Origin of the sequence: Streptomyces sp. NBC_00057 (genome assembly GCF_045041165.1) — a bacterium.
Lineage (GTDB): Bacteria > Actinomycetota > Actinomycetes > Streptomycetales > Streptomycetaceae > Streptomyces.
Genome location: NZ_CP108256.1, coordinates 6,726,965 through 6,782,894, shown reverse-complemented (window position 1 = coordinate 6,782,894; position 55,930 = coordinate 6,726,965). Strand labels below are relative to the sequence as shown.

At 70.8% G+C, this 55,930-nt stretch carries 55 protein-coding genes (2 of these 55 cut by a window edge); 20 read left to right on the top strand and 35 right to left on the bottom strand.

Annotated features, from left to right (window positions below):
- Nucleotides 1-604: the 5' portion of a helix-turn-helix domain-containing protein gene (locus tag OG953_RS31940; RefSeq protein WP_405688697.1), read on the bottom strand. It extends 290 nt beyond the left edge of the window; only the first 604 of its 894 coding nucleotides appear in the window; its start codon is at nucleotides 602-604; its stop codon lies off the left edge, out of view.
- 235 nt (nucleotides 605-839) lie between these two features.
- Here OG953_RS31940 and OG953_RS31935 point away from each other — a divergent pair, with 235 nt between their 5' ends.
- Nucleotides 840-2,654 (top strand): glycoside hydrolase family 35 protein, encoded by a 1,815-nt coding sequence (locus OG953_RS31935; protein WP_405688695.1) that lies wholly within the window; start codon nucleotides 840-842, stop codon nucleotides 2,652-2,654.
- Between the two features lie 22 nt (nucleotides 2,655-2,676).
- Here the strand turns inward: OG953_RS31935 and OG953_RS31930 are convergent, their stop codons facing one another.
- On the bottom strand, nucleotides 2,677-3,453 hold the full coding sequence (locus tag OG953_RS31930; protein ID WP_405688693.1) for a S1 family peptidase: 777 nt from the start codon (nucleotides 3,451-3,453) through the stop codon (nucleotides 2,677-2,679).
- 237 nt (nucleotides 3,454-3,690) lie between these two features.
- Between OG953_RS31930 and OG953_RS31925 the strand changes: the two genes are divergently transcribed.
- A complete protein-coding gene (locus tag OG953_RS31925) occupies nucleotides 3,691-4,629 on the top strand; it encodes a hypothetical protein (protein ID WP_405688691.1) in 939 nt (312 codons plus the stop codon).
- Nucleotides 4,630-4,688: 59 nt separating this feature from the next.
- On the opposite strand, the gene OG953_RS31920 is transcribed toward OG953_RS31925, so the two are convergent.
- Nucleotides 4,689-5,678: an SDR family oxidoreductase gene (locus tag OG953_RS31920; RefSeq protein WP_405688690.1), complete on the bottom strand. Its 990-nt coding sequence runs from the start codon at nucleotides 5,676-5,678 to the stop codon at nucleotides 4,689-4,691.
- 86 nt (nucleotides 5,679-5,764) lie between these two features.
- On the opposite strand from OG953_RS31920, the gene OG953_RS31915 reads away from it, so the two are divergent.
- Genes OG953_RS31915 through OG953_RS31900 form a run of 4 tightly spaced genes read left to right on the top strand, consistent with a single transcriptional unit; the run spans nucleotide 5,765 to nucleotide 9,205 of the window.
- Nucleotides 5,765-6,508: an enoyl-CoA hydratase family protein gene (locus OG953_RS31915; protein ID WP_405688688.1), complete on the top strand. Its 744-nt coding sequence runs from the start codon at nucleotides 5,765-5,767 to the stop codon at nucleotides 6,506-6,508.
- 23 nt (nucleotides 6,509-6,531) lie between these two features.
- Entirely contained in the window at nucleotides 6,532-7,404 is an 873-nt protein-coding gene (locus OG953_RS31910; RefSeq protein ID WP_405692174.1) for a CoA transferase subunit A, read from the top strand.
- Nucleotides 7,401-8,141: a CoA-transferase subunit beta gene (locus OG953_RS31905; protein ID WP_405688686.1), complete on the top strand. Its 741-nt coding sequence runs from the start codon at nucleotides 7,401-7,403 to the stop codon at nucleotides 8,139-8,141. The genes OG953_RS31910 and OG953_RS31905 overlap by 4 nt, the downstream gene beginning before the upstream one ends.
- Nucleotides 8,141-9,205, top strand: a complete 1,065-nt coding sequence (locus tag OG953_RS31900) for an NAD(P)H-dependent flavin oxidoreductase (protein ID WP_405688684.1) — start codon at nucleotides 8,141-8,143, stop codon at nucleotides 9,203-9,205. The genes OG953_RS31905 and OG953_RS31900 overlap by 1 nt, the downstream gene beginning before the upstream one ends.
- Before the next feature lie 50 nt (nucleotides 9,206-9,255).
- Here the strand turns inward: OG953_RS31900 and OG953_RS31895 are convergent, their stop codons facing one another.
- From OG953_RS31895 to OG953_RS31875, 5 genes are all read right to left on the bottom strand, one after another.
- Nucleotides 9,256-10,941, bottom strand: coding sequence for a DEAD/DEAH box helicase (locus tag OG953_RS31895; RefSeq protein ID WP_405688683.1), 1,686 nt, complete (start codon nucleotides 10,939-10,941; stop codon nucleotides 9,256-9,258).
- A gap of 176 nt (nucleotides 10,942-11,117) precedes the next feature.
- Nucleotides 11,118-11,321 (bottom strand): cold-shock protein, encoded by a 204-nt coding sequence (locus OG953_RS31890; RefSeq protein WP_003969786.1) that lies wholly within the window; start codon nucleotides 11,319-11,321, stop codon nucleotides 11,118-11,120.
- Nucleotides 11,322-11,670: 349 nt separating this feature from the next.
- Nucleotides 11,671-12,828, bottom strand: a complete 1,158-nt coding sequence (locus OG953_RS31885; protein WP_405688680.1) for an acetyl-CoA C-acetyltransferase — start codon at nucleotides 12,826-12,828, stop codon at nucleotides 11,671-11,673.
- A gap of 31 nt (nucleotides 12,829-12,859) precedes the next feature.
- A complete protein-coding gene (locus OG953_RS31880; RefSeq protein ID WP_405688679.1) occupies nucleotides 12,860-13,471 on the bottom strand; it encodes a TetR/AcrR family transcriptional regulator in 612 nt (203 codons plus the stop codon).
- Nucleotides 13,472-13,501: 30 nt separating this feature from the next.
- Complete coding sequence (locus OG953_RS31875) at nucleotides 13,502-14,284, bottom strand: SDR family oxidoreductase (protein ID WP_405688678.1); 783 nt, start codon at nucleotides 14,282-14,284, stop codon at nucleotides 13,502-13,504.
- A 93-nt stretch (nucleotides 14,285-14,377) separates the two neighbouring features.
- Between OG953_RS31875 and OG953_RS31870 the strand changes: the two genes are divergently transcribed.
- The 3 genes from OG953_RS31870 to OG953_RS31860 are packed head-to-tail and all read left to right on the top strand — an operon-like array spanning nucleotide 14,378 to nucleotide 17,441.
- Nucleotides 14,378-15,259: an enoyl-CoA hydratase gene (locus OG953_RS31870; RefSeq protein ID WP_405688677.1), complete on the top strand. Its 882-nt coding sequence runs from the start codon at nucleotides 14,378-14,380 to the stop codon at nucleotides 15,257-15,259.
- Complete coding sequence (locus OG953_RS31865; RefSeq protein ID WP_405688676.1) at nucleotides 15,259-16,404, top strand: acyl-CoA dehydrogenase family protein; 1,146 nt, start codon at nucleotides 15,259-15,261, stop codon at nucleotides 16,402-16,404. The genes OG953_RS31870 and OG953_RS31865 overlap by 1 nt, the downstream gene beginning before the upstream one ends.
- Complete coding sequence (locus OG953_RS31860; protein ID WP_405688674.1) at nucleotides 16,404-17,441, top strand: acyl-CoA dehydrogenase family protein; 1,038 nt, start codon at nucleotides 16,404-16,406, stop codon at nucleotides 17,439-17,441. Before OG953_RS31865 ends, OG953_RS31860 begins: the two co-directional genes overlap by 1 nt.
- Here OG953_RS31860 and OG953_RS31855 read toward each other — a convergent pair.
- From OG953_RS31855 to OG953_RS31845, 3 genes are all read right to left on the bottom strand, one after another.
- Nucleotides 17,421-17,927, bottom strand: coding sequence for a pyridoxamine 5'-phosphate oxidase family protein (locus OG953_RS31855; protein ID WP_405688673.1), 507 nt, complete (start codon nucleotides 17,925-17,927; stop codon nucleotides 17,421-17,423). The genes OG953_RS31860 and OG953_RS31855 overlap by 21 nt on opposite strands.
- Before the next feature lie 94 nt (nucleotides 17,928-18,021).
- Nucleotides 18,022-18,585, bottom strand: coding sequence for a HutD family protein (locus OG953_RS31850; RefSeq protein WP_405688672.1), 564 nt, complete (start codon nucleotides 18,583-18,585; stop codon nucleotides 18,022-18,024).
- Nucleotides 18,582-19,325 carry a VWA domain-containing protein gene (locus OG953_RS31845; protein ID WP_405688671.1) on the bottom strand — a complete coding sequence of 248 codons (744 nt, stop codon included), beginning with the start codon at nucleotides 19,323-19,325 and terminating at the stop codon, nucleotides 18,582-18,584. Before OG953_RS31845 ends, OG953_RS31850 begins: the two co-directional genes overlap by 4 nt.
- Before the next feature lie 139 nt (nucleotides 19,326-19,464).
- Here OG953_RS31845 and OG953_RS31840 point away from each other — a divergent pair, with 139 nt between their 5' ends.
- Entirely contained in the window at nucleotides 19,465-20,388 is a 924-nt protein-coding gene (locus tag OG953_RS31840; protein WP_405688670.1) for a rhomboid family intramembrane serine protease, read from the top strand.
- A 120-nt stretch (nucleotides 20,389-20,508) separates the two neighbouring features.
- On the opposite strand, the gene OG953_RS31835 is transcribed toward OG953_RS31840, so the two are convergent.
- The 3 genes from OG953_RS31835 to OG953_RS31825 all read right to left on the bottom strand — a co-directional run bounded on the left by OG953_RS31835 (nucleotide 20,509) and on the right by OG953_RS31825 (nucleotide 27,731).
- Nucleotides 20,509-21,969, bottom strand: a complete 1,461-nt coding sequence (locus OG953_RS31835; RefSeq protein ID WP_405688669.1) for a glutamate synthase subunit beta — start codon at nucleotides 21,967-21,969, stop codon at nucleotides 20,509-20,511.
- Nucleotides 21,962-26,557, bottom strand: a complete 4,596-nt coding sequence (gene gltB / locus OG953_RS31830) for a glutamate synthase large subunit (protein WP_405688668.1) — start codon at nucleotides 26,555-26,557, stop codon at nucleotides 21,962-21,964. The genes OG953_RS31835 and gltB overlap by 8 nt, the downstream gene beginning before the upstream one ends.
- A 439-nt stretch (nucleotides 26,558-26,996) precedes the next feature.
- Nucleotides 26,997-27,731, bottom strand: coding sequence for a VIT1/CCC1 transporter family protein (locus OG953_RS31825; RefSeq protein ID WP_405688667.1), 735 nt, complete (start codon nucleotides 27,729-27,731; stop codon nucleotides 26,997-26,999).
- A gap of 264 nt (nucleotides 27,732-27,995) precedes the next feature.
- Between OG953_RS31825 and OG953_RS31820 the strand changes: the two genes are divergently transcribed.
- Genes OG953_RS31820 through OG953_RS31790 form a run of 7 tightly spaced genes read left to right on the top strand, consistent with a single transcriptional unit; the run spans nucleotide 27,996 to nucleotide 35,881 of the window.
- Entirely contained in the window at nucleotides 27,996-29,198 is a 1,203-nt protein-coding gene (locus tag OG953_RS31820; protein ID WP_405688666.1) for an ADP-ribosylglycohydrolase family protein, read from the top strand.
- Nucleotides 29,198-30,487 (top strand): ADP-ribosylglycohydrolase family protein, encoded by a 1,290-nt coding sequence (locus OG953_RS31815; protein WP_405688665.1) that lies wholly within the window; start codon nucleotides 29,198-29,200, stop codon nucleotides 30,485-30,487. Before OG953_RS31820 ends, OG953_RS31815 begins: the two co-directional genes overlap by 1 nt.
- Nucleotides 30,441-31,619, top strand: a complete 1,179-nt coding sequence (locus OG953_RS31810; protein ID WP_405692172.1) for an ADP-ribosylglycohydrolase family protein — start codon at nucleotides 30,441-30,443, stop codon at nucleotides 31,617-31,619. The genes OG953_RS31815 and OG953_RS31810 overlap by 47 nt, the downstream gene beginning before the upstream one ends.
- Nucleotides 31,616-32,989: an ADP-ribosylglycohydrolase family protein gene (locus OG953_RS31805; RefSeq protein WP_405688664.1), complete on the top strand. Its 1,374-nt coding sequence runs from the start codon at nucleotides 31,616-31,618 to the stop codon at nucleotides 32,987-32,989. The genes OG953_RS31810 and OG953_RS31805 overlap by 4 nt, the downstream gene beginning before the upstream one ends.
- Nucleotides 32,986-33,870: a ribokinase gene (gene rbsK, locus OG953_RS31800; protein ID WP_405688663.1), complete on the top strand. Its 885-nt coding sequence runs from the start codon at nucleotides 32,986-32,988 to the stop codon at nucleotides 33,868-33,870. The genes OG953_RS31805 and rbsK overlap by 4 nt, the downstream gene beginning before the upstream one ends.
- Nucleotides 33,867-35,066, top strand: coding sequence for a CaiB/BaiF CoA transferase family protein (locus OG953_RS31795; RefSeq protein WP_405688662.1), 1,200 nt, complete (start codon nucleotides 33,867-33,869; stop codon nucleotides 35,064-35,066). The genes rbsK and OG953_RS31795 overlap by 4 nt, the downstream gene beginning before the upstream one ends.
- On the top strand, nucleotides 35,063-35,881 hold the full coding sequence (locus tag OG953_RS31790) for an HpcH/HpaI aldolase/citrate lyase family protein (RefSeq protein ID WP_405688661.1): 819 nt from the start codon (nucleotides 35,063-35,065) through the stop codon (nucleotides 35,879-35,881). The genes OG953_RS31795 and OG953_RS31790 overlap by 4 nt, the downstream gene beginning before the upstream one ends.
- Before the next feature lie 293 nt (nucleotides 35,882-36,174).
- Here the strand turns inward: OG953_RS31790 and lgt are convergent, their stop codons facing one another.
- From lgt to hisI, 11 genes are all read right to left on the bottom strand, one after another.
- On the bottom strand, nucleotides 36,175-37,155 hold the full coding sequence (gene lgt, locus OG953_RS31785) for a prolipoprotein diacylglyceryl transferase (RefSeq protein WP_405688660.1): 981 nt from the start codon (nucleotides 37,153-37,155) through the stop codon (nucleotides 36,175-36,177).
- Nucleotides 37,156-37,253: 98 nt separating this feature from the next.
- Entirely contained in the window at nucleotides 37,254-38,081 is an 828-nt protein-coding gene (locus tag OG953_RS31780; RefSeq protein WP_405688659.1) for a thioredoxin domain-containing protein, read from the bottom strand.
- 75 nt (nucleotides 38,082-38,156) lie between these two features.
- On the bottom strand, nucleotides 38,157-38,969 hold the full coding sequence (gene trpA, locus OG953_RS31775; RefSeq protein ID WP_093895626.1) for a tryptophan synthase subunit alpha: 813 nt from the start codon (nucleotides 38,967-38,969) through the stop codon (nucleotides 38,157-38,159).
- On the bottom strand, nucleotides 38,966-40,246 hold the full coding sequence (gene trpB / locus OG953_RS31770) for a tryptophan synthase subunit beta (protein ID WP_405688658.1): 1,281 nt from the start codon (nucleotides 40,244-40,246) through the stop codon (nucleotides 38,966-38,968). Before trpB ends, trpA begins: the two co-directional genes overlap by 4 nt.
- A gap of 136 nt (nucleotides 40,247-40,382) precedes the next feature.
- A complete protein-coding gene (gene trpM, locus OG953_RS31765) occupies nucleotides 40,383-40,601 on the bottom strand; it encodes a tryptophan biosynthesis modulator TrpM (protein ID WP_405688657.1) in 219 nt (72 codons plus the stop codon).
- An 8-nt stretch (nucleotides 40,602-40,609) separates the two neighbouring features.
- Nucleotides 40,610-41,419, bottom strand: coding sequence for an indole-3-glycerol phosphate synthase TrpC (gene trpC / locus OG953_RS31760; RefSeq protein ID WP_405688656.1), 810 nt, complete (start codon nucleotides 41,417-41,419; stop codon nucleotides 40,610-40,612).
- A gap of 115 nt (nucleotides 41,420-41,534) precedes the next feature.
- Nucleotides 41,535-42,017, bottom strand: a complete 483-nt coding sequence (locus tag OG953_RS31755) for a DUF2752 domain-containing protein (RefSeq protein ID WP_405688655.1) — start codon at nucleotides 42,015-42,017, stop codon at nucleotides 41,535-41,537.
- A gap of 76 nt (nucleotides 42,018-42,093) precedes the next feature.
- Nucleotides 42,094-42,345 (bottom strand): HGxxPAAW family protein, encoded by a 252-nt coding sequence (locus OG953_RS31750; protein WP_405688653.1) that lies wholly within the window; start codon nucleotides 42,343-42,345, stop codon nucleotides 42,094-42,096.
- A gap of 128 nt (nucleotides 42,346-42,473) precedes the next feature.
- Nucleotides 42,474-43,133 carry a TIGR02234 family membrane protein gene (locus OG953_RS31745; RefSeq protein WP_405688652.1) on the bottom strand — a complete coding sequence of 220 codons (660 nt, stop codon included), beginning with the start codon at nucleotides 43,131-43,133 and terminating at the stop codon, nucleotides 42,474-42,476.
- A gap of 14 nt (nucleotides 43,134-43,147) precedes the next feature.
- Nucleotides 43,148-44,641: an anthranilate synthase component I gene (locus tag OG953_RS31740; protein ID WP_405688651.1), complete on the bottom strand. Its 1,494-nt coding sequence runs from the start codon at nucleotides 44,639-44,641 to the stop codon at nucleotides 43,148-43,150.
- Between the two features lie 11 nt (nucleotides 44,642-44,652).
- Nucleotides 44,653-45,036: a phosphoribosyl-AMP cyclohydrolase gene (hisI, locus tag OG953_RS31735; RefSeq protein ID WP_405688650.1), complete on the bottom strand. Its 384-nt coding sequence runs from the start codon at nucleotides 45,034-45,036 to the stop codon at nucleotides 44,653-44,655.
- An 84-nt stretch (nucleotides 45,037-45,120) separates the two neighbouring features.
- On the opposite strand from hisI, the gene OG953_RS31730 reads away from it, so the two are divergent.
- A complete protein-coding gene (locus tag OG953_RS31730) occupies nucleotides 45,121-45,753 on the top strand; it encodes a TIGR03085 family metal-binding protein (protein WP_405688649.1) in 633 nt (210 codons plus the stop codon).
- A gap of 16 nt (nucleotides 45,754-45,769) precedes the next feature.
- Here OG953_RS31730 and OG953_RS31725 read toward each other — a convergent pair whose 3' ends face one another.
- From OG953_RS31725 to hisD, 10 genes are all read right to left on the bottom strand, one after another.
- Entirely contained in the window at nucleotides 45,770-47,014 is a 1,245-nt protein-coding gene (locus tag OG953_RS31725) for an MFS transporter (protein WP_405688647.1), read from the bottom strand.
- A 26-nt stretch (nucleotides 47,015-47,040) separates the two neighbouring features.
- Complete coding sequence (locus OG953_RS31720) at nucleotides 47,041-47,628, bottom strand: ArsR/SmtB family transcription factor (protein ID WP_405688646.1); 588 nt, start codon at nucleotides 47,626-47,628, stop codon at nucleotides 47,041-47,043.
- Between the two features lie 175 nt (nucleotides 47,629-47,803).
- Nucleotides 47,804-48,559, bottom strand: coding sequence for an imidazole glycerol phosphate synthase subunit HisF (gene hisF / locus OG953_RS31715; protein WP_327366853.1), 756 nt, complete (start codon nucleotides 48,557-48,559; stop codon nucleotides 47,804-47,806).
- Nucleotides 48,556-48,954 (bottom strand): RidA family protein, encoded by a 399-nt coding sequence (locus OG953_RS31710; RefSeq protein ID WP_405688645.1) that lies wholly within the window; start codon nucleotides 48,952-48,954, stop codon nucleotides 48,556-48,558. Before OG953_RS31710 ends, hisF begins: the two co-directional genes overlap by 4 nt.
- Nucleotides 48,951-49,676 carry a bifunctional 1-(5-phosphoribosyl)-5-((5-phosphoribosylamino)methylideneamino)imidazole-4-carboxamide isomerase/phosphoribosylanthranilate isomerase PriA gene (priA, locus tag OG953_RS31705; protein WP_093894916.1) on the bottom strand — a complete coding sequence of 242 codons (726 nt, stop codon included), beginning with the start codon at nucleotides 49,674-49,676 and terminating at the stop codon, nucleotides 48,951-48,953. The genes OG953_RS31710 and priA overlap by 4 nt, the downstream gene beginning before the upstream one ends.
- Nucleotides 49,676-50,332, bottom strand: a complete 657-nt coding sequence (gene hisH / locus OG953_RS31700) for an imidazole glycerol phosphate synthase subunit HisH (protein WP_405688644.1) — start codon at nucleotides 50,330-50,332, stop codon at nucleotides 49,676-49,678. Before hisH ends, priA begins: the two co-directional genes overlap by 1 nt.
- Before the next feature lie 10 nt (nucleotides 50,333-50,342).
- On the bottom strand, nucleotides 50,343-50,510 hold the full coding sequence (locus OG953_RS31695) for a hypothetical protein (protein ID WP_392183683.1): 168 nt from the start codon (nucleotides 50,508-50,510) through the stop codon (nucleotides 50,343-50,345).
- Nucleotides 50,507-51,109: an imidazoleglycerol-phosphate dehydratase HisB gene (gene hisB / locus OG953_RS31690; protein ID WP_405688642.1), complete on the bottom strand. Its 603-nt coding sequence runs from the start codon at nucleotides 51,107-51,109 to the stop codon at nucleotides 50,507-50,509. The genes OG953_RS31695 and hisB overlap by 4 nt, the downstream gene beginning before the upstream one ends.
- A complete protein-coding gene (locus OG953_RS31685; RefSeq protein WP_405688641.1) occupies nucleotides 51,106-52,233 on the bottom strand; it encodes a histidinol-phosphate transaminase in 1,128 nt (375 codons plus the stop codon). The genes hisB and OG953_RS31685 overlap by 4 nt, the downstream gene beginning before the upstream one ends.
- Entirely contained in the window at nucleotides 52,230-53,552 is a 1,323-nt protein-coding gene (gene hisD, locus OG953_RS31680) for a histidinol dehydrogenase (protein ID WP_405688639.1), read from the bottom strand. Before hisD ends, OG953_RS31685 begins: the two co-directional genes overlap by 4 nt.
- 138 nt (nucleotides 53,553-53,690) lie before the next feature.
- Here hisD and OG953_RS31675 point away from each other — a divergent pair, with 138 nt between their 5' ends.
- Nucleotides 53,691-55,292 (top strand): oxidoreductase, encoded by a 1,602-nt coding sequence (locus tag OG953_RS31675; protein ID WP_405688638.1) that lies wholly within the window; start codon nucleotides 53,691-53,693, stop codon nucleotides 55,290-55,292.
- Between the two features lie 269 nt (nucleotides 55,293-55,561).
- Nucleotides 55,562-55,930, top strand: partial view of a hypothetical protein gene (locus OG953_RS31670; protein WP_405688637.1) — the start only. 669 nt of this gene lie beyond the right edge of the window; only the first 369 of its 1,038 coding nucleotides appear in the window; its start codon is at nucleotides 55,562-55,564; its stop codon lies beyond the right edge, outside the window.

Here is a 55,930-nt window from a genome sequence, read left to right as displayed (position 1 = left end):
TGCGCAGTTCGGCGGGTGTCATTCCGTGCCGGGCCGCGTGCTCGGCGACGGAGAGCGGCTGGAAGGCATCGCGGGCGAGGGCCTGCAGGACCGGGTCGCCGTCGGGGCCGACATCGGCGCGGGCCCGGCGCAGGGCGACGAGGAGTTCGTGCACGGCGGCGCCGGTCTCGACCTCCAGCAACGGGTTGCCGCGCCGTGCCGCGCGCACCATCCGCCCCACCGCGGCGCGGGGGCCCGCCGTGTCGGCGAGCGGGACGAGCGGGCGGTCCGGCTCGATGTAGCCGAGCTCGGTGTACGTGGCGGTGGCGGGGCCGGTGAAGTCGACGAAGCTCTCGTCCCAGCCGGTGCCGGGATCGGCGCCGTAGTGGTGCGGGGTGCCGGGGGTCAGCCAGATCAGGCTGGGTGCGATGACGGGCACCCGGCGGCCGTCGGCTCCGATGAACCAGCCGCTGCCGGAGTTGATGACGACGGCCACATGGTGGTCCAGGGTGCGCGGGCCGACCGTCGGCAGGGCGCCGTGCTGCAGCCCCACGCCCAGGCAGACGAGGCCCAGCCGGTGGTGGAGCGGGCTGGGAGTGAAGAAGCGCATCCAGGTGTGGTACATCGGCCTTCCTTCCTCCCCCCTCTTCTTTGGCGTGGGTCCGACAGTTTCTTTGGCGTTGGCCCGAACAGTTCGCGTCCGAACAATTGTGTCCAAACAGCAGTGATCTTTGTCCATGGACCGGCCGCACGCCAGGGGGCGAAGGTTGGTTGCAACATTCCTCCCGGGTTCGCCCGCTCGTGCGACCCCTGGGCGGCGCGGCCCCGGGGGACCGCACGCACAGGAGAGTACGAGCACGATGGCTGACTTCACCGTGGGGGACGACCACTTCCGGCTCGACGGGAAGCCCGTACGGCTGCTGTCGGGGGCCCTGCACTATTTCCGGGTCCACGAGGCGCAGTGGGACCACCGGCTGTCGATGCTGCGCGCCATGGGTCTCAACTGTGTCGAGACATATGTGCCGTGGAATCTCCATGAGCCGGAGCCCGGCCGCTTCCTGGACGTGGCGGCGCTGGGCCGGTTCCTGGACGCGGCGCAGCGTGCGGGGCTGTGGGCGATCGTCCGCCCGGGACCGTACATCTGCGCCGAGTGGGAGAACGGTGGTCTGCCGGCCTGGGTGACGGGGCGGTTCGGGCGACGGGTGCGGACCCGTGACGAGGAGTATCTGGGTGCCGTGGAGCGGTGGTTCACGGCGCTGCTGCCGCAGGTGGTGCAGCGGCAGATCGGACGCGGCGGCCCGGTGATCATGGTTCAGGCGGAGAACGAGTACGGGAGCTACGGCACCGATCGGGTCTATCTGCAGCGGGTGGCCGGGATGCTGCGGGAGCGCGGGGTGACCGTGCCGCTGTTCACCTCCGACGGGCCGGAGGACCACATGCTCACCGGCGGTTCCGTGCCGGGGCTGCTCGCCACGGTGAACTTCGGGTCGGGTGCGCGGGAGGCGTTCGAGGTGCTGCGCCGCCATCAGCCGAAGGGGCCGCTGATGTGCATGGAGTTCTGGTGCGGGTGGTTCGAGCACTGGGGTGCTGCGCCGGCGGTACGGGATCCGGCGGAGGCCGCGGAGGCCCTGCGGGAGATTCTGGAGTGCGGGGCGTCGGTGAATGTCTACATGGCGCACGGGGGGACGAATTTTGCGGGCTGGGCGGGGTCGAACCGCTCGGGTCCGGTGCAGGACCAGGATCTTCAGCCGACGGTGACGTCGTACGACTACGATGCGCCGATCGACGAGTACGGGCGGCCGACGGAGAAGTTCTGGCTGTTCCGGAAGGTCCTGGCGGAGTTTGCGGACGGTCCGCTTCCGGAGCTGCCGCCGGAGCCGGTCGGGTCCCCGGCGCCGGTGCGGGCAGAGCTGACCGAGTGGGCGCCCCTGTCGGTGGCCCTGGAGGTGCTGGGCGACCCGGAACGGGCGGAGTCCGGCGTTCCGCCGACGTTCGAGGAGCTGGGCGTGGACCGGGGCCTGGTGCGGTACGAGGTCACCGTTCCGGGTTTGCGACGCCCGTACGCGCTGGGTGTGTCCGGGCTCCGGGACCGTGCGGTGGTGTATGTGAACGGCGTCCGGCAAGGTGTGCTGAGCGGCGAGAGCGCCACTCTCGACGAGCCGGTGGCCGGGCCCGCGGAGGTCGAGCTGTGGGTGGAGTCGCTGGGCCGGGTCAATTACGGGCCGCGGCTGGGTGAGCCGAAGGGCATCACGGGCGGCGTCCGGCACGAGCGGCAGTATCTGCACGGGGTGCGGGCGCGGGGGCTGCGGCTGGCCGCTTTCGAGGAGCCGGGTGCGGTGGACGTGGTGCCTTTCGGGGGGGTCGTCGAGAGGGGCCGTGCCGGGCTGTACCGGGGTTCGTTCGAGTCGGCGGAGTCGGGGCTCGCGGGTCTTCCGGATCACGCGGGGCTCGAACTGCCTGGCTGGACGCGCGGGTTCGTGTGGGTGAACGGTTTCTGTCTGGGCCGGTACTGGTCGGCGGGTCCGCAGCGGACGCTGTACGTGCCGGGTCCGGTGCTACGGGAGGGCGTCAACGAGGTGTGGGTTCTGGAGGTGGAGGGCGCCGGCGATCCATGGGTGGAGTTGGGTCCGGGTGTGCCCGTCCGGACGGGCACACCCGGGGGTGCTCAAAGCTGATGCGGTGGGGCCGGCCGAGGCGTCAGAGTGCGGCCGCCGCGGAGGCGATGGTGGCGGCGAACGTCGAGACCTCGCTGTACACACCCGGGTAGCCGGGCTCGGCGCAGCCCTGGCCCCAGCTGACGATGCCCACCTGGATCCAGGCTCCGGCGTTGTCCTTGCGGAACATGGGGCCGCCGGAGTCGCCCTGGCAGGTGTCCACGCCGCCCGTGTCGATCAGGCCGGCACAGATCTCGTCACCGGGGACGAGGTCGCTGCCGTATGCGCCCTGGCAGTCGGCGTCGGAGACGAACGGCACGGTGGCCTTCAGCAGATACCGCTGCTGGCTTCCGCCCTCGGTGGCGGCGCCCCAGCCTGCGATGGTGAAGGTGCCGTTGTTGTACGTGGTGTTGGTGGCGATCTTCAGGGTGGGCAGGTCGATGGGCTTGGCAAGCTTGATCAGCGCCCAGTCCTTGCCCATGCCGTTGTAGCCGGGGGCCTGGAGGACCTTGGTGGACTTGACCTTGATCGCGCTGGACGACTGGAGGTCGACGACGCCCGCGGTGGCGGTGATGGAGGTGTTGTTGCCCGAACCGTCCACACAATGCGCGGCGGTGAGGACGATGTCCTTGGCGTAGAGAGCGCCGCCACAGCCCATCGACAGCCGGACCATGAACGGGAATTCACCCTGGGCGGCGCGGGTTCCGCCGACGACCGGGGTGGGGGCCGCGGACGCGCCGGCGGGCTGGAGGCTGACGGCCGCGAGGACCACGGCGGCTATGACGGAGCATCTCTTCACGGCACGCAGAAGCTGCTTCAACGGACTGCCTTCTTTCATGGGGGGTTCTTGTGGGGGGCTGTACGTGGGGGTACGTGCCCTCGCCCGGGGTCCTGGCCACGGGCAGCAGAGCCCCGTTGGTCATGCCCCCGACAAGGACATGATTCGGATTATCGGAAGTGATCACGGGCCCCACAAGGTTCACTTTTCGGCCAAGATCACTCACGTCGCTGCGGCTACAGTGGAGGCCGGTCGATCGTCGCGGATGGGGGCGGGGACGTGACGGACAGCAGCCGGGACAACAGCCAGGACCACGGCCGGGGCGGCGGAAGTCCGGTCGTCCACGGCTTCCCTCATCTCGACACCGTCCGGTCCGCGATCACGGCGCTGTACCGGAGGTTGTCGTACGACGGTGTCCGCGGCTACGCCACGAGCCTCGCCCCCGCGGACGCCGCCTTCTCCGACCAGGACGATCTGTACCTCGGCGCCCAGCGGGTGGCTCGGGCCATGGTCCAGCATCTGCACCTGCCGGACGCCCGCATGATCGTCGGATTCCGGGCGATGGAACACGCCGCCGGTGTCGAACTCGCCGCGGGGCCCGAGTACTTCATCGAACTCAACGACCGCTTCCGCACCCATCGCAGGGACATCGGCGCCGCGCTCTCGCACGAGGTCATGCATGTGCTGCTGCACCGTCTCGACCTGGAGTTCCCCGGTACGCGCGACAACGAGATCCTCACCGACACCGCGACGACGTATCTGGGCGCGGGCTGGCTGCTGCTGGACGCCTTCCGCGAGGACGCCGTCTCCAGCCAGAAGCTCGGCTATCTCACCCCGGAGGAGTTCGGATACGTCCTCGCCAAGCGGGCGTTCGCCTTCGACGAGGATCCCTCCCCGTGGTTCACGAGTCCGCAGGCGTACACGGCGTACACGAAGGGGCGCGCCCAGGCCCTCCATGACACCCGGCAGCCACCCCTGGTGGCGGCGGGCTGGGCGGGCCGGCACCGCTATGCCAAGGACCGGCGATACGCCCAGGACCATCCGGGTGCGGGGGCGGCCGCGGGCCCCGACGCCCCATACACCTTCGAGAACGGCCCGCAAGGACTCCGGGTCTCCTTCGCCTGCCCCACCTGCCACCAGCGCATCCGCGTTCCGGTACGCGGCCGGGTCCGGGCCCGGTGCGGGTTGTGCCGGACGGTCCTGGACTGCAACACCTGACGCAACCGGGGGCTCCGCTCCCGAACCCCCTCACCTCGAACGCCGGAGAGGATGAATAGTCAGCCTCGCCGGCGGCTGGATTTCGCCCCGTACACCGGCTGCGCCGGCTCCGCCTCCGACAGCAGCTTCCGTGCCGCTTCCCCCGCCTCCGCCGGTGCCCACCGCGCACCCCGGTCCGCGGTGGGACCGGGTCGCCAGCCCTCCATGACCGTGATCCGGCCGGCCTCCGCCTCGAAGACCCGCCCGGTCACCCCGTCGCTCGCGGCCGAGCCGAGCCACACCACCAGCGGGGACACGTTCTCGGGGGCCATCGCGTCGAACTCCCCCTCCCCCGGCGCCGCCATCGTCTCCGCGAACGTCTGCTCGGTCATCCGAGTCCGTGCCGCCGGGGCGATCGCGTTGACCTGGACCCCGTATCGCCCCATCTCCGCGGCCGCGACAAGCGTCAGGCCCACGATGCCCGCCTTCGCGGCGGAGTAATTGCCCTGTCCGACGCTCCCGAGCAGCCCCGCACCGGAGCTTGTGTTGACCACCCGGGCCACCGGCGTGCGGCCCGCCTTCGCCTCGGCCCGCCAGTGCGCGGCGGCATGCTTCAGTGGCAGGAAGTGGCCCTTCAGGTGGACCCGCATCACCGCGTCCCAGTCGTCCTCGTCCAGATTCGCCAGCATCCGGTCGCGCAGGAATCCGGCGTTGTTGACCAGCGTGTCCAGCCGCCCGAAGGTCTCCAGCGCGGCAGTGACCAGCGACGCCGCCCCCTCCGTCGTGGCGATGTCGCCCCCGTGGGCGACCGCTTCGCCGCCCGCCGCCACGATCTCGTCGACTACCTGCCGGGCCGGACCGGCCGAGCCCCCGTCGCCGTTCGGGCCGACACCGAGATCGTTGACCACGACCTTTGCCCCCTCGGCGGCGAAGGCGAGCGCGTGGGCGCGGCCGAGCCCGCGCCCGGCACCCGTCACGATCACGACGCGCCCGTCGCACAGCCCACCGTCGTTTCCCCCGACGTCTCCCCTTTCGCTTCCCCTGTCCCGTCCGTCGCTGCTTGCGGTCATCACACATCTCCTTGTTGGCGATGCGGGGGCAGGCTGCTACCTTCCACACCTAACAAATGTTTGGTGGAAAGGTAGCTGATTCGCCCATGGGTGTCTCCACCGCAAGTCCCGGCAAGGGCATCTGCCTCGTCACGGTCGACCATCCGCCCGTCAACGCGCTCCCCGTACAGGGCTGGTACGACCTCGCCGACGCACTCCGTGCCGCGGGCCGCGATCCCGAGGTCCGCTGTGTCGTGCTGGCCGCCGCCGGGCGTGGATTCAACGCGGGCGTCGACATCAAGGAGATGCAGCGCGACACCGGTCACGCCGCCCTGATCGGCGCCAACCGTGGCTGCTACGAAGCGTTTTCGGCCGTGTACGAGTGCGAGGTCCCGGTCGTCGCCGCGGTGAACGGCTTCTGCCTCGGTGGCGGCGTCGGCCTCGTCGGCAACGCGGACGCGATCGTGGCGAGCGACGATGCGACATTCGGCCTGCCCGAGCTGGACCGGGGCGCGCTCGGCGCCGCAACCCATCTCGCCCGGCTCGTGCCGCAGCACCTGATGCGCGCGTTGTACTACACCTCGCGCACCGCCACCGCCGCGGAACTGCACTCCCACGGCTCGGTCTGGAAGGTTGTACCGCGCGATGAACTCCTTGATGCAGCAATTGAGTTGGCGGGCGAGATCGCCCGTAAGGACGGGTATCTGATCCGGCTGGCCAAGGCCGCGATCAACGGCATCGACCCGGTGGACGTACGCCGCAGCTACCGCTTCGAGCAGGGCTTCACCTTCGAGGCCAATCTCAGTGGTGTCGCCGACCGCGTCCGCGACACCTTCGGCAAGGAGGCATGACCGTGACCGGAATCGGTACCGACATGAGAACCGACAAGACCATGACAGCGCAGGACGTCGTCTCCCGGCTCAGCAGCGGGATGACGATCGGCATCGGCGGCTGGGGCTCCCGCCGGAAGCCGATGGCACTGGTCCGGGCGCTGCTCCGCTCCGGAATCACCGATCTCACCGTGGTCTCGTACGGCGGCCCCGACGTCGGCCTGCTCGCCGCCGCCGGCAAGATCCGCAAACTGGTCGCGGCCTTCGCCACGCTCGACTCGATCGCGCTCGAACCCCACTTCAGGGCGGCCCGCCAGCGCGGCGCGTTCGAGCTGATGGAGGTCGACGAGGCCATGTTCATGTGGGGGCTGCACGCCGCCGCGAACCGGCTGCCGTTCCTCCCCGTCCGTGCCGGTATCGGTTCGGATGTGATGCGGGTCAACCCGGGCCTGCGTACGGTCACTTCGCCGTACGCGGACGGCGAGGAGTTCGTCGCGATGCCCGCCCTGCGGATGGACGCGGCCCTGGTCCACATGAACCGCGCCGACCGGTTCGGCAACGGCCAGTACCTCGGCCCCGACCCGTACTTCGACGACCTGTTCTGCGAGGCCGCCGACAACGCGTACGTCTCCTGCGAACGTCTGGTGGAAACCGCCGAGTTGACCGAGAAGGCGGCCCCGCAGACCCTCCTCGTCAAGCGGCACTCCGTCACCGGCGTCGTCGAGACCCCGAACGGCGCGCACTTCACCTCCTGCGTCCCCGACCACCCGCGCGACGAGGCGTTCCAGAAGACGTACGCGACCGCGGCCGCCGACCCCGACGCCTGGGCGGCCTTCAGCGACCGCTTCCTGCCCGCACAGGGCGACGAGAAGAGCTATCAGTCGGCCGTCCAGACCTGGCACGAGGAGCAGAAGTGAGCAACCGGAGCGCGACCCGGGCCGAGTACTGCGTGATCGCCTGTGCCGATGCCTGGCGCGACAACGGGGAGGTGCTCGCCAGCCCGATGGGACTCGTCCCGTCCGTCGGCGCCCGGCTCGCCAAACGCACCTTCTCGCCCGGTCTGCTGCTCACCGACGGCGAGGCGCTGATCGTCGGCCCGGACGGCACGACGGAGGGCTGGCTGCCGTACCGCCAACACCTCACCATGGTCACGGGCGGCAGGCGTCACGTGATGATGGGGGCGAGCCAGATCGACCGGTTCGGCAACCAGAACATCTCCTGCATCGGCGACTGGGAACAGCCCACCCGCCAGCTCCTCGGCGTACGCGGCGCCCCGGTCAACACCCTGAACAACCCGGTCAGTTACTGGGTGCCCAAGCACTCCACCCGGGTCTTCGTCGAGCGCGTCGACATGATCTGCGGGGTCGGTTACGACAGCGCCGCGGCGGCCGGCCCGTCGGCGACCCGTTACCACCGCATCCCGCGCGTCGTCACCGATCTCGGCGTCCTCGACTTCGCGACCCCGGACCGCTCGATGCGCCTCGCCTCGCTGCACCCCGGCGTCACCGCCGACGAGGTCCGCGAAGCCACCGGCTTCGCGCTCACGATCGCGGACGACGTCCCGTACACCCGGGAGCCGACCGCCGAGGAGCTGGGCCTGATCCGCGAGGTCATCGACCCGAAGGGCACCCGGAACCGCGAGGTCAGGGTCTGATGCGGACCGCGCTCACAGATCTTGTCGGCGTCCGCCACCCCGTGGTCCAGACCGGCATGGGCTGGGTCGCGGGCCCCCGCCTGGTCTCCGCCACGGCCCGCGCGGGCGCGCTCGGCATCCTGGCCTCCGCGACAATGACCGTGGAGCAGCTGCGGGCAGCGGTACGGGAGGTCAAGTCCCGTACGGACGAGCCGTTCGGCGTCAATCTGCGCGCCGACGCCGGTGATGCGCGCGAGCGGGTACGGATCATCGTCGACGAGGGCGTGAAGGTGGCGTCCTTCGCGCTGGCCCCTTCGAAGGGGCTCATCGCCGAGCTGAAGGACGCGGGCGTGGTCGTGATCCCGTCGATAGGTGCCCGGCGCCATGCCGAGAAGGTCGCGGCGTGGGGCGCGGACGCGGTGATCGTGCAGGGCGGCGAGGGCGGCGGCCACACCGGTGATGTGGCAACCACCGTGCTGCTGCCCCAGGTTGTCGACGCGGTGGACATCCCGGTGATCGCGGCGGGCGGCTTCCATGACGGTCGGGGCCTGGTCGCTGCGCTGGCGTACGGGGCGGCGGGCATCGCGATGGGTACGCGGTTCCTGCTGACGTCGGACTCGACCGTGCCGGACGCGGTGAAGGCCCGCTATTTGGCGGCGGGCGTCAAGGACGTGACGGTCACCACGGCGGTGGACGGGCTCCCGCACCGGATGCTGCGTACGGAGATGGTCGCCGCGCTGGAGAACGCGGGCCGGATCCGGGCGTTGGCCCAGGCGGTGCGCCGGGCGGCGGGATTCAAGCGGATCTCCGGGACCGGCTGGTCCCGGATGGTGCGCGACGGTCTCGCGATGAAGCACGGCAAGGACCTGTCCTGGAGCCAGGTCCTGCTGGCCGCCAACACCCCGATGCTCCTGAAGGCGTCCATGGTCGACGGCCGCACGGATCTGGGCGTGATGGCATCGGGCCAGGTGGCGGGCCTGATCGAGGACCTGCCCAGCTGTGCGGAGCTGGTGGAGCGGGTGATGGAGGAGGCCTGCGCGGCGCTCGGCGCGGTATCGGGCGCCGTGAGCCCGTCCGGCGATTGAGGACGGTGCGGTGACCGGACGAATCCGGTCACCGCACGTCATCCGTACCGCTACGCGGCCCTGCGGCTACGCCCCGCCGCCGCACCACCGCGTCCGGCCCCGGACCCGGAACGCCCGGCGCCGGCACCGCGTGCCTCGCCACGGCCACCACCAGCACCGGCACCGGCACCGGCACCAGCGCCACGAGCCGAGCCGCCCGCACCGCCGCCGCGGGCGGAGGAACCCGTACCCCGGCCTTCACCGCCGCCGCCCTGCCCGGCACCACCGCGCCGGCCCCGGCCGCGGCTGCCCGAGCGGAAGCCCGCGCCACCGGCCGCGGCCCCGCCCGACCGCGTGCGCGGCTTCGGCGGGGTCGGCTGGGGGACCTCGATGACGATCGCGACGCCGGACGGCTCACGGGCCCCGGTGATCCGGGTGAGTTCCTCGTCGCTGGACTTGATCCGGGTGGTCCGCGGAGCGATGCCCGCATCGGCCATCAGCCGGGTCATCTCCCGCTTCTCCTCGGGCAGCACCAGGGTGACGACGCTGCCGGACTCCCCGGCGCGCGCCGTGCGCCCGCCGCGGTGGAGGTAGTCCTTGTGGTCGGTCGGCGGGTCCACGTTCACGACCAGATCGAGGTCGTCGACATGAATGCCGCGCGCCGCCACATTCGTCGCGACGAGCGCGGTGACCTGGCCGTTCTTGAACTGGTCCAGTGTCCGGTTGCGCTGCGGCTGCGAACGCCCGCCGTGCAGGGCGGCAGCCCGTACACCGCTGGCGAGCAGCCGCTTGGCGAAGCGGTCGGCGGCACGCTTGGTGTCCACGAACATGATCACCCGGCCGTCACGGGCGGCGATCCTGGTGGCGACGGCCTTCTTGTCGGTCTCGTCGGCCACGTGCAGCACATGGTGCTCCATGGTGGTGACCGCGCCCGCGGACGGGTCGACCGAGTGCACGACCGGGTCGGTCAGGAACATCTTGACCAGCCGGTCGATGTTCTTGTCCAGGGTCGCGGAGAAGAGCATCCGCTGACCGTCCGGCTCGACCTGCTTGAGCAGTGCGACGACCTGCGGCATGAAGCCCATGTCCGCCATCTGGTCGGCCTCGTCGAGGACGGTGATGGCGACCTGGTCGAGGCGGCAGTCGCCGCGCTCGATGAGGTCCTTCAGTCGTCCGGGCGTGGCGACGAGCACCTCCGCGCCGCGGCGCAGCGTGCCGGACTGCTTGCTGATCGACATGCCGCCGACGACGGTGGCCAGGCGCAGGTTCACGGACGTCGCGTACGGCGTCAGCGCGTCGGTGACCTGCTGGGCGAGCTCACGGGTCGGGACGAGGACCAGTGCGAGCGGGGCGCGCGGCTCGGCGCGCCGTCCGCCGGTGCGGGCCAGCAGCGCGAGGCCGAAGGCGAGGGTCTTGCCGGAGCCGGTGCGGCCGCGGCCGAGGATGTCCCGGCCGGCGAGCGAGTTCGGCAGGGTGGCGCCCTGGATCGGGAACGGTTCGGTGACGCCCTGCGCGGCAAGGGTTTTCAGCAGGGCTGCGGGCATGTCCAGCTCGGCGAACGCCTCGACGGCGGGCAGTGCGGGGGTCATGGTTTCGGGCAGGGCGAATTCGCCCTGCGGCGGCGTGGCCCTGCGACGGGGCGACGCCTTGCCGGATCCCTTGCCGGAACCCTTAGCGGTTGCCTTTGCCGGGGCCGTGCCGCGCCCCCTCGACGGGCGGTTGCGGGCGGGTCGGTCCTGGCGTTCGGAGCGGGTCATACGGAATTGCCCTCCTGGGGGATTCCTGAGGATTCCTAGGGATTCCTGGGAACTGCGTGGGACTGCTGGGGAGCACTGCGGGACGGCGCGCTTCTTCGCCATGTCCCGGGGACAGCACAAGCCGGGACCCGCACCTTCACGGTGCGGGCCCCGGCTGCGAGGTACGCGTCCGGCAATTAGGCCGGGACGATGTTCTCCGCCTGCGGGCCCTTCTGGCCCTGCGTGACGTCGAAGGAGACCTTCTGGCCCTCCTGGAGCTCACGGAAGCCCGAGGTGGCGATGTTGGAGTAGTGGGCGAAGACGTCGGCGCCGCCGCCGTCCTGCTCGATGAAGCCGAAGCCCTTTTCCGAGTTGAACCACTTCACGGTTCCAGTAGCCATGTCATTCTCCTAAAAGAGGTGCAGTGCCGGAAATCCGCACTTTACGAATTCCAAGTCGCCGCATTGAGCCCCATCCGGAGAAAGCCGGAAAACAATAATGCGCCTGAGGAAGCATTCCCGTCAGGCGCACATAAAGTTCATGGGTACCAAAACTGCAACTCGACAACCGTAGCACGTTCTGCCGACCGGCGGTGGAACACGCCGCGCCGCCGGCCGGTGGATTTTTTGCCCGGGCCCTTGGGGTAACTGGCCCGGGGCGAGCTCGGAACCCTGCCGAAACTTGCTCACGGAGCCCTGTAGGAGCGGTTCGGTGACCTGGTGAGTGGCCGGGCAGGGGCCGGGGCGGGGGTCAGAGCCGTTCGATGATCGTCACGTTCGCCTGGCCGCCGCCCTCGCACATGGTCTGCAGCCCGTAGCGGCCGCCGGTGCGCTCCAGCTCGTGCAGCAGCGTCGTCATCAATCTTGTACCGGTTGCACCGAGCGGGTGGCCCAGGGCGATCGCGCCGCCGTTGACGTTGACCCTGTCCGGGTCGGCTCCGGTTTCTTTCAGCCAGGCCAGGACGACCGGGGCGAATGCCTCGTTGATCTCGACCAGGTCGATGTCGTCGATGGTCATTCCGCCCTTCTTGAGCGCGTGCGCGGTGGCCGGGATCGGCGCCGAGAGCATGCGGATCGGGTCCTCGCCGCGCACCGACAGGTGGTGGATGCGGGCGCGCGGGGTGAGACCGTGCTCGGCCACGGCGCGCTCGGAGGCGATGAGCATGGCGGCGGCCCCGTCGGAGACCTGCGAGGAGCAGGCGGCGGTGATCGTGCCGCCCTCCAGGACCGGCTTGAGGCCCGCCATCTTCTCCAGGGTGGTGTCGCGGCGCGGCCCCTCGTCGGTGGTGACGTCGCCGTAGGCGACGGTCTCGCGCGCGAAGCGGCCCTCGTCGATGGCGCGGATCGCACACCGGTGGGAGCGGAGGGCGAACTCCTCCATGTCCTGGCGGCTGATGCCCCACTTCTCGGCGATCAGCTGGGCGCCGTGGAACTGGTTGACCGGTGCGTCGCCGTACCGGGCGCGCCAGCCCTCGCTGCCCGCGTACGGGCCGTCCGTCAGGCCGAGGGGCTCGGCGGCCTGACGGGAGGCGAAGGCGATCGGGATCTGCGTCATGTTCTGCGTGCCGCCCGCGACGACGAGGTCCTGGGTGCCGGACAGGACACCCTGGGCGGCGAAGTGCACGGCCTGCTGGGAGGAGCCGCACTGTCGGTCGACGGTGACGCCGGGGACCTCCTCGGGCAGTCCGGCCGCCAGCCAGCAGGTGCGGGCGATGTCACCGGCCTGCGGTCCGACGGTGTCGAGGCAGCCGAAGACCACGTCCTCGACGGCCGCCGGGTCGATTCCGGTCCGCTCGACGAGGGCCTTGATGACATGGGCGCCGAGGTCGGCGGGGTGGACGGAGCCGAGTCCTCCCTTGCGCCGGCCGACCGGAGTGCGTACCGCTTCGACGATGTATGCCTCGGCCATGACTTCTACTCCTCGGTGAGCTCGGGTGTGGTCAGGTGTCGAGGGCGATGCCGTCCAGAACCATCGAGAGGTACTGGCGGGCGATCTCCTCGGGGCTGTGCTGTCCGCCCGGCCGGTACCAGGACGCCGCGACCCAGACGGTGTCGCGGACGAAGCGGTAGGTGAGGCGGATGTCGAGGTCGGCGCGGAAGGTCTTGTCGGCGACGCCGCGTTCCAGCGTGCCGAGCCACGCCTTCTCGAACTTCTGCTGGGAGTCGACGAGGTACTGGAAGCGCGGCTGGGCGGCCAGGTGCTTGGACTCCTTCTGGTAGATGGCGACGGCGGCACGGTGCCGGTCGATCTCCCGGAAGGACTCGGTGACGAGGGCCTCGATGGTCTCCCTGGGTCCGAGTCCGGCGGCAAGCACCGCGTCGTACCCGTCCCAGAGTTCGGTGAGGAAGGTCGAGAGGATCTCGTCGATCATCGATTCCTTGGAATCGAAGTGGTAGTAGAGGCTGCCTGCGAGCATCCCGGCCGCGTCCGCGATCTTGCGGACGGTGGTGGCGTTGTATCCCTGCGCGGCGAACACCTCGGCGGCGGTGGCGAGCAGTTCGCGGCGACGCTCGGGCGAGGGGGTCACCTGGGGCTTCTTCTTGGTAGGCACCCGCCCATTCTCCGCCCGGCCGTCCTCCGGTCAGGCATGCCGGTTGCTGACGGAGACGACCTCTCCCGTCATGTAGGAGGAGTAGCCGCTGGCGAGGAAGACGATGACGTTGGCGATCTCCCACGGCTCGGCGTAGCGGCCGAATGCCTCCTTCTCGGTCAGTTCGTCGAGGAGTTCGGCGGAGGTGACCTTCACCAGGTGCGGGTGCATGGCGAGGCTGGGGGCGACGGCGTTGACGCGTACGCCGTACTCGGCGGCCTCGATCGCGGCGCACCGGGTGAGCGCCATGACGCCCGCCTTGGCGGCGGCGTAGTGGGCCTGGCCGCTCTGGGCGCGCCAGCCGACGACAGAGGCGTTGTTGACGACGATGCCGCCGCGGCCCGCCGCCTTGAGCGAGCGCAGGGCGGCCCGGGTGCAGCGGAAGGTGCCGTTCAAGGTGACGTCGAGGACCTTGGTCCATTGTTCGTCGGTCATCTCGGCGAGTTCGGCGGTGCCGCCGAGGCCGGCGTTATTGACGACGATGTCGAGGCCGCCGTGGGTCTGTTCGGCGAGCGCGAAGAGTGCCTGGACCTGGGTCTCGTCGGTGACGTCGCAGGGCAGTGACGCGACATGGTCCGCGCCGAACTCCTCGGCGAGCGCCTGCTCGGTCTCCTTCAGCCGGCGGGCGTGCGCGTCGCCGATGACGATGCGGGCGCCCTCCTCGAGGAATTTACGGGCGGTGGCGCCGCCGATTCCGGCGCCCGCGGCTGCGGTGACGACGGCGCTGCGGCCGGCCAGCAGGCCGTGTCCGGATACGTACTGCGGTGCGCTCACGCCCGCGCCTCCTCGGTCTCGGCCCGCGGATCCTCGACGGTCCTCATGCTCGTACGTTAACCTACCAAACACTTGTTAGGGAAGGATGAGCCGATGCTCGATGCCCACGACACACCTGCCGGTGACGCCGGTGACCTCCAGCCCGATCCCGTGCTGTACGAGCGCCGGGGCCCGGTCGCGTACGTGACGCTGAACCGCCCGCGCTACCGCAACGCCCAGAACTCGGCGATGACCTACGCCCTGGACGCCGCGTTCTACCGGGCCGCCGAGGACTCCGAGGTCAAGGTGGTCGTGCTGGCGGGCGCCGGTGAGCACTTCTCGGCGGGCCATGACATCGGCACGCCCGGGCGCGACGCGCATCTCTCCTTCGAGCGCAGGGCCGGTCTGTGGTGGGACCACACCGACAAGACCGGTGCGGAGAGCCGCTTCGCCCGTGAGTCGGAGGTCTATCTCGGCATGTGCAGGCGCTGGCGCGAGCTGCCGAAGCCGGTCGTCGCCTCCGTCCAGGGCGCGTGTGTGGCCGGCGGGCTGATGCTCGCCTGGATCTGCGATCTGATCGTGGCGAGCGAAGACGCCTTCTTCGCCGATCCGGTGGTGCGGATGGGCATCCCCGGCGTCGAGTACTTCGCACACCCCTGGGTGATGCCGCCCCGGATCGCGAAGGAGTTCCTGTTCACCGGCGACCGGATGAGCGCCCGCCGGGCGTACGAGGTCGGCATGGTGAACAAGGTGGTGGAGCGCGGCGAACTCGCCGGACGTACCGATGAATTGGCGTTGCGGATCGCCGGGATGCCACGTCTGGGGCTGGCCCTCACCAAGCGTGCGGTCAACCAGGCCGAGGACCTTCAGGGGCTGCACACCGGCATGGACTCGGCCTTCGGGCTGCACCATCTCGCCCATGCGCACAACGCGGAGACGGCGGCGGACCCGCTCGGCGGCATGGACATCGCCTCGATGAAGAAGGCGGGTGCCTGATGGATCTGTCGTACACGGCCGAGGAGGAGGCTTTCCGGGCCGAGGCACGGCAGTGGCTGCGGGCCAACGTACCCGCCGAGCCGCTGCCGTCCCTGGAGACCGCCGAAGGCTTCGCCGCGCACCGGGAGTGGGAGGCGCGACTGTACGCGGACCGCTGGTCGGTCGTCTCCTGGCCGGCCGAGTACGGCGGCCGGGGCGTCGACATCTTCCGGTGGCTGACATTCGAGGAGGAGTACTACGCGGCGGGCGGCCCCGGCCGGGTCTCACAGAACGGCATCAGCCTTCTCGCCCCGACGCTCTTCGACCACGCCACAAAGGAGCAGCGGGCCCGGGTCCTGCCGTCGATGGCGAGCGGGGAGGTGATCTGGGCGCAGGCCTGGTCCGAGCCGGAGTCGGGCTCGGACCTGGCGTCACTGCGCTCGCGGGCGGTGCGCACGGACGGCGGCTGGCTGCTCTCGGGGCAGAAAACCTGGTCCTCGCGGGCCGCGTTCGCGGACCGGGCGTTCGGCATCTTCCGTACGGATCCCGAGCCCGCGAAGCCGCACCATGGGCTGACGTATCTGATGTTCGATCTGTCGGCGCCCGGGGTTTCGGTCCGGCCGATCGGGCGGCTCGACGGCAAGCCCGCCTTCGCCGAGCTGTTCCTGGACGAGGTGTTCGTACCGGACGAGGACATCATCGGGGAGCCCGGACAGGGCTGGCGTATCGCCATGTCGGCAACGGGCAACGAGCGCGGGCTGACGCTCCGCTCCCCCGGCCGCTTCCTGGCCGCCGCGGACCGGCTGGCCGGGCTGTGGCGCACCCACGGCGACCCGTCCGACACGGCGCTGCGGGACCGGGTGGCGGACGCGGTGATCGGGGCGCGCGCGTATCAGCTCTTCACCTGCACCAACGCCTCACGCTTCGCGGCGGGGGCGGACATCGGCGCGGAGTCCAGCCTGAACAAGGTGTTCTGGTCCGAGTACGACATCGCTCTGCACGAGACGGCGCTCGATCTGCTGGGCCCGGACGCGGAGGTGGCGGAGTCCGAGTGGGCCGAGGGGTACGTCTTCTCCCTCGCGGGCCCCATCTACGCCGGTACGAACGAGATCCAGCGCGACATCATCGCCGAGCGGCTGCTCGGCCTGCCGAAGGGACGGCGCTGATGCGTTTCCTCCTCGACGACGAGCAGCGGGAGTTCGCCCGCTCGCTGGACGCGATGCTGACCGCCTCGGACACCCCCACGGTGGTACGCGCCTGGGCCGCCGGGAACCACGGACCGGGCAGGGACCTGTGGGCACGGCTGGCACAGACGGGGGTGTTCGCCCTGGCGATACCGGAAACGTACGAGGGCGTCGGACCGCTGCCGGTCGAACTCGCAGTCGCCTTCACCGAATTGGGGCGGCACGCGGTGCCGGGGCCGGTCGTGGAGACGGTTGCGGCCGGGGTGCTGCTGGGGGGTGTGGGCGGCGCGGCGGCCAAGGAATGGCTGCCGCGGCTGGCGTCCGGTGCGGCATCGGCGACGCTCCGCGTGGATGGGTACGGGCCGTATGCGCTGGACGCGGACGCGGTGGACGCCGTGTTCACGGTGACCGGCGACGAACTGCGGCTCGCGCCTGGGCCGGGGGTGCTCAGCGTGTCGTCCGACCCGGCACGGCGGCTGTGGCGCCCCGGGCCGGGCGGGGAGCTGCTCGCATCCGGGCCCCGGGTGGCGCAGGCCGCGGGGCGGGCCGCTCGGTGGGCGGCGTTCGCCACGGCCGCGCAGGCGCTCGGCACGGGCGAGGAGCTGCTGCGGACCACGGTCGCGTATGTGCAGCAGCGCACCCAGTTCGGTACGGCGATCGGCTCCTTCCAGGCGGTCAAGCACCGGCTCGCGGACACGCTGATCGGACTGGAGTTCGCCCGCCCGCTGCTGTACGGGGCGGCGCTCGCGCTCGCCGGCCAGGCGCCGGACGCCGGTGCGGCGGTGGCGGCGGCCAAGGTGACGGCGGGCGAGGCGGGGTACGCGGCGGCGCGGGCGGCACTGCAGTTGCACGGTGCGGTGGGGTACACGCAGGAGCTGGATCTGTCGCTGTGGCTGCTGAAGGCGCGACCGCTGCGGGACGCGTGGGGGACGCCGAAGGTGTGCCGGGCGCGGGTGCTGGCCGACGGGCCGGCCGCACCCGCCGCCCGGCGCCCCGGGTCAGGTGGTTTCGCTCAGTGAGCGGTCGTCGTTGCCCCTTCGGAAGGTGCGCAGCGGGTGACCGGGGCGCCATGTCCGGATGATCACGGTGTCGCCGCTTTCGAGCCCGATGTGCACCACCTCGGTCGGTTCCACGCGGAAGAGGTGGAAGGGCTCCGGCGGCTTCGCCTCCTCGATGAAGCGGGCCAGCACGGCGGGGTCGGTCACCTCCACCGCGCGGCCGGAGATCCGGACGTCACCGTCGGCCATCTCGGCGTCCGGGCCGGGGTTGGCGTGCACCGCGAACCGTGGATCGCGCAGCAGGTCCAGCGCCTTGCGCGAGTTCGGCATCATGCCGAGCCACACTTCACCGAAGCGAAAGTCCACCTCCAGCCCGGTCACGCGTGGCGATCCGTCCTTGCGCAGGGTCGCCAGGACATGGTGCTTGTACAGCTGGAAGCGGGCCTGGACGGTGTCGGCGAAGGCCGGCTCCGCCGAGCGGAATTCTTCCCAGGAACTCGTTGTCATGCGTTCATGGAACCCTGGAAACCCGACATCTTCTGTCCTGATTTCCCGACCCGCGCCGATCGGTCCATCCTTCGGCCCATCCGTACCGCCCGTCTCATCCTTCCGACAGGGTGACCAGCAGCGCCCACCCGTGGGTCCGCAGCACCCCCGCCGATTCGTCCCGCGTCAACAGCGCGTCGTAGCGGTCGAGTTCGAGCTCCGAGCCGTCGAGCACCGCACCGTCCTCCAGCGCGATGGCGAGCACCGCCCCGCCCGGGGGCGCCGACAGCCGGACGGTGCCGCGCACCACCGCGACCGCCGCGCTCGTCCGCCCCCTGCGGCACATCACATTGAGGTTGACGACCGGGCCGCCGAGCAGTGTGCCGTCGGTCGCCAGGTCACCGGGGAAGTCGTGCGGCCAGTACTGCTCGTCGACGATGTGGTGCTCGCCGCCCACCACGAGGTCCATCCCGGCGCCCTCGACCACGGTCAGCGTGCGGTCGACCCCGGGGAACGAGGAGAACGGCCCGTCCCGGGACACATCGGCAAGGCTGACCCGCCAGTCGAAGGCGTCCAGCGGCGTGCCCTCGGGGGACGCCGCGATCTCGCGGGTGACTCCCCCGCCGTTCTTCCAGGGCGTGGCCGTGCGGTCGGCCGCCCGCAGCACCCGGGCCGTCACTTGACGATCCCCTGTGCGCGGGCCGCGGCCAGCCACCGCGGGAATTCGGCGACCAGCCGGTCGTACAGTTCGGCGTCCGGGACCTTGCGCGGGTCGAGTCCGGCGTGGAAGAAGCCGGCGTTGTCCAGGGGGCGCTTGGCGGGTACGGCCAGTTCGTCGAGCTTGTGCAGGAAGTCGAACTGCGTACTCTGCTTGTTGCCGAAGCCGATGAACTGCCAGAACAGGGGCAGTTTCGCCGCCTTGCACACATAGCGTTCCGCCGCGTGCTTGCTGATCGGGCCGCCGTCCGTCTGGAAGACGACGAGCGCGGGGGCGGTGGAGCCGCTGTCGATGTAGTGGTCGATGACGGCGTCCATGGCCAGGTGGTAGCTGGTCTTCCCCATGTGCCCCAGGCCCGCCACGATCGCGTCGATCCGGCCGCGGTGGTTGTCCAGGGCAATGTCGGTGACGGCGTCGACATCGGTGGAGAAGAAGACGACCGGTACGCGGCCGTCGTCGTCCAGATGTGCCGAAAGACCCAGCACCTGATCCGCCAAGGCCTGGACGCTGCCGTCCCTGTAGTACTCCTTCATGGAGCCGGAGTAGTCGAGCACCAGATATACCGCTGCGCGCTCCCCGCCCATGCCGTGCTTCGTCAGCGGGACGGAGGCGCTCTTGTAGAGGCTGACCAGCGCGGGTGCGGTCTCCTCGATCTTGCGGAGGCTGATGGCCGGACCTGCTGCGGCGGACGAGCCGGCCATGCGGATTCCCCGATCCTCGACGTGTCAGAACCTTGAGCGTAAGGCACCCGGATATGCCCGGGGCGGCGGTGTTCGCTATCTTGATCGCCGCCGTCCCCACCGGCCGCTCGTGTCCGCCCACCCGTTAAGGAGCCGTGCCGTGGAGGCCGCGATCACCACCTGCTACCGCCATCCGTCCTACGAGACGTATGTGAGCTGCACCCGCTGCGAGCGGTTCATCTGCCCCGACTGCATGCGTGAGGCCGCCGTCGGTCACCACTGCGTGGAGTGCGTGAAGGAGGGGCAGCGTTCGGTCCGGCAGGCGCGCACGGTGTTCGGCGGTGCGGTGTCGAGGACCGCGGTGCCGCTCGTCACGTATGTACTGATGGGCCTGAACATCCTGGCGTACCTGGGCGAGTTGGTCCGTCCGGGGATCGTCGACCGGTTCGCGATGCTCGGTGCGGGGCTGAACGGCCCGGACGGAGGCCAGTACGTCTACGAGGCCGGGGACTTCCCCGGCTTCGATGTGATCGGCGTGGTGGACGGCGAGTGGTACCGGCTGCTGACCGGGGCCTTCCTGCATCTCCCGCCGGACGGATCGTCCTTCGGCTCCCTGCCGTTCGGGGTGCTGCACATCCTCTTCAACATGTACGCGCTGTGGAACCTGGGCCGGGTCGTCGAGGAACAGCTGGGCCGGGCCCGCTATCTCGCGCTGTATCTGCTGTCCGCGCTGGGTGGTTCGGTCCTGGTGTATCTGATCGCGCCGTTCGACAGCACGGTGGGTGCCTCGGGTGCGATCTTCGGTCTCGGCGCGGCGTTCTACGTCATCAACCGGCGCCTCGGACGCGATATGCAGGCGGTGAACCGGTTCATGGCCGGGTTCCTGATCTGGATGCTGATCTCGGCCGGATTCACCTCGTGGCAGGGCCACTTGGGCGGGCTGCTGACGGGCGGCATCGTCATGGTCGCGTACGCGTACGCCCCGGCGGAGCGGCGTACGACGGTCCAGGCCGCCGCGAGTGTGGTGCTGCTCGCCGTGCTGGTGCTGCTGGTGGTGCTCAAGACGTCCGCGCTGTCGGGATGAACCGCTGCCCCGACCGGCCCCGGACGCGCCACGGCGCCTGCCGAATCGTCCGGTCGGGGACGGGCAGGCGCCGCGTTCAGTTCCGTACGCCTTTGTACGGGACGTCTGTGTGTGCCGTGATCAGGCCATCAGAGCACGGTCCGTCGGGCGGATCGGGGCCGGCAGTGCGCTGGCTCCGGTCAGGAAGCGGTCCACACCGCGTGCCGCGGAGCGGCCCTCGGCGATGGCCCACACGATGAGGGACTGGCCACGGCCCGCGTCACCGGCGACGAAGACTCCGTCGACGTTGGTGGCGTAGTCCGCGTCGCGCGCGACATTGCCGCGCTCGTCGAGCTCCAGGCCGAACTGCTGGACCAGGCCGTTGGACTGGTCGGTGCCCGTGAAGCCCATCGCGAGGGTGACCAGCTGTGCGGGGATCTTCCGCTCGGTGCCGGGCTTCTGCGCCGGCTTGCCGTCCTTGAACTCCACCTCGACCAGGTGCAGGGCCTGGACGTTGCCGTGCTCATCGCCCTCGAAGTGGGTAGTGGAGACGGAGTAGACCCTCTCGCCGCCCTCCTCGTGCGCGGAGGTGACCTTGTAGAGCATCGGGAAGGTCGGCCAGGGCTGGTTGGCGTTACGGTCCTCGCCCGGCCGGGGCATGATCTCCAGCTGGGTGACGGAGAGCGCGCCCTGGCGGTGGGCGGTGCCGACGCAGTCGGCGCCGGTGTCTCCTCCGCCGATGACGACGACGTGCCTGCCCTCGGCGGTGATCGGGGAGACCGTCAGGTCGCCCTCCTGCACCTTGTTGGCGAGCGGCAGGTACTCCATGGCGAAGTGCACGCCGTTCAGCTCACGGCCCGGGACGGGCAGATCGCGGGAGACGGTGGCACCGGCGGCGATGACGACCGCGTCGTACCGGCGGCGGAGCTTGGCAGCGTCGATGTCCTTGCCGATCTCCACTTCCGTACGGAACTTGGTACCTTCCGCGCGCATCTGCTCGATGCGGCGGTTGATGTGCGACTTCTCCATCTTGAACTCGGGGATGCCGTACCGGAGAAGACCTCCGATGCGGTCCGCGCGCTCGAAGACGGCGACCGTGTGGCCGGCCCGGGTCAGCTGCTGGGCCGCGGCGAGACCCGCCGGGCCCGAGCCGATGACGGCGACGGTCTTGCCGGAGAGCCGCTCGGGCGGCTGCGGGGTGACGTCGCCGCTGTCCCACGCCTTGTCGATGATGGAGACTTCGACGTTCTTGATGGTGACGGCCGGCTGGTTGATGCCGAGCACACACGCCGACTCGCACGGGGCCGGGCAGAGCCGCCCGGTGAACTCCGGGAAGTTGTTCGTGGCGTGCAGGCGCTCGGACGCCGCAGTCCAGTCCTCGCGGTAGGCGTAGTCGTTCCACTCGGGGATGAGGTTTCCGAGCGGGCAGCCGTTGTGGCAGAACGGGATGCCGCAGTCCATGCAGCGGCCGGCCTGCTTGCTGATGATCGGGAGCAGCGAGCCCGGAACGTAGACCTCGTTCCAGTCCTTGACGCGCTCGCCCGCGGGGCGGGTCTCGGCGACCTCGCGCCCGGTGGTCAGGAAGCCCTTGGGGTCAGCCATTGGTCGCCGCCTCCATCATCTTCTCGGTGGTCTCCTGTTCGGAGAGACCGGCGAGCTCAGCGGCGTCCTTGGCGGCGAGCACTGCCTTGTAGGTGGACGGGATGATCTTGCTGAAGCGGGCCACCGCGGTGTCCCACTCGGCAAGCAGCTTCTCGGCGACCGTGGAACCGGTCTCCTCCTGGTGGCGGCGCACCACATCGTGCAGCCACTGCTTGTCGGTGTCCAAGAGGGCCTCGATCGCGTCGAGGTTGCCGACGTTGACGTTGTCGCGGTCCAGGTCGATGACGTACGCGACACCGCCCGACATACCTGCGGCGAAGTTGCGTCCGGTCTCGCCGAGGACGACGGCGTGGCCGCCGGTCATGTACTCGCAGCCGTGGTCGCCCACGCCTTCCGAGACGACGGTCGCGCCGGAGTTGCGGACGCAGAACCGCTCGCCGCTCCGGCCGCGCAGGAACAGCTCGCCGCCGGTCGCGCCGTAGGCGATGGTGTTGCCCGCGATGGTGGAGTACTCGGCGAGGTGGTCGGCGCCGCGGTCCGGGCGGACGATGACGCGGCCGCCGGAGAGGCCCTTGCCGACGTAGTCGTTGGCGTCGCCCTCCAGGCGCAGCGTCACACCGCTCGGCAGGAACGCGCCGAACGACTGGCCGGCGGAGCCGGTGAAGGTGATGTCGATGGTGTCCTGCGGCAGACCGGCGCCGCCGAACTTCTTCGTCACCTCGTGGCCGAGCATGGTGCCGACGGTCCGGTTGATGTTCCGGATCGCGATCTGGGCCCGGACCGGCTGGGCGGCCTCGGCGCTCTCCGCGTTCAGGGCGTCGGCGGCGAGCTTGATCAGCTCGTTGTCGAGGGCCTTGGCGAGACCGTGGTCCTGCTCGACCAGCTGGTGCCGGACGGCACCTTCGGGCAGCTCGGGAACGTAGAACAGCGGCTCCAGGTCGAGGCCCTGCGCCTTCCAGTGCGTGATCGCACGGTCGGTGTCGAGCAGCTCGGCGTGGCCGACGGCCTCTTCGATCGTACGGAAGCCCAGCTCGGCGAGGAGCTCACGGACTTCCCTAGCGATGAACTCGAAGAAGTTGACGACGTACTCGGCCTTGCCGGAGAACCGACTCCGCAGGACCGGGTTCTGGGTGGCGATGCCGACCGGGCAGGTGTCGAGGTGGCAGACGCGCATCATGACGCAGCCGGAGACGACGAGCGGCGCGGTCGCGAAACCGAACTCCTCGGCGCCCAGCAGCGCGGCGATGATGACGTCGCGGCCGGTCTTCAGCTGGCCGTCGGTCTGCACGACGATACGGTCGCGCAGGCCGTTGAGCAGCAGGGTCTGCTGGGTCTCGGCGAGGCCGAGCTCCCAGGGGCCACCCGCGTGCTTCAGCGAGGTGAGCGGGGAGGCGCCCGTTCCGCCGTCATGGCCGGAGATCAGGACGACATCCGCGTGCGCCTTGGAGACACCCGCGGCGACCGTGCCGACGCCGACCTCGGAGACCAGCTTCACGTGGATGCGGGCCGCGGGGTTGGCGTTCTTGAGGTCGTGGATCAGCTGAGCCAGGTCCTCGATGGAGTAGATGTCGTGGTGCGGCGGCGGGGAGATCAGACCGACACCCGGGGTGGAGTGCCGGGTCTTGGCGACCCACGGGTAGACCTTGTGGCCGGGCAGCTGGCCGCCCTCTCCGGGCTTGGCGCCCTGCGCCATCTTGATCTGGATGTCGTCCGCGTTGACCAGGTACTCGCTGGTCACACCGAAGCGGCCGGAGGCGACCTGCTTGATGGACGAGCGGCGTGCCGGGTCGTGGAGCCGGTCCGCGTCCTCGCCGCCCTCACCGGTGTTGGACTTGCCGCCCAGCTGGTTCATGGCGATGGCGAGGGTCTCGTGCGCCTCGCGGGAGATCGAGCCGTAGGACATGGCGCCGGTGGAGAACCGCTTGACGATCTCGGAGACGGGCTCGACCTCGTCGACCGGGATCGCCTCGCGGTCCGACGTGAAGCCGAACAGGCCACGCAGCGTCATCAGGCGCTCGGACTGCTCGTTCACCCGGTCCGTGTACTTCTTGAAGATGTCGTACCGCTTGTTGCGCGTGGCGTGCTGGAGGCGGAAGACCGTCTCCGGGTCGAACAGGTGCGGCTCGCCCTCGCGGCGCCACTGGTACTCGCCGCCGATCTCCAGCGCGCGGTGCGAGGCGGAGATGCCGGAGGTGGGGTAGCCCTTGGCGTGCCGGGCGGCGACCTCCTTGGCGACGACGTCGAGTCCGGCGCCGCCGATCTTGGTCGCGGTGCCGTTGAAGTACTTCGCGACGAAGTCCTCGTCCAGGCCGACGGCCTCGAAGACCTGGGCACCGCGGTAGGAGGCGACGGTCGAGATGCCCATCTTGGACATGACCTTCAGGACGCCCTTGCCGAGCGCGTAGATCAGGTTCCGGATGGCCTTCTCGGGCTCGATGCCCTCGATGAACGTACCGGCACGGACCAGGTCCTCGACGGACTCCATCGCCAGGTACGGGTTGACCGCGGCGGCGCCGTAACCGATCAGCAGCGCGACGTGGTGGACCTCGCGGACGTCTCCGGCCTCGACCAGCAGACCCACCTGGGTGCGCTGCTTGGTGCGGATGAGGTGGTGGTGGACGGCCGAGGTGAGCAGCAGCGACGGGATCGGCGCGTGCTCGGCGTCGGAGTGCCGGTCGGACAGGACGACCAGACGGGCGCCGTCCTCTATGGCGGCGTCGACCTCGGTACAGATCTGCTCGATCCGGGCGGCGAGGGCCTCACCGCTGCCGCCGACCCGGTAGAGACCGGAGAGCGTGGCGGCCTTCATGCCCGGCATGTCGCCGTCGGCATTGATGTGTATCAGCTTGGCCAGCTCGTCGTTGTCGATCACCGGGAACGGCAGCGTGACGCTGCGGCACGACGCGGCGGTCGGCTCCAGCAGGTTGCCCTGGGGGCCGAGCGTGGAGCGCAGCGAGGTGACGAGCTCCTCGCGGATGGCGTCCAGCGGCGGGTTGGTGACCTGCGCGAACAGCTGGGTGAAGTAGTCGAAGAGCAGCCGCGGACGCTCGGAGAGTGCGGCGATCGGCGAGTCCGTGCCCATGGAGCCGAGCGGCTCGCCGGCGGTGCGGGCCATCGGCGCGAGGATGACGCGGAGCTCTTCCTCGGTGTAGCCGAAGGTCTGCTGGCGGCGGGTGACGGAGGCGTGCGTGTGCACGATGTGCTCCCGCTCGGGGAGGTCCTCCAGCTCGATCTCGCCGGCCTCCAGCCACTCCTGGTACGGCTGCTCGGCGGCGAGGCCCGCCTTGATCTCGTCGTCCTCGATGATGCGGCCCTCGGCAGTGTCGACGAGGAACATCCTGCCGGGCTGGAGGCGGCCCTTGCGGACGACCTTCGCGGGGGCGATGTCCAGGACACCGACCTCCGAGGAGAGCACGACGAGGCCGTCGTCGGTGACCCAGTAGCGGCCGGGGCGCAGACCGTTGCGGTCCAGGACCGCGCCGACCTGGGTGCCGTCGGTGAAGGTGACGCAGGCCGGGCCGTCCCAGGGCTCCATCATCGTGGAGTGGTACTGGTAGAAGGCGCGCCGGGCCGGGTCCATGGCGTTCATCGATTCGGGGCTCTCCCACGCCTCGGGGACCATCATCAGCACCGAGTGCGGCAGCGAGCGGCCACCGAGGTGGAGCAGCTCCAGGACCTCGTCGAAGGAGGCGGAGTCGGAGGCGTCCGGGGTGCAGACGGGGAAGATCCGGTCCAGCTGCGCAGCCCCGAAGAGGCTGGAGGCGAGCTGGGACTCGCGGGCCTTCATCCAGTTGCGGTTGCCCTTGACCGTGTTGATCTCGCCGTTGTGCGCGACGAAGCGGTACGGGTGGGCGAGCGGCCAGCTCGGGAAGGTGTTCGTGGAGAAGCGCGAGTGGACCAGTGCGACGGCGGTGGCGAAACGGCGGTCGGAGAGGTCCGGGAAGAACGGCTCCAGCTGCCCCGTGGTGAGCATGCCCTTGTAGACGATCGTGCGGGCGGACAGCGAGGGGAAGTACACCCCGGCCTCCCGCTCGGCGCGCTTGCGCAGTACGAAGGCCTTGCGGTCGAGCGCGATGCCGGTGCTCTCGCCTCCCCCAGACTCCGTCCGGGAGGTGCCCCCTGCGACGAAGAGCTGGCGGAACTCGGGCATGGTGGCGCGGGCGCCGTTGCCGAGGATGTCCGGAGCGACCGGGACCTCGCGCCAGCCGAGGACCTTGAGGCCCTCCTCGACGGAGATCTTCTCCAGCTTCCGGACGGCCTCGGTGGAGTCGTCCGCGGGCAGGAAGGCGATTCCGACGGCGTAGGCACCGGCCTCGGGGAGGTCGAAGGCGACCTCGTCGCGGAGGAAGGCGTCCGGGACCTGGAGGAGGATTCCGGCGCCGTCGCCGGAGTCGGGCTCGGATCCGGTGGCACCGCGGTGTTCGAGGTTGCGCAGTACGGTCAGCGCCTGCTCGACCAGCTCATGGCTGGCCACACCGGTCAGAGTGGCCACGAACCCGACGCCACAGGCGTCGTGCTCGTTACGGGGGTCGTACATCCCCTGCTGGGCGGGGCGACCGTCCATGGGCGACCAGGCGTCGGTACGCATCGGCTCTCCCGTCGTCGTCGTGGCATATGCAGTGCCGAGGGACGACGTTGGCCCTCTGCGAAATTTCGTGCGGGTTACATGATGGGGCGCTTCTCAAGAAGCGGATAGCCCGTTCCAACATGCGGACACCGCGTGAGGCGGTGAGGGTGGGTCGCAGTCGGAGGATCGGCGCCCGGAGGGGGGACCGCAGAGAGCAGGCGTCGTTGCCTGCGGTGTCTACGGCTCATGCCCAGCGGCAAAGGAAACGAAACCGCCAGGTAACGGCTAATTATGCGCAGCTTTGTATAGAGACTCATTTTACGCCGGGCGAAGCCGCCCGCCCAGGGGCGGACGCCTAGACGTACGTCACACGAATGGCGGACGCGTTAGGCCCGTCCGGCATCTGAAGGACAAAGCCTTCAGCCGGACGGGCCCGAAGTCACGCTCTTGCCGAAGAGCCCTAGCTTCCGACGGCCACACCGAACAGCGTGCCCAGACCGTAGGTGATCGCCGCCGCGGCCCCGCCCAGCACCAGCTGACGCAGCCCGCTGTACAGCCAGCTGCGCGCCGTCACCCTGGCCACCACCGCACCGCAGGCGAACAGCCCGACCAGCGCGAGCAGCACGGCCGGCCACAGCGCACTCGCACCGAGCAGATACGGCAGTACGGGCAGCAGGGCCCCCAACGCGAACGCGCCGAACGACGACACGGCGGCGACGAGCGGCGAGGGCAGATCGCCCGGGTCGATGCCGAGCTCCTCGCGGGCGTGGATCTCCAGGGCCTGCTCCGGGTCGCGCGACAGCTGCCGTGCGACCTCGCGGGCGAGCCCGGGCTCGACGCCACGGGACTCGTAGAGCTCGGCGAGCTCCCGCTCCTCGTCCTTGGGATGCTTGCGCAACTCGCGCCGCTCGACGTCGAGTTCGGCCTCGACGAGCTCGCGCTGCGAGGCGACGGAGGTGTATTCGCCCGCCGCCATGGAGAACGCACCGGCGGCCAGGCCCGCCAGACCGGTGATCACAATCGTCTGCTGGGAGACGGCACCGCCCGCGACGCCGGTCATCAGCGCGAGGTTGGAGACCAGCCCGTCCATGGCGCCGAACACCGCCGGGCGCAGCCAGCCGCCGTTCACATCGCGGTGGCTGTGGTTGTCGCGGTGCGCCGCGTGCAGTACGGCGTCGGTCTCGATGATGGACACAGCTCTCCCCTTCTCCGGCAGCGGGTTTCACGCGCTCCGCCCCCGCTCAACACCATCGAAAGTACGCACGAAAAAGGCCCCCCGCCAGCAAGGCAGGCCGTACTTACCTGCCCCTGTGACCAGGTAAGTACGGCCTGGCTCACTGCCTCTGAGCCGTCATCCGACTGGCCCTTTTGTTGCGATTATCGGCCTCTGTCGGGGCTCCGCGTGGCACAGATCGAGCAGGTACGAGAACTGGCTCGGTGTGAGCGAAGGGTCGACGCGATGGAGTTGATTGCAGGAAATCCGGCAGAGCTGCGGACGGGCGGTACGGAGGCGGCGGTACGGGGCGGCACGGACCGGGGCGAGGTGTCGCGGGGAAACCTGGGCGACCGGGCCCGGGGCTCCCTGCTCGGTCTCGCGGTCGGTGACGCGCTGGGCGCACCGGCGGAGAATCTGCGGCCGTCCGAGATCCGTCGTCGCTGGGGCCGGATCGAGGGCTTCGTGAGCGACGACCCTGCGGGTACGGACGACACGGAGTACGCGATCTTCTCCGGGCTGCTGCTCGCCCGGCACGGTTCGGCACTGACCGTCACCCATGTGGAGCGGGCCTGGCATCTGTGGATCGCCGACCTGGACGAGGGGCCGTTCCGCGGCGCCGGGTTCAGTGAGCGGGGCACGCTGGAGAATCTGCGCCGGGGCCTCGCCGCCCCGATCTCCGCCCAGCACCGGCATGCCTGGAGTGACGGCCTGGCGATGCGGGCGGCGCCGTTCGGCGTCTTCGCGGCGGGCCGGCCGGACGAGGCGGCACGGCTGGTCGCGGTGGACGGACGGGTCAGCCATGACGGTGAGGGCATCTACGGCGGCCAGGCGGTGGCGGCCGGGGTGGCCGCTGCGATGGCGGGTGCCGGGGTCGCGTCGGTGATCGCCGCCGCGCTGTCCGTCGTTCCCATGGACTCCTGGACAGCGCGCTCGCTGCGGCGCGCGGTGGCGGCCGCACAGCGCACGTACCCCGACCGGCTCACCAGGGAACGCGCGGTGCGCTCCGCGGTTGTCGTCGGCGGCTATCCGTGGACGGACCTGGCGCCCGAGGCGGTCGGCCTGGCCTTCGGCGCGTTCGCGGCAGCGCGCGGCGACTTCCGTACGGCGGTGCTGACCGCGGTCAACATGGGCCGCGACGCGGACACGACGGCCGCGGTGGCGGGGGCCCTGGCCGGCGCCCTGCACGGGGCGTCCGCGATTCCGCGGCACTGGGGGGAGGCGATCGGCCCGGTCCGGGGCAGCTGCCTGCCGTCGATGCGGGGCTACCACGTCCTGGACATCGCGGAGTTGCTCACCCCGGACGACGCGGACGAGGTGTGCAAGGAGGCGCGGAACGACGCCGGTACGCCGGAGGGCGACCCGGCGCGGAACACCGGCGCCGAGTACGCGCAGCCCGGCGCCCCGTCCGCCGCCTCCCCCACCACGGGCGGAACGGTGGTGGAGTGATGACCACCGAGCGCGGCACTCAGGAAGACCCTCACCGGGACGCCCCGCACGAAACCCCCCGCACCGCCGCCTCCCGTATCCGTACCCGTCCCGCCCCCGGGCACAGGGCCCGGATCGAGGGGCTGTTGCTCGGGCTCGCCTCCGGGGACGCCGCCGGGTGGCCGGCCGCGCGGCACCGGGCCGCCCGGATGCCCGAGTGGACCCGGCGCCTCACCCGGGAGCTCGACACCTTCGCCGAGCAGAACGCCACGACCACGCTGCCCGTACCCATCGCGCTCAACCAGCCGCCCGAACCCCTGCGCCTCGGGCCCTCCGACGACGCCGAATGGGCGGCGTTCGCTGCCGGGACCGTGCTCACCTCGGCTGCCGGTCCACTGCATGGGCTGTCCCCCGAACGCCGGATGCGGGCCGCCGTCGATGTCGCCTGGACCGCTCTGGCGGCCGAGGTCGCCGCGGCTGCCGCCCGTGCCCCCGAGGTCGAGTCCGCGGTGCTCCCCCTGCGCGCCCGGATCTCGGTACGGGCCGGGCTCGGCAATCTCGCCGCCGGGCTGCGCCCGCCCGCCACCGGGCACGACAATCCGCACTACTTCGACGACGCGGCCTGCGTACGGGCAGCCGTGCTCGCCGTCGTCCACCCCGCGGACCCCGCCGCAGCCGCCGACCTCGCCGAGTTCGACGCCCGCTACACCCAGGACGGCGACGGTGTGCACGGTGCCCGCGCGATGGCGGCCGCGATCGCCGAGGCCCTGGGCGGTGCGGACGTGGACACCGCTGTGAACGCCGCGCTCGCCCAGCTCCCCGATGGCACGGAGATCGCCCGCAACGCCGCCCACGCCGTCCGGATCGCCCGCGACTTCGTCGGCGAGGCGGCCGGCGCGTTCGCCCTCGTACCGGTGCTGGAGCATCAGATCGTGGACCACGTCTACAGCTACGGGATCGCCGCCGCCGAGACCGTCCCGGTCGCCCTCGCCCTGGCCACCGCGGCCCGCGGCCAGATCGCCCAGGCCATTCCCGCGGCGGCATGCCTGTCGCGGGTGGCCGACTCGGCGCCCGCGCTGGCTGGCGCTCTGACCGGTGCGCTCGGCGGCATCGGCGCTCTCCCGGACGGCTGGCGCGAGGCCTGCCGCACCCTGGCGGGGTGTGCGCTGCCCCGACTCGCGGGGACCGATCTCATCGAACTCGCCGGGCTGCTGGCAGACACGGAACCGAAGCCCGCGGGTGGACAATTCGGACATGACATCCATGACGCCCATGTGGTCCGAGGCGAAGACCACGGCACTCACACTTGATGAACGGATCACGGGAGCGCTCGTCGGCGCCGCGGTCGGCGACGCGCTCGGCGGTCCGGTCGAGGGCCGGTCCCCCGAGCAGATCGCGGCACGCCACGGCGGGCGGATCAGCGGCATCGTCGGCCCGTGGGACGGCGACGACTGGCGTACCGCCCGCCCCATCGCCCCATACCACAAGGGCGACGGACACGTCACCGACGACACCTTGATGACCCATGCGCTGGTGCGGGTGTACGGCGCCGTGCGCGACCATCTCGACGCGTACGCGGTCGCCGACCATCTCGTGCCGGAGCTGATCTCCACCCCCCGCTGGATCCCGGAACTGGAGGCCGACGCGCTGCCGCTCCAGCGGATCTTCCTCGCCGAGAAGTGGATCGTCGCGCGGCTGCACTACGGGCATGTCGATCCGCGCGAGGCGGGCTCCGGAAACATCGTCAACTGCGGTGCGGCGATGTACATGGCACCGGTCGGGCTGGTCAACGCCGCCCACCCGCAGGCCGCGTACGCCGAGGCGCTGGATGTCGCCGGTGCCCATCAGTCCTCGTACGGCAGGGAGGCGGCCGGAGTCTTCGCGGCGGCCGTCGCCGCCGCCTGCGCCCCGGACGCGACGCCCGCCACCGTCGTCGACACCTGTCTGTCGCTCGCCAAGGACGGGACGCGTGCCGCCATCGAGGCAGTGTGCGAAGTGGCCGTACGGCACCGCGACTTCGAGTCGGCCCTGACCCCGCTGCGTACCGCCGTCGCGCGCTTCGACACCGTCGGCCCCGACTACCGCGCCCCTTCCCTCGGCGCCCGCCGGCCGTCCCGGCTGCACTCCATCGAGGAACTCCCGATCGCGCTCGGCATGCTGCTGGTCGCGGACGGCGACTACCGGCACGCGGTCCTCGGCTCGGTCAATTACGGCCGGGACTGCGACTCGATCGCCACGATGAGCGGCGCGATCGCGGGCGCGCTCCACGGTGAGCGGGCGATCCCCGCCACCTGGGTGAGGACGGTCGCCGAGGCCAGCCGACTCGATCTGCACGCCCCCGCGCGGACCCTGGCCGACGTCTCCCGCAACGTGTTCGCACGGGACACGGCCCGGCGCCGCGCGCACGAGTCGGCGTTCGCCGCACTGGTGGGTACGCCATGAAGGTACGGGTGACGTGGGTGCAGCCCGAGGACCTGGTCGGGCACGAACTGCGCCAGGCGGCCGAGGACGGCCGGGACGCGCGGGCCATCGCGCGCCGGTGGTACGAGGCGGGCGGCGCCCCCGCCCCGGAGCGCGCGGGCGCGTCGACCCCTGCGGCACCCGAGCTGCGCGCACTGGCCGAACGGCTGCTCGACGAACTCACCCTGCTGGAATCACCGTTGGAGGCTGACGAGCCGACGGAGCTGACCGCGATCCGGGCCGCATGCCCCAACTGGCCGGTTCCCCGCGCGGACTTGCCGCCGGTGAGTCAGGACCGCCTGCACGCCGCCTGGCTGGGCCGGGCCGCCGGCTGTCTGCTCGGCAAACCCGTCGAGAAACTGCCGCTCGCCGGCATTCGCGCACTGGCGCGCGCCACCGGCAACTGGCCGCTGGCCACCTGGTTCACCGCCAAGGGGCTGCCCGCCGAACTGGCCGCCACCTACCCCTGGAACCGACGCTCCGCACACACCTCCCTGGCCGAGAACATCGACGGTATGCCGGAAGACGACGACCTCAACTACCCCCTGCTGACTGTGTTGTTGCTCCAGCGGTACGGCCCGTCCTTCACCACCTGCGATCTCGCCCGGCTCTGGCTCGACGAACTCCCGGCCGGCCGGACGTTCACCGCCGAGCGAGTCGCGTACCGCAACCTGCTCGACGGGATCGAGCCCCCGCACACCGCCAGGTACCGCAACCCGTTCCGGGAGTGGATCGGTGCCCGGATCCGGGCCGATGTGCACGGCTGGACGCATCCGGGCGACCCGTCGGCCGCGGCGGAGCAGGCGCACCGGGACGCCGTCCTCACCCACACCGCCAACGGGGTGTACGGGGCGATGTTCACCGCTGCGGCGCTCGCCGAGGCGGCCGGCGGTGAGAGTGATGTGCACGGCGCTCTGGCCGCCGGGCTGCGTGTGGTCCCGCCGCGTTCACGGTTCGCGCACGCGGTGCGTTTCGGTGTCGGGGCGGCCCGCGGCGAGAGCGGCTTCGACGCGGTGGCCGACCGGCTGCACGCCGAGTACGGCAGCTACCACTGGGTCCATGTGCTGCCCAATGCCGCACTGCTCGCCGCCGCCCTCACCCACGCCGACGGCGACTTCTCCGACTCCATCTGCCGTGCCGTGTCGGGTGGTTGGGACACCGACTCGAACGGAGCGACTGCCGGTTCGCTCGCCGGTCTGTTGGCGGGGCGGCCCACAGCGCTCCCGGCCCACTGGACCGCCCCGCTGAAGAACCGCCTCGCCACATCCGTCCCGGGTTTCGACGCCATCGGCTTCGACGCACTCGCCGAACAGACCCACCGGCTCACCCACAAGGAGGCACTCCGCCCATGACCGGCATCGCGGTGCTCGGCAGCACCAATATGAACCTTGTCGCATACGTCGCACGGGCTCCGGAGCGCGGAGAGACCGTCACCGGACGGGAGCTGCGCACCATCCCCGGCGGCAAGGGCGCCAACCAGGCCGTCGCCGCCGCCCGTGCGGGCGGCGAGGTGATGATGATCGGCGCGGTCGGCGACGACGAGTACGGCACCCTGCTGCGGTCCAACCTGGAGCACGCCGGCGTCGACACCGATCTGCTGCACACCGCGGAAGGCCCCAGCGGCACCGCGCACATCGTCGTCGACGACATGGGCTCCAACTCCATCGTGGTGATCCCCGGCGCCAACGGCACCGTCACCGCTCTCGGCCCCGGTGAAATGGCCGCCATCGCCGGAGCCGATCTGCTGCTCCTCCAGCTGGAGCTGCCGCTGCCCGCCGTGCTGGAGGGCGCGCGGGTGGGCCACGCCCAGGGCGTACGGACCATCCTCACCCCCTCCCCCGTACAGCCCCTGCCTTCCGAACTCCTCGACTGCGTCGATCTGCTGATCCCCAACGAGCACGAGGCGGCCGAGCTCACCGGCTCCGCGGATCCCCATGCGGCAGCGCAGATCCTGCTCAGCCAGGTCCCGGCGGTCGTCGTCACCGTCGGCTCGAAGGGCTGCCTCTACGCGGCCCGGGGCAGCGAACCCATCCTCTTCCCCGCTCCCGAGGTCACCGCCGTCGACACCACCGGGGCCGGGGACACCTTCGTCGGCACGCTCGCCGTGGCCCTCGGCGAGCGACGGCCCGTACCGGAGTCACTGGCCTGGGCGTCGTCCGCCGCCGCGCTCTGTGTACAGAGGCCCGGCGCCTCGACCTCCATGCCGTACCGCAGCGAGATCGACGCCGCATGAACGCGACTGCGCAGGCGCCTCTGACCGGACTGCGGGTCATCGACCTCGCCACGCTCTTCGCAGGCCCCCTCTCCGCCACCATGCTCGGCGACTTCGGCGCCGAGGTGATCAAGGTCGAGCATCCGCGCAAGCCCGATCCGTCGCGCGGGCACGGCCCCACGAAGGACGGCGTCGGCCTGTGGTGGAAGCTGCTCGGCCGCAACAAGCGCAATCTGACCCTCGATCTGTCCAGCCCCGGCGGGCGCGACATCCTGCTCCGGCTGGCCGCCGGGACCGATGTGATCATCGAGAACTTCCGGCCCGGGACGCTGGAGCGCTGGGGCCTCGGCTGGGCGGAACTGCACGCCGTCAACCCGCGGCTGGTGCTGGCCAGGGTCACCGGCTTCGGCCAGTTCGGCCCGTACGCGCACCGCCCCGGTTTCGGCACGCTGGCCGAGGCGATGAGTGGATTCGCCGCGATCACCGGAGAACCGGACGGGCCGCCCACGCTGCCACCGTTCGGGCTCGCCGACTCGATCGCGGCGCTGGCCACCGCGTACGCCGTGATGGCCGCACTCGCCGGACGCGACAGGACCGGGGAGGGGCAGATCGTCGACATGGCGATCATCGAGCCGATCCTGACGGTGCTCGGCCCGCAGCCGGTCTGGTACGACCAGCTCGGCTACGTACAACCGCGCACCGGCAATCGCTCCCGGAACAACGCCCCGCGCAATACGTACCGCACATCGGACGGGCACTGGGTGGCCGTATCCACCTCCGCGCAGTCGATCGCCGAACGGGTCATGCATCTGGTCGGCCGGGCCGAGCTGATCGACGAACCCTGGTTCGGCTCCGGCACCACCCGCGCCGAGCACTCCGACGAGCTCGACGATGCGGTCGGCAACTGGATCGCCCGGCACACCCGTGAGGACGCGGTCTCCGCGTTCGAGAAGGCGGAGGCGGCGATCGCACCCATCCACGACATCCGGGACGTGATGGAGGACCCGCAGTACCGGGCTCTGGACTCCATCACCGAGGTCGACGACCCGGAGCTGGGGCCGCTGCGGATGCAGAACGTCCTGTTCCGTCTCTCGGGGACACCGGGCGCGATCCGCTGGGCGGGCCGGCCGCACGGTGCGGACACCGACGAGATCCTCACCGGGCTGGGTCTGTCGGGCCCGGAGATCGCCGCGCTGCGGGCGGAGCACGTCCTGTGACGGCGACGGTCCCCCTCACCTTGCTGTACGTTCCCGGGGACCGGCCCGAGGTGGTGCGCAAGGCGCGCGAATCGGGAGCGGATGTGGTGATCGTCGATCTGGAGGACGCGGTCGCGCCGGACCGTAAGGAGTACGCACGGTCCGCCACCGCCGAGCTCCTGGCCGAGGCGGTCGAGGAGACGGCAGTGCCGATCCATGTCCGGGTCCACACCGAGGCGGACGTCCTCGCCCTGGCCGGGCTGCCGGGCCTCGCCGAACTCCGGCTGCCGAAGATCACGCATGCGGCGTCCGTCCATCACATCGCGGCTGTGGCACCGGGGGTCGCGCTCTGTCCGCTGCTGGAATCGGCGCTCGGCATCGAGCACGCGTACACGGTCGCCGCCTCCCATCCCCAGGTCCGCTCCATCGCACTGGGCGAGGCGGACCTCCGGGCCGATCTGGGGGTACGGGAGGACGCCGGGCTCGACTGGTCGCGCAGCCGGGTCGTGGTCGCCGCCCGCGCGGCCGGGCTCGCGCCGCCCACCCAGTCGGTGTTCCCGGACGTACGGGACCTGGACAGCCTCCGGGCGTCCTGCGCGCATGGCCGGGCGCTGGGTTTCCTGGGCCGGGCGGCGATCCATCCCCGCCAGCTCCCGGTCATCGAGCGGGCGTTCCGCCCGACGGCACAGGAGGTCGAGGCGGCGAAGGAGATCGTGGCGGCTGCCGTGACGGACGAGGGCGCGCTGGCTCTCCCCGACGGCCGGTTCGTCGACGCGGCGGTAGTGGCATCGGCCCGCCGCACGCTGGCGCTGGCACAGAGGCGGGGTGACGGGTGAGGTGCTGGACGGGTTCCGGCGCGGGGCCCACCCGCCTGACGGTTCCGTCCTCGATCGCCGGACGGGCTCGACTTCGCCCACCCGGCGTTCGAGTACAGGCGCGGGTTTGATCCATCCGCCCGGCGACCGCGAACACCGATGGCGCGAGGCCGAAATCAAGCCCGTCGAGGGGCTCCTCCCATGCCCTTGAGGCCATGGGGGAGATTGAGGACACGCTCTCGGCCGCAGGCCGGCGCAGAACGTGGGGCCCCGAACCAGACGGTTCAGGGCCCCCACCTGCACGTGCACACGGCTCAGCCGTTCTTCGTCGCCTCCGCGGTGCTGTTCTTCTCCGGCGCCTCCGCGGCACTGTCCTCGGCGTGCCCGGCGCCACCGTCCGCGTCCGCATCAGGCGCAACGGCACCGTCCGCGTCACCCGCGGCGTCACCGCCCTCCGCGCCCTCGCCGTCTTCGGCGTCCACCGCGTTCGGTTCCACGATCTCCTCGCGCCCCGGCCGTACCTTCGCCGAGATCACCATGTACGTCACCGCCAGCACGAGCACGATCAGCGCAGTCCACACATTCAGGCGCAGGCCCAGGATGTGGTGGGCCTCGTCGACCCGCAAGTACTCGATCCAGACCCGTCCGGAGCAGTACGCGGCGACGTACAGCGCGAACGCCCGGCCGTGTCCGAGCCTGAAGCGGCGGTCCGCCCAGATCACCAGCAGGGCGACGCCGATGCACCACAGCGACTCGTACAGGAACGTCGGGTGGTACGTACCGGCGACCCGGTTGGGGCCCTCACTGATCTCCAGCGCCCACGGCAGATCGGTCGGCTTGCCGTACAGCTCCTGGTTGAACCAGTTGCCCCAGCGGCCGCAGGCCTGGGCCAGGACGATGCCGGGGGCGAGCGCGTCGGCCAGGGCGGGCAGCGGGATCCCGCGGCGGCGGCAGCCGATCCAGGCGCCGACGGCGCCGAGCGCGATCGCACCCCAGATACCGAGGCCGCCCTCCCAGATCTTGAAGGCGTCGACCCAGTTCTTACCCTCGCCGAAGTACAGCTGGTAGTCGGTGATGACGTGGTAGAGCCGGCCGCCGACAAGGCCGAAGGGCACGGCCCAGACGGCGATGTCGGCAACGGTGCCGGCTCTGCCGCCCCGGGCGATCCAGCGCTTGTTGCCGAGCCAGACGGCGAGGAAGACACCGATGATGATGCAGAACGCGTAGCCGCGGAGCGGGATCGGGCCGAGATAGATCACACCGGTCGACGGGCTGGGAATGTAGGCAAGGTTCATGGCAGGGTCGACGCTACCCTGCCGGGTGGGGCGTACGGCAACCCACCCGGCAACGTCTGGGTAACGGGAAGGTCATCTGTTCCCCCTGTCGGACACGCTCAGGAGCCCGACGGTGCCGGGGTGACCGTGCCCGGCTTCTTGCCCTTGTTGGCCTCGGCGACCCACTTCTTCAGGTTGGCCGCGGTGATCGGTTCGTTCCCCTTCTTCGGGAAGATCGACTCGCCGTTGAGCAACGCGGTCGGCGTGCCCTCGAATCCGCCCTTCAGGAACGCCGTGTTGGACTTCTGGACCCAGCTGTCGTGCTTGCCGTCCTCCACACAGCCGCGGAAGGCGGCGGTGTCGAGTCCCGGGACCTTCCCGGCGAGCTTGATCAGCTTGGCGTTGTCGGCGAAGGCGTCGACGGACTCCTGCGGCTGGTTGCGGTAGAGGACGTCGTGGTACGCGGAGAACTTGCCGACGTCCTGTGCACAGGCCGCGGCGTTGGCCGCCCGCAGCGAGCCGCTGCCGCCGAGATTGCCGTCGATGATCGTGGCGAGGTGGTACTCGACCTTGATCTGTCCGGTCTTCTCCAACTGGTGGATGGTGTCCCGGAACGCGTTCTCGAACTGGGCGCAGACCGGGCAGCGGAAGTCTTCCCAGATGGCGAGTGTGGACGGGGCGTTGTCCGCGCCGACCTGGATGGCCAGGCTGTCCTTGCCGGTCGCACCGGACGGCGCGACGGCGGGGCCCGCCGTCTTGCTCTTGCTGCCGTTGTCGCCCGTGTTCGCGGCGATCACGCCGACGACGGCGGCCAGCGCCAGCACACCCACCAGGCCACCGCCGACGATCAGCATGCGCCTGCGTCGCTCGCGCGCCTTCTGGCGCTCCCGCTGCTGGACGAGCCGGTCTCGCGCGGCCCTTTTTCCCTGTTCGTTCTTCTCGCTCACACCCGCAGCAACGACCCGGGGAGGCACGTGCGTGCCTCCCCGGGTCCAGGTCCACCCATTTGGATTACACCCGTTTCAGCGCTTTCGAACGCCTTCGGCGAGTTCGCCCGCCAGGGAGCGGACCGCGGCCAGGCCCGCCTCCTCGTCGGGGGCGTCGAGCATGCCCTTGACGAAGGCCGAGCCGACGATCACCCCGTCGGCGAAGCCCGCGACCTCGGCGGCCTGTCGGGCGTTGGAGACGCCGAGTCCGACGCAGACCGGGAGGGACGTGGTGGCGCGGGTGCGCGCGACCAGGTCCTGGGCCTGCTCGCCGACGGACTCGCGGGTGCCCGTGACACCCATCAGCGAGGCCGCGTACACGAAACCGGAGCCGACCGCGGTGATGGTGGCGAGACGCTCGTCCTTGCTGCTCGGCGCGACGACGAAGACGGTCGCGAGACCGTGCTTGTCAGCGTGTTCGCGCCACAGTTCGGACTCCTGGACCGGCAGGTCGGGCAGGATGCACCCGGCGCCGCCCGCCTCGGCGAGCTCGGCCGTGAAGCGCTCGACGCCGTACCGGTCGATCGGGTTCCAGTACGTCATGACGAGGATCGGGACACCGGTCGCCTCGTACGCCTCGCGGACCGTACGCATCACGTCGGCGATCTTCACACCGCCGCGCAGGGCGATGTCGTCGGCGGTCTGGATGACCGGGCCGTCGAGCACCGGGTCGCTGTGCGGCAGCCCCACCTCGACGATGTCCGCACCGCCCGCCACGACCGCCTTCACGGCGGCGATCGCGCCGTCGACGGTCGGGAAGCCGGCCGGGAGGTACGCGATGAGCGCGGCCCTGTTCTCCGCCTTCGCCTGTGCGAGGGACGAACTCAACAACTCCACATTGCCGCTCACCTGGTGACCTCCTCTTCCCCGTCGGCCACGTCGGCCTCGACGACCCCGTCGGTCGCGTCGTACAGCCCGAAGTAGCGGGCTGCCGTGTCCATGTCCTTGTCGCCGCGGCCGGACAGATTGACCACGAGCAGTCCGTCCTTGCCGAGCTCCTTCCCGACCTCCAGGGCTCCGGCCAGCGCGTGGGCGCTCTCGATGGCCGGAATGATCCCTTCGGTACGGGAGAGGAGGCGCAGCGACTGCATGGCGGCGTCGTCGGTGACCGCGCGGTACTCGCCGCGGCCGATGTCCTTGAGGTACGCGTGCTCCGGGCCGATGCCCGGGTAGTCGAGGCCGGCCGAGATGGAGTACGGCTCGGTGATCTGACCCTCGTCGTCCTGGAGGACGTAACTGCGCGAGCCGTGCAGGATGCCGGGCTCGCCCGCGGTCAGGGTCGCCGCGTGCTCGCCGGTCTCCACACCGTGTCCGGCGGGCTCGCAGCCGATCAGCCGGACGTGCGCGTCCGGGATGAAGGCGTGGAAGAGCCCGATGGCGTTGGAGCCGCCGCCGACACAGGCGATGGCGGCGTCCGGCAGCCGGCCGGTGCGCTCCAGGATCTGGCGGCGGGCCTCGACGCCGATGACGCGGTGGAAGTCGCGGACCATGACGGGGAAGGGGTGCGGTCCGGCGACGGTGCCGAAGAGGTAGTGCGTGTGGTCCACATTGGCGACCCAGTCGCGGAACGCCTCATTGATGGCGTCCTTCAGGGTCCTGGAGCCGGACCTCACGGCGATGACCTCGGCGCCGAGCATCCGCATCCGCGCCACGTTCAGCGCCTGCCGCTCGGTGTCGATCTCACCCATGTAGATCGTGCATTCGAGGCCGAAGAGCGCGCAGGCGGTCGCGGTGGCGACGCCGTGCTGGCCGGCGCCGGTCTCGGCGATGACCCGGGTCTTGCCCATGCGCTTGGTGAGCAGCGCCTGCCCCAGCACGTTGTTGATCTTGTGCGAGCCGGTGTGGTTCAGGTCCTCGCGCTTGAGGAAGATCCGGGCGCCGCCCGCGTGCTCGGCGAAGCGCGGGACCTCGGTCAGCGCGCTGGGGCGGCCGGTGTAGTTGACCATGAGCTCGTTGAGCTCGGCGGCGAAGGCCGGGTCGGCCTTGGCCTTGTCGTACTCGACGGCGACCTCGTCCACGGCGGCGACGAGCGCCTCCGGGATGAACTTGCCGCCGAACGCACCGAAGTACCCCTCGGCGCTGGGAATCAGACCCTCCGGGTCCGGAATGAAGAAGTCAGATGACATCCGACGTACTCCTCGACATTGCAATGGGTGGGTTCACCGTATGCGCCGTGAGCGGAGCGCCGCCGCGACCGGGAGCGGTCGGGCAGTGCGGTCGTACGTACGACAGGAGTGGTGCGGGTACGTCGGCCGGGGCTCGCTACAGCGCGGACCCCGTGCGCCATCGCATGCCGTTGACCTGGCCGGGCTCGTCGCCGATCACGTACCGCACGCGCCTGCCGTGCACGCGCCGGGCGGGGGCGCGGCAGCCGCGGGGGCGGCAGCCGCGCGCCAGCGGCGCGTGCGGGTCCCGGGCAGCCGTCACCACGGCCAGGCGCAGGCGCGGCCGGGCGCGGGGCACGGGACGGGCGGCGGACATGGTGCGGGTCAGCCCCGTCCGTGCCGGAGGGCCGGGTGGGCGCCCGCGGCGACCAGGTCGGCGACAGCGGCCCGCGGGTCGCGGCCGGTGACCAGGGACTCGCCGACGAGTACGGCGTCGGCGCCGGCGTTGGCATAGGCAATGAGGTCGTGCGGGCCGCGGACGCCGGACTCGGCGACCTTGACGATGCCCGCCGGAATCTCGGGGGCGACACGCTCGAAGGTGGAGCGGTCGACCTTGAGGTCCTTCAGGTTGCGCGCGTTGACACCGATGATCTTCGCTCCGGCGTCCACGGCTCGTTCCGCCTCCTCCTCGTCGTGCGCCTCGACCAGCGGCGTCAGGCCGATGGACTCGGCGCGCTCGATCAGGGAGACCAGGGCCTCCTGGTCGAGGGCGGCGACGATCAGCAGGGCGAGGTCGGCGCCGTAGGCGCGGGCCTCCCAGAGCTGGTACGAGGTGACGATGAAGTCCTTGCGCAGGACCGGGATGTCGACCTTGGCGCGGACGGCCTCCAGGTCGGCGAGGGAACCGCCGAAGCGGCGCTCCTCGGTGAGGACCGAGATGACGGACGCGCCGCCCGCCTCGTAGTCCGCGGCGAGCGCGGCCGGGTCGGCGATCGCGGCAAGTGCCCCCTTGGAGGGGCTTGAGCGCTTGACCTCGCAGATGACGGTCACGCCCTCGCCGCGCAGGGCGGCGACTCCGTCCTTGGCCGCAGGAGCGCGCGCCGCGCGTTCCTTCAGCTCGTCGAGGCTGACACGCGCCTGCCGCTCTGCGAGGTCGGCGCGTACGCCATCGATGATCTCGTCGAGCACACTCACGCGAGCGGCCCCCTTCCGGGACGGTGATGAGGGAACAGGATCAGCCATGTCAATGCTATCCGCAGGAGGCCAAAGGGCCCGAATCCAGTCACCGAATGTCCCATTACCTGGGCATTCAAGGCGCCAGCACCGATCCGACCGGCAGATTCCGGACGACCGAGAAGATCAGCAGCACGGCCCCGATCCCCCACCAGACGACGGGCTTCGCGGCGATGCTCATGGGCCTGCCCCGGGAGGCGCGGGCCATCCAGACCACCCAGAGGACGGCGAAGATCCCATAGCCGACGACGGCGAGCGCATTGGAGCCGAGGGCAGCGGCGATGTCGCCGTGCGCGACGGCGTGGGCACTGCGCAGCCCGCCGCAGCCCGGGCAGTACAGGCCGGTGAACCGGAGCAGTGGGCAGACCGGGTAGTGGCCCGGCTGATTGGGGTCGACGGCACCGACGTAGCCGAACGCCCCGATGACGGCGGCCATGACTCCCACCGGGGTGGCGAGCCGCCGGACAGCCGACCGGGGCAGGGGCGCGGGCGGGAAGACCGGCACGGGCGGGTGACCGGGCGGGCCCGGTGCGGCTGCGGGAGAAGGCGAGGCGTCCACCCGGTGATTGTCCCCGGTCACACGGAACGGCGCAGCCCGGCCCGGGCTGCGCCTCGCACGATGGGTCCGACCGGGGTCAGGAGGAGATCTGAGCCTGTCCGGCCCGCGCCCTGGCCGCGGCCATCTCGGCGGACTCCTTCGGCATGCCGAGGCCGGCGGCCTTCATCGCGAGACCGACAATCCCGCCGATGAAGATGACCGCCATTCCGGCCCAGAAGCCGAGCGGGTTGGCCGCGACAATGAAGACGCCTGCGACGCAGAAGCCGATGAAGGAGATGATGACACCGGTCCAGGCGGCCGGGGTGTGTCCGTGGCTGCTGCCCGCCATGAGTTGCTCCTTGTTGGTGATGCGCTGTTGGTATCGCTGTACGCAAAGCTGGTGCCGCTGTTGGTGCCGCTTGTGCAGAAAGCTCAGCCTCATTGTCCCGTACGTGCGGGTGCGACGTGAGCCGGGGGTCATGCCTCGCGCGTCGGGTCCTCGCCGCGGTCCAGGGCCTTCCACAGGTCCTCGGGCCGGTCCGGGTCCGGGGCGGTGCGGGCGGCCTTGCGGGGGCGGGGGGTGCCGTCCCGTTCGTACCGTCCCGACATGGTGGGCCAGAGCTTCCCGTACCGAAGGGCGAGCAGCCCGGCGAGCAGGATCAGCAGGCCGCCGGCTGCGGTGACGTAGGGCCACACGGTGTGGCTGAGGGCCTCGATGGTCGCCGAGGCGTCGCCGGTGGTCTGCGCGGCCTTCTCGTCGAGCGCCGAGCTGTCGGAACCGCCGAGGTAGGCGCTCAGCCCGGCACCGAGGCCGCTGAGGGCGAGGAGCCCGGCGACGATCAGCCGCGCGCCGCTGCGGACGGCGAAGACGGCGACGAGGGCGGCCAGGCCGACTACGGCGAGGGCTGCCGGAAGACCGGTGACGTCCTGGCCGTCGGCGGTCAGCGGCAGGGTGCCGCCACCGACGGCCGCCCGGCCCTCGGCCCACGTCTGGCCGGAGGCGAGCAGGACGACGGTGGCGCCGGCCGCCCCGAGGAGCAGGCCGGCGGCCAGGCTGCGGCGGCTTCCCGCGACGTCGGACGCGGTGGCGGCTCGGGCACGGGGCTGGGGTACGGGGACAGCGCTCACGTACTCCACTATCCCTTACCGCCTCATGCTCCGCGGAGCCGGTTGGCCGTATGCACCGCACGGAGCACCGCGGCGGCCTTGTTGCGGCACTCGGTGTCCTCGGCGACCGGGTCGGAGTCGGCGACGACACCTGCTCCGGCCTGGACATACGCCGTGCCGTCGCGGAGCAGGGCGGTCCGGATCGCGATGGCGGTGTCGGAGTCCCCGGCGAAGTCGAGGTAGCCGACGCAGCCTCCGTACAGTCCGCGGCGGGTCGGTTCGAGCTCCTCGATGATCTGCATCGCGCGGGGCTTGGGAGCGCCGGAGAGGGTGCCCGCGGGGAAGCACGCGGTGAGGACGTCGAAGGCGGTGCGGCCCTCGGCGACGCGGCCGGTGACGGTGGAGACGATGTGCATCACGTGCGAGTACCGCTCGATCGACATGAAGTCGACGACCTCGACGCTGCCGGGTTCGCAGACCCGCCCCAGGTCGTTGCGGCCGAGATCGACGAGCATCAGATGCTCGGCGCGTTCCTTCGGGTCGGCGAGGAGTTCGTCGGCGAGCGCCTGGTCCTCCTGCGGAGTGGCGCCGCGATGCCTGGTACCGGCGATCGGGTGGACCATGGCGCGTCCGCCCTCGACCTTGACGAGGGCTTCCGGACTGGAGCCCGCGACGTCGAAGCCGTCGAAGCGGAAGAGGTACATGTACGGCGACGGGTTGGTGGCGCGCAGCACCCGGTAGACGTCCAACGCGCTTGCCGTGCACGGGGTTTCGAAGCGCTGGGAGGGGACGACCTGGAAGGCCTCGCCGGCCCTGATGCGTTCCTTCACATCCTCGACGGCATCCTGGTACGCCTTGCCGCCCCACAGCGCGGTGTACGGGGGGAGCTCGGACGGCGGGAGGGCGGCGGGGGCGTTCTCGACGGGACGCGAGAGGTCCTGCTCCATGGCGTCGAGACGGGCGACGGCGTCCGCGTACGCCTCGTCGACGCCGGTCGCGAGGTCGTTGTGGTTGATCGCGTTGGCGATCAGCAGGACGCTGCCGTCCCAGTGGTCGAGTACGGCCAGGTCCGAGGTGAGCAGCATGGTCAGCTCGGGAACGTGGAGGTCGTCCTCGACGCTGTCGCCGATCTTCTCCAGGCGGCGCACGATGTCGTAACCCAGGTAGCCGACCATGCCGCCGGTGAACGGGGGCAGCCCCTCGTCGACGACCAGGTCGTGCGGGGTGTGCAGGGTCTCGATGGTGGCGCGCAGGGCCTGCAGCGGGTCGCCGTCGCCGGGAACGCCGACGGGCGGGGTGCCCAGCCAGTGGGCCTGTCCGTCGCGTGCGGTGAGGGTGGCGGCACTGCGTACCCCGATGAAGGAGTAGCGCGACCAGGTGCGGCCGTTCTCCGCGGATTCGAGGAGGAAGGTGCCGGTGCGCTCGCCCGCGAGTTTGCGGTAGAGCCCGACCGGGGTGTCGCCGTCCGCGAGGAGCCGGCGGCTGACGGGGATGACGCGCCGGTCGACGGCCAGCTTGCGGAAGGTATCGAGATCCATGACGGCTGACCCTACTGAGCGAGCGGGAGGACGTCTGCGTCGAAGCAGGTGCGGTCGCCGGTGTGGCAGGCGGCACCCGTCTGGTCGACCTTGACGAGGACGGTGTCGGCGTCGCAGTCGAGGGCGACGGACTTGACCTGCTGGATGTGGCCCGAGGTGTCGCCCTTGACCCAGTACTCCTGACGGCTGCGGGACCAGTAGGTGCAGCGGCCAGTGGTGAGGGTGCGGTGCAGGGCCTCGTCGTCCATCCAGCCCAGCATCAGCACCTCACCGGTGTCGTACTGCTGGGCGATGACCGGGACGAGGCCGTCGGCACCGCGCTTGAGGCGAGCGGCGATGGCCGGGTCGAGGTTGCCGGACGGCGGCGGAGTGCTGGGCGTTGGCGCGCTGGTCATGCGCCCATTGTGCCGTGGCCGCGGGAGCAATTGCGTGCAGCGTTCACTGGGCGGACCGCTTGCGGCGGTCGTACGCTGGCGAGCATGTCGACCCATGCGAAGCGTGAACGACTTCTGCTCGCCGACCTGTTGGAGGCGGCGGGACCGGAAGCCCCGACCCTGTGCCACGGCTGGACGGCCCGGGACCTGGCCGCCCATGTGGTGGTCCGCGAGCGCCGGCCGGACGCGGCGGGCGGGATTCTGCTGGGCGCGCTCAAGAACCGTCTTGAGCGGGTGCAGGCCGAATTCGCCTCGAAGCCGTACGAGGAGCTGATCCAGCTGATCCGTACGGGACCGCCGAGGTTCTCCCCGTACGCCGTGAAGCAGGTCGACGAGGCAGCCAACACCATCGAGTTCTACATCCATGCGGAGGATGTGCGCCGGGCCCAGCCGGACTGGTCGCGGCGGGACTTGGACCCGGTCTTCGCCGATGTGCTCTGGTCGCGCGCCGAGAAGACGGCCCGGCTGCTGGGCCGCAAATCCCCGGTGGGGCTGGTGCTGCGCCGCCCGGACGGCCAGACGGCGGTGGCGCACAAGGGCACCCCGGTGGTGACGGTCACCGGCGAGCCGGGCGAGTTGCTGCTCTTCGCATTCGGCCGGCAGGACGCGGCGACGGTGGACCTCGAGGGCGACAAGGAGGCGGTGGCCCGGCTGCACACGGCGGAGCTGGGGATGTAGGGCCGACGAGTCCGGGTCAGCGGGGAAGTTCCGCGCGGCGCAGCCGGGTGAAGGCCAGACCGGCCGTCGCCCCCGCCGCGCACACCGCAGCACTGGTGACGAAGACCGGGCCCGTTCCCCAGGCGGCGACGGCGGCTCCCGTGACCGGATAGCTGAGCGGTGCGATCGCATGGGTGAAGAGCGTCGAGACCGAGGTGACCCGGCCCAGGTAGGCGGGGTCGGTGACGGTCTGAATCAGGGCGCCGCACAGGGAGCCGCCGAGGCCGGCGAAGAGCCCGATGCAGACGGCGACGGCGATGGCGAGGCCCACCGAGGGGACGTGGGCCAGGGCCGCTATGGCGACTGCGCCGATCAGCATCGTCAGGCACATCACGAGCCCGGCCCGTGGAACCCGGCCGCGCACGGCGAGCAGCAGGGCCGACGCGCCGGCACCGATGCCGAACGCGGCGACGATCCAGCCCATGCCGGACGCCCCCCAGCCGCGCTCGCGGACGAGCAGGATCAGTCCGAGGTTGAGCGGCCCCGCGAAGCCCAGTTCGCTGAGGGCAACGGCGAGCATCAGCGGTCCGAGCACCGGGTGACGGCGGATGTGACGCAGCCCGTCGGTCAGATCGTGCCAGGCGGTGCCGGAGGGTTGGGCAGTCTCCCGGGCGGGTAACGGACTGATCCGCAGGGACAGGAGCAGCGGCAGCGATACGGCGAAGAGCACCCCGGCTGCGGCGAACGCGAGCCTCGGGCCGCCGACGGCCACCGCGACGCCGCCGAGCGGGGCTCCGACGACATTGGCGGTACGGGAGGCGAGTCCGCGCAGCCCCTGGACGCGGGCCAGCTGTCCGGCGGCGGTGATCCGGGGCGGCAGCGCGCCGACGGCGGGCAGGAAGAGGGCGTCGACCACGCCGAAGACGAGCGCGACGGCGATCAGCATCCACACGGCGGGCGAGGTGAGCAGCAGCGCGCCCGCCAGGCCCAGGACGACCAGGCAGCGGGCGGCGTCGCTGCCGATGACGACGCGGCGCGGACCGATCCGGTCGGCGAGCACTCCCCCGCCGAGCATCAGCAGGGCCCTGGGTATGGAGCCGACGGCGAGGACGAGTCCGGCCTGGGTGGCGCTGCCGCTGCGGGCGGCGGCCCAGGCGAGCGCCATGTAGTAGACGCTGTCGCCGATCATCGAAGCGGTGTAGGCACCGAGCCAGCGCAGGACGTTGCCGTCGCGATGGGCGGGGCGTTCGGGAGCTTTCGTGGCTGTGACGGTGACGGTCATGAGGGTCGTCCTCTCGGGGCGCAGGCTCAGATGCGGAACGGGAATCCGTACAGGTGCATGGCGACGTTCTCGCGCCCTTCCGTGTCGCCCGCCTCGTCGCGGGCACGGCCGAGCTCCTCGTACCGGTCGATCACCTCGTGCACCTCGCGGCTGAGCGCGGCGAGCTCCTCGGCGGTGAGCCGGGCCAGGTACTCGGAGCCGGAGGCGGCGCTGCGCCACTCCAGCGACCAGCTCTGGGCCGAGTCGAGGTAACGGCGGTACAGCTCGATGTGCTGGTCGAAGGAGAGCCGGCCGACAGCGGCATGCGTGGCGACCTTCTCGGGCGCGTCGCTGAAGTCCTCTTCGCGAAAGCTCAACCCCTTCGAGGCGGGCTGCCACCAGCGCTCGCGGCCGTCCTTGCCCTGCTGCTCGGCCTCCTCGATCAGACCGTGGTCGGCGAGCTTGCGCAGGTGGTAACTGACCAGCGCGACCTGCTCGTCGACCTGCTCGGCGAGCTGGGAGGCAGTGGCCTTACGGGCGATGTGGAGCGCCCGGTAGAGCTTCATCCGCAGCGGGTGCCCGAACGCCTTCAGGGTCTCCAGATCCGAGATCCGGCGCGATTCATTGCTTGCCATGCCTTCCACCGTAAACAGGAAGGAAAACTTGCGCAATCACTATTGCGCAATAAATGTTGCGGGGTTTGGGTGGTGTGTGGCCGCGACCGGGAGATGCGACGCGACTGCCCTCAGAACGCCGATCGCCGGGTGGAGCCGAAAAACGGCTCCACCCGGCGATCGATGACTGCTGCGGTCAGCGGACCGGGTGTCCGGCCTCCCTGAGCGCGCCCTTGACCTCGGAGATCCGCAGATCACCGAAGTGGAAGACGGACGCGGCGAGCACCGCGTCGGCGCCCGCCGCGATGGCCGGCGCGAAGTCCGCGAGTCGGCCCGCGCCGCCGGAGGCGATGACAGGGACGGTCACGTGCTCCCGTACCGCCGCGATCATCTCGGTGTCGTAGCCGTCCTTGGTGCCGTCCGCGTCCATCGAGTTGAGCAGGATCTCGCCCGCGCCCAGCTCGGCGGCCCGGTGCGCCCATTCGACGGCGTCGATGCCGGTGCCCTTGCGGCCGCCGTGCGTGGTGACCTCGAAGGTGCCCGCGGGCGTGCGCCGGGCGTCCACGGAGAGCACCAGGACCTGGCGGCCGAAGCGCTCGGCGATCTCCCGGATGAGGTCCGGGCGGGCGATGGCCGCGGTGTTGACGCCGACCTTGTCCGCACCGGCCCGCAGCAGCTTGTCGACATCGTCGGCGGTGCGGACGCCGCCGCCGACCGTGAGCGGGATGAAGACCTGCTCGGCGGTGCGGCGCACCACGTCGTAGGTGGTCTCCCGGTCGCCGCTGGACGCGGTGATGTCCAGGAAGGTCAGCTCGTCGGCGCCCTCGGCGTCGTACAGCTTCGCCATCTCGACCGGGTCGCCCGCATCGCGCAGGTTCTGGAAGTTGACGCCCTTGACGACCCGGCCGTTGTCGACGTCCAGGCACGGAATGACGCGTACCGCGAGGGTCATCGCGCACCTGCCCGGTATGCCTCGACCTCGACCTCGACGACCAGGCTCGGGTCCACGAAACCGGACACGATGATCATCGACGCGGCGGGGCGGACGTCGTCGAAGAGTTCCTTGTGGGCGCGGCCGACCTCGTCCACGTCCCGGGCGTGCGTGATGTACATCCGGGTGCGGACGACGTCCTCGCGGCCCAGACCGAGCTGCTTCAGGGCGTCGAAGGCGACCTTGAAGGAGGTGACGGTCTGCTCGTACGGGCCGCCCGCGGAGATCTGCCCGTTCTCCACCGACGTGCAGCCGGCCACCAGGACGAGCCCGCCCGGCAGCTCGACCGCGCGGGAGTAGCCGAACTTGTCCTCCCAGGGGGCGCCGGAGGAGATGCGGTTGACAGAGTCGGTCATCCGGAGACCACCTGCAGTGCTTCTTCGAGGGTGAACGCCTTCGCGTACAGCGCCTTGCCGACGATCGCGCCCTCGACGCCGTCCGGGACGAGCGAGGAGATGGCCCGCAGGTCGTCCAGCGAGGAGACACCGCCGGAGGCGACGACGGGCTTGTCCGTGGCGGCGCAGACGTTCTTCAGGAGCTCCAGGTTGGGGCCCTGGAGCGTACCGTCCTTGGCGATGTCGGTGACGACGTAGCGGGCGCAGCCCTCGGAGTCGAGGCGGGCAAGCGTCTCGTAGAGGTCGCCGCCGTCGCGGGTCCAGCCGCGGCCGCGCAGTGTCGTGCCGCGGACGTCGAGGCCGACGGCGATCTTGTCACCGTGTTCGGCGATGACCTTGGCGACCCACTGAGGGGTCTCCAGGGCGGCGGTGCCGAGGTTGACCCGGGTGCAGCCGGTGGCGAGAGCCGCGGCGAGCGAGGCGTCGTCGCGGATGCCGCCGGAGAGCTCGACCTTGATGTCCATGGAGCGGGCGACCTCGGCGATCTGCGCCCGGTTGTCACCGGTGCCGAACGCGGCGTCCAGGTCGACCAGATGCAGCCATTCGGCGCCTGCCTGCTGCCAGGCGAGGGCGGCCTGCAGGGGGTCACCGTAGGAGGTCTCGGAGCCGGACTCGCCGTGGACGAGGCGGACGGCCTGGCCGTCGCGGACGTCGACGGCGGGGAGGAGTTCAAGCTTCGGCATTACAGCGTCTCGATCCAGTTGGTCAGCAGCTGGGCGCCGGCATCGCCGGACTTCTCGGGGTGGAACTGGGTGGCCCACAGGGCGCCGTTCTCCACGGCCGCGACGAACGGCTCGCCGTGGGTGGCCCAGGTGACCCGGGGCGCGCGGATCTTGGCGTTGGTGACCTCCAGGCTCCAGTCGTGCACGGCGTAGGAGTGCACGAAGTAGAACCGGGCCTCGGGGTCGAGACCTGCGAAGAGCTGGGAGTCCTCGGGGGACCGCACGGTGTTCCAGCCCATGTGCGGGACGATCGGGGCCTTCAGCGGGGCGACGGTGCCGGGCCATTCGTCCAGCCCCTCCGTCTCCACACCGTGCTCGATGCCGCGCTCGAAGAGGATCTGCATACCGACGCAGATGCCCATGACGGGGCGGCCGCCGGAGAGCCTGCGACCGATGATCCATTCACCGCGGGCCTTCTTCAGCCCCTCCATGCAGGCGGAGAACGCACCGACGCCGGGCACCAGCAGCCCGTCGGCGTTCATCGCCTTCTCGTAGTCGCGGGTGATCTCGACATCCGCGCCGACGTGGGCGAGGGCCCGCTCGGCGGACCGGACGTTGCCGAAGCCGTAGTCGAAGACGACGACCTTCTTCTTGTCGCTCTTCTTCTTGTCGCTCACAAGTCGTACCTCAGTCCCAGAGTCCCTGGATCCGCATGACGCCTGCTACCAGGCACATCACGGACGCGAGCCCGAGCAGGACGATGACGCCCCTGGGCATCTTCTGCTTCGAGAAGGAGTAGACCCCGCCGGCCAGGAACAGTCCGACAACGATCAGGATGGTGTTCAGGCCGGTCACAGCGCGCCCTTCGTGGAGGGAAGAATTCCAGCAGCACGCGGATCGTGCTCACTGGCGTAGCGCAGGGCACGGGCGAGCGCCTTGAACTGGCACTCCACGATGTGGTGGGCATTGCGCCCGTACGGCACGTGGACGTGCAGGGCGATCTGCGCCTGGGCGACGAAGGACTCCAGTATGTGCCGGGTCATCGTCGTGTCGTACTCGCCGATCATGGGCGCCATGTTCTCGGGCTCGGTGTGCACGAGGTACGGGCGGCCGGACAGGTCGACGGTGACCTGGGCCAGCGACTCGTCCAGCGGGACGGTGCAGTTGCCGAAACGGTAGATGCCGACCTTGTCGCCGAGGGCCTGCTTGAACGCGGCGCCCAGGGCGAGGGCGGTGTCCTCGATGGTGTGGTGCGAGTCGATGTGCAGGTCGCCTTCGGTCTTGACCGTGAGGTCGAAGAGTCCGTGCCGGCCGAGCTGGTCGAGCATGTGATCGTAGAAACCGACCCCGGTCGACACCTCGACCCTGCCGGTGCCGTCGAGGTTGATCTCGACGAGTACCGAGGTTTCCTTGGTGGTGCGTTCGACTCTTCCTACGCGGGCCGCGCGAGTCATGCGTCGTGCTCCTTCTTGAGTTCGCGTACCGCATCGAGGAACGCGTCGTTCTCTGCCGGGGTGCCCGCGGAGACCCGCAGCCATCCCGGTACGCCGTTGTCCCGGACCAGGACGCCCCGGTCGAGGATCTGCTGCCAGGCGGTGTGGCTGTCGGCGAAGCGGCCGAACTGGACGAAGTTGGCGTCCGAGTCGGTGACGTCGTAGCCGAGAGCGCGCAGCTCCGTCACGATCCGGTCGCGTTCGCTCTTCAGCTGCGCGACATATCCGAGCAGCGTATCCGTGTGCTCCAGGGCGGCGAGTGCGGTGGCCTGGGTGACGGAGGACAGGTGGTACGGCAGTCGCACCAGCTGGACCGCGTCGACGACGGCCGGGTCGGCGGCGAGGTAGCCGAGGCGCAGTCCGGCGGCGCCGAACGCCTTCGACATGGTGCGCGAGAGCACCATGTTCGGCCGGCCCTCGATCAGCGGGAGCAGCGAGGCGTGGTGGCTGAACTCGCCGTACGCCTCGTCGACGACGACCATCGACGGCTTGGCCGCCTGGGCCGCCTCGTACAGCGCGAGTACGGTCTCGGCGTCGACGGCGGTGCCGGTGGGGTTGTTGGGCGAGGTGATGAAGACGACGTCGGGCCGGTGCTCGGCGATGACCTTCCGGGCGGCCTCGACGTCGATGGTGAAGTCCTCGTTGCGCGGTCCGGAGATCCAGCCGGTGCCGGTACCGCGGGCGATGAGGGCGTGCATGGAGTACGAGGGCTCGAAGCCGATCGCGGTGCGCCCCGGGCCGCCGAAGGTCTGCAGCAATTGCTGGAGCACTTCGTTGGAGCCGTTGGCCGCCCAGACGTTGGCGAGGCCGACCTCGTGTCCGGCGGTGCGGCTGAGGTAGCGGGCCAGCTCCGTACGGAGCTCGACGGCGTCCCGGTCGGGGTAGCGGTTGAGGTCGCGGGCGGCCTCGCGGACCCGCTCGGCGATCCGGTCGACGAGCGCCTCGGGCAGCGGGTACGGGTTCTCGTTGGTGTTCAGCCGCACGGGTACGTCGAGCTGCGGCGCCCCGTACGGGGACTTGCCACGCAGTTCGTCGCGGATCGGGAGCTCGTCCCAGGCGTTGCGGGTGGACTTACTGTGCGTCACTGCTGCGGAACCTCTCCGCCGAACCTGGCCTTGAGCGCGGCGCCGTGGGCGGGGAGGTCCTCCGCCTCGGCGAGGGTCACGACATGGTGGGTGACCTCGGCGAGCGCATCGCGCGTGTAGTCGACGATGTGGATGCCGCGCAGGAAGGACTGCACGGACAGGCCCGAGGAGTGGCAGGCGCAGCCGCCGGTCGGCAGGACGTGGTTGGAGCCCGCACAGTAGTCGCCGAGCGAGACCGGGGCCCACGGGCCGACGAAGATCGCCCCGGCGTTGCGGACCCGGTCGGCGAGCGCGGCGGCGTCGGCGGTCTGGATCTCCAGGTGCTCGGCGGCGTACGCGTCGACGACCTTGAGGCCGTCCTCCAAGTCGTTGACCAGGACGATCGCGGACTGGCGGCCGGCCAGTGCGGGCTCGATCCGGTCGGTGATGTGCTTCGTCGCGGCGACCTGCGGCTTCAGCTCGGCCGCGGTGGCTGCGGCCAGTTCCTCGGAGTCGGTGACGAGGACGGCGGCGGCCATCGGGTCGTGTTCGGCCTGGCTGATCAGGTCGGCGGCGACGTGCACCGGGTCGGCGGTGGAGTCGGCGAGGATCGCGATCTCGGTGGGGCCCGCCTCGGCGTCGATGCCGATCCGGCCCTTGAGGAGGCGCTTGGCGGCGGCGACATAGATGTTGCCGGGGCCGGTGACGAGGTTCACCGGAAGACAATCGGCCGTTCCGTACGCGAACATCGCGACGGCCTGGGCGCCGCCGGCCGCGTACACCTCGTCGACGCCGAGCAGGGCGCAGGCGGCGAGGATCGTCGGGTGCGGCAGACCGTCGAAGTCCTTCTGCGGCGGGGATGCCACGGCGATGCCCTCGACGCCCGCCTCCTGGGCCGGTACGACGTTCATGACGACGGAGGACGGGTAGACGGAGCGCCCGCCCGGTACGTACAGCCCGACGCGCTCGACCGGCACCCACTTCTCGGTGACGGTGCCGCCGGGGACGACCTGGGTGGTGTGCGTGGTGCGGCGCTGCTCGCGGTGGACGAGGCGAGCGCGGCGGATCGACTCCTCGAGGGCGGCCCGTACGGCCGGGTCGAGCCGCTCCAGCGCCTCGGCGATCGCGACAGCCGGGACACGGATCGAGTCGATCCGTACGCCGTCGAATTTCTCCCCCCACTCGATCACTGCCGCCGAGCCACGATGGCGTACGTCCTCGCAGATGGGCCGCACCGTCTCCAGGGCGGCTTCCACGTCGAACTCGGCACGGGGCAGCAGGTCGCGCAGGGCTCCACCCTCGGGGAGGGCGTTGCCGCGCAGATCGATTCGAGAGATCACACCGCAATTCTCTCAGACCGCCTCCGGCGTCCGGTCGCCCGTATCACTGGCTGATACATGTCCCGGCCGTCACTGCTGACCAATAGCGTTCACTTCGTCACACAGAGGGAAGAACAGCTCCGAACGGAAGGGGCACCCGTGACCGAACCGCACGACGGCGATTTTCCGGACGGTCTCAGCGCGGCCGAGCTGGGCATGTGGCAGGCCTTCCGGAACGGCAGCACCTACGATCTGCGCGCCCGCGACCCGGCGCGGGACGATCCGTTCGCGCCGCGCACCTGGGGACCGGAGCGCAGTGTGGACGGGCGCGTCGTCGCCCGGCTGCTGCTGTCCGGGCCACCGCCGCGGCCCGGCCGGGTCGCCGCGCTGAAGCTCCGGGGTGTGCGGATCACCGGGACGCTGGATCTCGCGGGCGGGCGCGTCGCGCCGTACGTCGAGCTGACCGGCTGCCGCTTCGAGAGCGAGGTGGTGCTGCCCGAATGCCATTTCACGACGTTGCGGATGGTCGGCTGCGCGATGCCGCGGCTGGAGGCGGCCCGGCTGCGTACCGAGGGCGATCTGCATCTGCCGCGCTGCCGCGTCAAGCGCGGGATCCGGCTCACCGACGCACAGATCGGCACCGATCTGCTGATCAACCAGATCGAGATCGGCCCCGACCGGGGTGGGCGAGCCCTGGCCGGTGACGGGCTGGCGGTCGCCCAGGACCTGCAGGCGGAGATGGTCGAGGCGCGCGGCGAGCTGAGCCTGCGCGGGGCGAAGGTCGGCGGTTCGCTGAGTCTGCGCGGCAGCCGGCTGCGGGGCAGGGAGGGGCGGCGCGCACTGAACGCCCCTCAGCTGACCGTGGAGCGGACGCTGTACATGAGCGAGGCGTGGGTGAGCATCGACACCGGGAACCAGGGCACCACTCCCCCGTACGGCATCGTCGTGGCGCCGACCCCGGCGCGCGGTACGCGTTCGCAGATCTTCGAGTGCCGCGGCGGGGTGCGCCTGGACGACGGACGGTTCGGCGACGCGGTCGATGTGCACAAGGCACGGTTCGTACTGGCCAGGCACGAGGAGCTGTCGCTGCGCCGGATCGTCACCCCGGAGCTGCGTTTCAACGCGGAACGGCCGGAGGAGGGCCGGGTCGTGCTGAACGGCGCGAAGGTCGTCACGCTGATCGATGTGTCGACCAGCTGGCCGGGACCCGGCGGTCTGGCGATGGGCGGTTTCGTGTACGAGAACCTCGTCCCGTACGGGCACTTCCCGCTCTCCCGGCGCCTGGAGTGGGTGGCGGCGGCGACCCCGGAGTACGTACCGGAGCCGTACGAACGCCTCGCCACGGTGCTGCGCAACTGCGGGGAGGACGCGGACGCCCGCGAGGTGCTGCTGGCCAAGCAGCGGCGGCGCCGCGAGACGCTGCCGCCCGCCGCGAAGCTCTGGGGCTTCATCCAGGACTGGACGGTGGCGTACGGCTACCGGCCGGGGCGGGCCGCGGTGTGGATGGCGGTGCTGTGGGCGGCGGGTGCGCTGGCCTTCTCCCAGCACGTCCCGGCGGCGATCAAACAGGATGAGCATCCGCAATGGAATCCGGCGCTGTACGCACTCGATCTGCTGGTGCCGGTCATCAATCTCGGCCAGGACGGTTATTGGCGGATGGAGGACGGCTGGCAGTGGGCGGCGGCCGTGCTCGTCCTGCTGGGTTGGATACTGGCCACGACGGTCGCGGCGGGCGCCTCACGGCTGCTGCGCCGGGGCTGACCGGAATCCGGCCACGGCCGGCCGGACGACCGACCGTCCGACCGGCCGAAGCCCTTCTGCGCAGTGGCCGTCGCGGTGGCCGGAGGCCGTGGTCGAACGATCTGCCGAGCCACGGCCGAAGTGTCGCAGACCGATGGCCGGATCAGTGGAAACAAGCCAGATTCCCCGCTTTCCTTCACTTTTTATTGACCCAGCTCGCTACAACCCATCCACTCGGCACCAAAGCTTCACAGCACCCCCCCTGGCGCCGTCCCGACCAGCGCTTTTCAATGGTCCGCACCATGTCATTCCTTCGCGCTCTGCTCCGTACCGCGCGCGTGATCCGGCACTCCCCCCAGGGGTCCGCCGGACTGCCCGCGGACGACGCGGTGCTGCTCGACGCCCCCGACGAACGGCTCTCCCCGGCACTTGTCGCCGCCGCCCTCGGGGAGTACGAACCGGCCGCGAAACTCCTCGCCACCACCCGGGACGGCGCCGAGTGGGAGAACCGGGACCGCTACCTCAGCCGGCTCGTCACGTTCGCCCGCAACCGCGACGGATGGCTGACCGACTGGCTCGCCGCCGCACCGCACGACCCGGACGCGCTGCTCGTCAAGGCCGAGCTGGCGGTCCGCCGGGCCTGGGAGTCGCCTGTCCGG

What these genes read in the sequence shown, in the direction of transcription:
- OG953_RS31935 (WP_405688695.1), top strand. Translation starts at nt 840, where the DNA reads ATGGCTGACTTCACCGTGGGGGACGACCACTTCCGGCTCGACGGGAAG.
- OG953_RS31920 (WP_405688690.1), bottom strand. Translation starts at nt 5,678, where the DNA reads ATGACCGCAAGCAGCGACGGACGGGACAGGGGAAGCGAAAGGGGAGAC.
- OG953_RS31915 (WP_405688688.1), top strand. Translation starts at nt 5,765, where the DNA reads ATGGGTGTCTCCACCGCAAGTCCCGGCAAGGGCATCTGCCTCGTCACG.
- OG953_RS31910 (WP_405692174.1), top strand. Translation starts at nt 6,532, where the DNA reads ATGAGAACCGACAAGACCATGACAGCGCAGGACGTCGTCTCCCGGCTC.
- OG953_RS31900 (WP_405688684.1), top strand. Translation starts at nt 8,141, where the DNA reads ATGCGGACCGCGCTCACAGATCTTGTCGGCGTCCGCCACCCCGTGGTC.
- OG953_RS31895 (WP_405688683.1), bottom strand. Translation starts at nt 10,941, where the DNA reads ATGACCCGCTCCGAACGCCAGGACCGACCCGCCCGCAACCGCCCGTCG.
- OG953_RS31890 (WP_003969786.1), bottom strand. Translation starts at nt 11,321, where the DNA reads ATGGCTACTGGAACCGTGAAGTGGTTCAACTCGGAAAAGGGCTTCGGC.
- OG953_RS31885 (WP_405688680.1), bottom strand. Translation starts at nt 12,828, where the DNA reads ATGGCCGAGGCATACATCGTCGAAGCGGTACGCACTCCGGTCGGCCGG.
- OG953_RS31870 (WP_405688677.1), top strand. Translation starts at nt 14,378, where the DNA reads ATGCTCGATGCCCACGACACACCTGCCGGTGACGCCGGTGACCTCCAG.
- OG953_RS31865 (WP_405688676.1), top strand. Translation starts at nt 15,259, where the DNA reads ATGGATCTGTCGTACACGGCCGAGGAGGAGGCTTTCCGGGCCGAGGCA.
- OG953_RS31860 (WP_405688674.1), top strand. Translation starts at nt 16,404, where the DNA reads ATGCGTTTCCTCCTCGACGACGAGCAGCGGGAGTTCGCCCGCTCGCTG.
- OG953_RS31855 (WP_405688673.1), bottom strand. Translation starts at nt 17,927, where the DNA reads ATGACAACGAGTTCCTGGGAAGAATTCCGCTCGGCGGAGCCGGCCTTC.
- OG953_RS31845 (WP_405688671.1), bottom strand. Translation starts at nt 19,325, where the DNA reads ATGGCCGGCTCGTCCGCCGCAGCAGGTCCGGCCATCAGCCTCCGCAAG.
- OG953_RS31835 (WP_405688669.1), bottom strand. Translation starts at nt 21,969, where the DNA reads ATGGCTGACCCCAAGGGCTTCCTGACCACCGGGCGCGAGGTCGCCGAG.
- gltB (WP_405688668.1), bottom strand. Translation starts at nt 26,557, where the DNA reads ATGCGTACCGACGCCTGGTCGCCCATGGACGGTCGCCCCGCCCAGCAG.
- OG953_RS31820 (WP_405688666.1), top strand. Translation starts at nt 27,996, where the DNA reads ATGGAGTTGATTGCAGGAAATCCGGCAGAGCTGCGGACGGGCGGTACG.
- OG953_RS31815 (WP_405688665.1), top strand. Translation starts at nt 29,198, where the DNA reads ATGACCACCGAGCGCGGCACTCAGGAAGACCCTCACCGGGACGCCCCG.
- OG953_RS31810 (WP_405692172.1), top strand. Translation starts at nt 30,441, where the DNA reads ATGACGCCCATGTGGTCCGAGGCGAAGACCACGGCACTCACACTTGAT.
- OG953_RS31805 (WP_405688664.1), top strand. Translation starts at nt 31,616, where the DNA reads ATGAAGGTACGGGTGACGTGGGTGCAGCCCGAGGACCTGGTCGGGCAC.
- rbsK (WP_405688663.1), top strand. Translation starts at nt 32,986, where the DNA reads ATGACCGGCATCGCGGTGCTCGGCAGCACCAATATGAACCTTGTCGCA.
- OG953_RS31795 (WP_405688662.1), top strand. Translation starts at nt 33,867, where the DNA reads ATGAACGCGACTGCGCAGGCGCCTCTGACCGGACTGCGGGTCATCGAC.
- lgt (WP_405688660.1), bottom strand. Translation starts at nt 37,155, where the DNA reads ATGAACCTTGCCTACATTCCCAGCCCGTCGACCGGTGTGATCTATCTC.
- trpB (WP_405688658.1), bottom strand. Translation starts at nt 40,246, where the DNA reads ATGTCATCTGACTTCTTCATTCCGGACCCGGAGGGTCTGATTCCCAGC.
- trpM (WP_405688657.1), bottom strand. Translation starts at nt 40,601, where the DNA reads ATGTCCGCCGCCCGTCCCGTGCCCCGCGCCCGGCCGCGCCTGCGCCTG.
- OG953_RS31750 (WP_405688653.1), bottom strand. Translation starts at nt 42,345, where the DNA reads ATGGCGGGCAGCAGCCACGGACACACCCCGGCCGCCTGGACCGGTGTC.
- OG953_RS31740 (WP_405688651.1), bottom strand. Translation starts at nt 44,641, where the DNA reads ATGGATCTCGATACCTTCCGCAAGCTGGCCGTCGACCGGCGCGTCATC.
- hisI (WP_405688650.1), bottom strand. Translation starts at nt 45,036, where the DNA reads ATGACCAGCGCGCCAACGCCCAGCACTCCGCCGCCGTCCGGCAACCTC.
- OG953_RS31730 (WP_405688649.1), top strand. Translation starts at nt 45,121, where the DNA reads ATGTCGACCCATGCGAAGCGTGAACGACTTCTGCTCGCCGACCTGTTG.
- OG953_RS31725 (WP_405688647.1), bottom strand. Translation starts at nt 47,014, where the DNA reads ATGACCGTCACCGTCACAGCCACGAAAGCTCCCGAACGCCCCGCCCAT.
- OG953_RS31720 (WP_405688646.1), bottom strand. Translation starts at nt 47,628, where the DNA reads ATGGCAAGCAATGAATCGCGCCGGATCTCGGATCTGGAGACCCTGAAG.
- hisF (WP_327366853.1), bottom strand. Translation starts at nt 48,559, where the DNA reads ATGACCCTCGCGGTACGCGTCATTCCGTGCCTGGACGTCGACAACGGC.
- OG953_RS31710 (WP_405688645.1), bottom strand. Translation starts at nt 48,954, where the DNA reads ATGACCGACTCTGTCAACCGCATCTCCTCCGGCGCCCCCTGGGAGGAC.
- priA (WP_093894916.1), bottom strand. Translation starts at nt 49,676, where the DNA reads ATGCCGAAGCTTGAACTCCTCCCCGCCGTCGACGTCCGCGACGGCCAG.
- hisB (WP_405688642.1), bottom strand. Translation starts at nt 51,109, where the DNA reads ATGACTCGCGCGGCCCGCGTAGGAAGAGTCGAACGCACCACCAAGGAA.